Annotated in this window: 52 protein-coding genes (1 of these 52 running past the window's edge); 32 read left to right on the forward strand and 20 right to left on the reverse strand. The window is 58.1% G+C overall.

What is annotated here, in order from left to right:
* The first annotated feature begins 215 nt into the window (after positions 1-215).
* The 15 genes from trpS to GXX82_14760 all read left to right on the forward strand — a co-directional run bounded on the left by trpS (position 216) and on the right by GXX82_14760 (position 14,367).
* Positions 216-1,199, forward strand: a complete 984-nt coding sequence (gene trpS / locus GXX82_14690; protein ID NLT24285.1) for a tryptophan--tRNA ligase — start codon at positions 216-218, stop codon at positions 1,197-1,199.
* Between the two features lie 67 nt (positions 1,200-1,266).
* Complete coding sequence (locus GXX82_14695; protein NLT24286.1) at positions 1,267-1,545, forward strand: septum formation initiator family protein; 279 nt, start codon at positions 1,267-1,269, stop codon at positions 1,543-1,545.
* Positions 1,542-2,417, forward strand: a complete 876-nt coding sequence (locus GXX82_14700) for a radical SAM protein (GenBank protein NLT24287.1) — start codon at positions 1,542-1,544, stop codon at positions 2,415-2,417. Before GXX82_14695 ends, GXX82_14700 begins: the two co-directional genes overlap by 4 nt.
* 2 nt (positions 2,418-2,419) lie before the next feature.
* Entirely contained in the window at positions 2,420-2,860 is a 441-nt protein-coding gene (locus GXX82_14705) for an acyl-CoA thioesterase (GenBank protein ID NLT24288.1), read from the forward strand.
* The gene (locus tag GXX82_14710) at positions 2,844-3,905 is read left to right on the forward strand and encodes a glycosyltransferase family 9 protein (GenBank protein NLT24289.1); all 1,062 of its coding nucleotides are present in this window, start codon (positions 2,844-2,846) and stop codon (positions 3,903-3,905) included. The genes GXX82_14705 and GXX82_14710 overlap by 17 nt, the downstream gene beginning before the upstream one ends.
* Positions 3,906-3,909: 4 nt before the next feature.
* A complete protein-coding gene (locus tag GXX82_14715) occupies positions 3,910-5,412 on the forward strand; it encodes a B12-binding domain-containing radical SAM protein (protein ID NLT24290.1) in 1,503 nt (500 codons plus the stop codon).
* A complete protein-coding gene (waaF, locus tag GXX82_14720) occupies positions 5,381-6,376 on the forward strand; it encodes a lipopolysaccharide heptosyltransferase II (protein ID NLT24291.1) in 996 nt (331 codons plus the stop codon). The genes GXX82_14715 and waaF overlap by 32 nt, the downstream gene beginning before the upstream one ends.
* On the forward strand, positions 6,360-7,403 hold the full coding sequence (locus GXX82_14725) for a carbohydrate kinase (protein ID NLT24292.1): 1,044 nt from the start codon (positions 6,360-6,362) through the stop codon (positions 7,401-7,403). Before waaF ends, GXX82_14725 begins: the two co-directional genes overlap by 17 nt.
* Before the next feature lie 82 nt (positions 7,404-7,485).
* Complete coding sequence (locus GXX82_14730) at positions 7,486-7,968, forward strand: adenylyltransferase/cytidyltransferase family protein (protein ID NLT24293.1); 483 nt, start codon at positions 7,486-7,488, stop codon at positions 7,966-7,968.
* 294 nt (positions 7,969-8,262) lie between these two features.
* Positions 8,263-9,054, forward strand: a complete 792-nt coding sequence (locus GXX82_14735; protein NLT24294.1) for a glycosyltransferase family 2 protein — start codon at positions 8,263-8,265, stop codon at positions 9,052-9,054.
* Positions 9,026-10,021 (forward strand): NAD-dependent epimerase/dehydratase family protein, encoded by a 996-nt coding sequence (locus tag GXX82_14740; protein ID NLT24295.1) that lies wholly within the window; start codon positions 9,026-9,028, stop codon positions 10,019-10,021. The genes GXX82_14735 and GXX82_14740 overlap by 29 nt, the downstream gene beginning before the upstream one ends.
* Positions 10,022-10,062: 41 nt before the next feature.
* On the forward strand, positions 10,063-11,172 hold the full coding sequence (locus GXX82_14745) for a DegT/DnrJ/EryC1/StrS family aminotransferase (protein NLT24296.1): 1,110 nt from the start codon (positions 10,063-10,065) through the stop codon (positions 11,170-11,172).
* The gene (locus GXX82_14750; protein NLT24297.1) at positions 11,169-12,302 is read left to right on the forward strand and encodes a glycosyltransferase family 4 protein; all 1,134 of its coding nucleotides are present in this window, start codon (positions 11,169-11,171) and stop codon (positions 12,300-12,302) included. Before GXX82_14745 ends, GXX82_14750 begins: the two co-directional genes overlap by 4 nt.
* A gap of 41 nt (positions 12,303-12,343) precedes the next feature.
* On the forward strand, positions 12,344-13,468 hold the full coding sequence (locus GXX82_14755; GenBank protein NLT24298.1) for a glycosyltransferase family 4 protein: 1,125 nt from the start codon (positions 12,344-12,346) through the stop codon (positions 13,466-13,468).
* 2 nt (positions 13,469-13,470) lie between these two features.
* Positions 13,471-14,367 (forward strand): glycosyltransferase family 2 protein, encoded by an 897-nt coding sequence (locus GXX82_14760; protein ID NLT24299.1) that lies wholly within the window; start codon positions 13,471-13,473, stop codon positions 14,365-14,367.
* Between the two features lie 157 nt (positions 14,368-14,524).
* Here the strand turns inward: GXX82_14760 and GXX82_14765 are convergent, their stop codons facing one another.
* Positions 14,525-15,544: a radical SAM protein gene (locus GXX82_14765; GenBank protein ID NLT24300.1), complete on the reverse strand. Its 1,020-nt coding sequence runs from the start codon at positions 15,542-15,544 to the stop codon at positions 14,525-14,527.
* Between the two features lie 230 nt (positions 15,545-15,774).
* On the opposite strand from GXX82_14765, the gene GXX82_14770 reads away from it, so the two are divergent.
* The 3 genes from GXX82_14770 to GXX82_14780 all read left to right on the forward strand — a co-directional run bounded on the left by GXX82_14770 (position 15,775) and on the right by GXX82_14780 (position 19,537).
* Positions 15,775-17,484: a HAMP domain-containing protein gene (locus GXX82_14770; GenBank protein NLT24301.1), complete on the forward strand. Its 1,710-nt coding sequence runs from the start codon at positions 15,775-15,777 to the stop codon at positions 17,482-17,484.
* A gap of 63 nt (positions 17,485-17,547) precedes the next feature.
* A complete protein-coding gene (locus GXX82_14775) occupies positions 17,548-18,066 on the forward strand; it encodes a purine-binding chemotaxis protein CheW (GenBank protein NLT24302.1) in 519 nt (172 codons plus the stop codon).
* Between the two features lie 130 nt (positions 18,067-18,196).
* Positions 18,197-19,537 (forward strand): hypothetical protein, encoded by a 1,341-nt coding sequence (locus GXX82_14780; GenBank protein NLT24303.1) that lies wholly within the window; start codon positions 18,197-18,199, stop codon positions 19,535-19,537.
* A gap of 212 nt (positions 19,538-19,749) precedes the next feature.
* Here GXX82_14780 and GXX82_14785 read toward each other — a convergent pair whose 3' ends face one another.
* A complete protein-coding gene (locus GXX82_14785) occupies positions 19,750-21,783 on the reverse strand; it encodes a PAS domain S-box protein (protein NLT24304.1) in 2,034 nt (677 codons plus the stop codon).
* Between the two features lie 20 nt (positions 21,784-21,803).
* Positions 21,804-23,033, reverse strand: a complete 1,230-nt coding sequence (locus GXX82_14790) for a hypothetical protein (GenBank protein NLT24305.1) — start codon at positions 23,031-23,033, stop codon at positions 21,804-21,806.
* Positions 23,034-23,263: 230 nt separating this feature from the next.
* Here GXX82_14790 and GXX82_14795 point away from each other — a divergent pair, with 230 nt between their 5' ends.
* Together GXX82_14795 and GXX82_14800 are read left to right on the forward strand one after the other, a co-directional pair.
* Positions 23,264-24,088, forward strand: a complete 825-nt coding sequence (locus tag GXX82_14795) for a glutamate racemase (GenBank protein NLT24306.1) — start codon at positions 23,264-23,266, stop codon at positions 24,086-24,088.
* The gene (locus GXX82_14800) at positions 24,085-26,052 is read left to right on the forward strand and encodes a hypothetical protein (GenBank protein ID NLT24307.1); all 1,968 of its coding nucleotides are present in this window, start codon (positions 24,085-24,087) and stop codon (positions 26,050-26,052) included. Before GXX82_14795 ends, GXX82_14800 begins: the two co-directional genes overlap by 4 nt.
* Before the next feature lie 90 nt (positions 26,053-26,142).
* Here GXX82_14800 and GXX82_14805 read toward each other — a convergent pair whose 3' ends face one another.
* From GXX82_14805 to GXX82_14845, 9 genes are all read right to left on the reverse strand, one after another.
* Complete coding sequence (locus GXX82_14805; protein ID NLT24308.1) at positions 26,143-26,583, reverse strand: hypothetical protein; 441 nt, start codon at positions 26,581-26,583, stop codon at positions 26,143-26,145.
* Positions 26,584-26,766: 183 nt separating this feature from the next.
* On the reverse strand, positions 26,767-28,239 hold the full coding sequence (locus GXX82_14810; GenBank protein NLT24309.1) for a sigma-54-dependent Fis family transcriptional regulator: 1,473 nt from the start codon (positions 28,237-28,239) through the stop codon (positions 26,767-26,769).
* On the reverse strand, positions 28,229-29,731 hold the full coding sequence (locus GXX82_14815; GenBank protein ID NLT24310.1) for a HAMP domain-containing protein: 1,503 nt from the start codon (positions 29,729-29,731) through the stop codon (positions 28,229-28,231). The genes GXX82_14810 and GXX82_14815 overlap by 11 nt, the downstream gene beginning before the upstream one ends.
* Positions 29,732-29,738: 7 nt before the next feature.
* Positions 29,739-31,103 (reverse strand): glutamate--tRNA ligase, encoded by a 1,365-nt coding sequence (locus GXX82_14820; GenBank protein NLT24311.1) that lies wholly within the window; start codon positions 31,101-31,103, stop codon positions 29,739-29,741.
* A gap of 42 nt (positions 31,104-31,145) precedes the next feature.
* The gene (locus GXX82_14825) at positions 31,146-31,619 is read right to left on the reverse strand and encodes a 2-C-methyl-D-erythritol 2,4-cyclodiphosphate synthase (GenBank protein ID NLT24312.1); all 474 of its coding nucleotides are present in this window, start codon (positions 31,617-31,619) and stop codon (positions 31,146-31,148) included.
* The gene (gene ispD, locus GXX82_14830) at positions 31,616-32,314 is read right to left on the reverse strand and encodes a 2-C-methyl-D-erythritol 4-phosphate cytidylyltransferase (protein ID NLT24313.1); all 699 of its coding nucleotides are present in this window, start codon (positions 32,312-32,314) and stop codon (positions 31,616-31,618) included. Before ispD ends, GXX82_14825 begins: the two co-directional genes overlap by 4 nt.
* 7 nt (positions 32,315-32,321) lie before the next feature.
* On the reverse strand, positions 32,322-33,059 hold the full coding sequence (locus tag GXX82_14835; GenBank protein ID NLT24314.1) for a TRAM domain-containing protein: 738 nt from the start codon (positions 33,057-33,059) through the stop codon (positions 32,322-32,324).
* A 310-nt stretch (positions 33,060-33,369) separates the two neighbouring features.
* On the reverse strand, positions 33,370-33,897 hold the full coding sequence (locus tag GXX82_14840; protein ID NLT24315.1) for a CarD family transcriptional regulator: 528 nt from the start codon (positions 33,895-33,897) through the stop codon (positions 33,370-33,372).
* Between the two features lie 155 nt (positions 33,898-34,052).
* Positions 34,053-34,658 carry a hypothetical protein gene (locus GXX82_14845; protein NLT24316.1) on the reverse strand — a complete coding sequence of 202 codons (606 nt, stop codon included), beginning with the start codon at positions 34,656-34,658 and terminating at the stop codon, positions 34,053-34,055.
* Positions 34,659-34,806: 148 nt separating this feature from the next.
* Here GXX82_14845 and gltX point away from each other — a divergent pair, with 148 nt between their 5' ends.
* From gltX to GXX82_14865, 4 genes are all read left to right on the forward strand, one after another.
* Positions 34,807-36,210 (forward strand): glutamate--tRNA ligase, encoded by a 1,404-nt coding sequence (gene gltX / locus GXX82_14850; protein NLT24317.1) that lies wholly within the window; start codon positions 34,807-34,809, stop codon positions 36,208-36,210.
* Positions 36,207-39,542, forward strand: coding sequence for an AAA family ATPase (locus GXX82_14855; GenBank protein ID NLT24318.1), 3,336 nt, complete (start codon positions 36,207-36,209; stop codon positions 39,540-39,542). Before gltX ends, GXX82_14855 begins: the two co-directional genes overlap by 4 nt.
* A gap of 342 nt (positions 39,543-39,884) precedes the next feature.
* On the forward strand, positions 39,885-40,037 hold the full coding sequence (locus tag GXX82_14860) for a hypothetical protein (GenBank protein ID NLT24319.1): 153 nt from the start codon (positions 39,885-39,887) through the stop codon (positions 40,035-40,037).
* Positions 40,034-41,605, forward strand: a complete 1,572-nt coding sequence (locus GXX82_14865; protein NLT24320.1) for a sodium:solute symporter family protein — start codon at positions 40,034-40,036, stop codon at positions 41,603-41,605. The genes GXX82_14860 and GXX82_14865 overlap by 4 nt, the downstream gene beginning before the upstream one ends.
* Positions 41,606-41,801: 196 nt before the next feature.
* On the opposite strand, the gene GXX82_14870 is transcribed toward GXX82_14865, so the two are convergent.
* Both GXX82_14870 and GXX82_14875 read right to left on the reverse strand, forming a co-directional pair.
* Positions 41,802-42,230: a tetratricopeptide repeat protein gene (locus GXX82_14870; protein ID NLT24321.1), complete on the reverse strand. Its 429-nt coding sequence runs from the start codon at positions 42,228-42,230 to the stop codon at positions 41,802-41,804.
* Between the two features lie 123 nt (positions 42,231-42,353).
* Complete coding sequence (locus GXX82_14875; GenBank protein NLT24322.1) at positions 42,354-42,719, reverse strand: pentapeptide repeat-containing protein; 366 nt, start codon at positions 42,717-42,719, stop codon at positions 42,354-42,356.
* 212 nt (positions 42,720-42,931) lie between these two features.
* Between GXX82_14875 and GXX82_14880 the strand changes: the two genes are divergently transcribed.
* From GXX82_14880 to GXX82_14895, 4 genes are all read left to right on the forward strand, one after another.
* Positions 42,932-43,117, forward strand: a complete 186-nt coding sequence (locus tag GXX82_14880; GenBank protein ID NLT24323.1) for a hypothetical protein — start codon at positions 42,932-42,934, stop codon at positions 43,115-43,117.
* A gap of 6 nt (positions 43,118-43,123) precedes the next feature.
* Positions 43,124-44,704 (forward strand): sodium:solute symporter family protein, encoded by a 1,581-nt coding sequence (locus tag GXX82_14885; protein NLT24324.1) that lies wholly within the window; start codon positions 43,124-43,126, stop codon positions 44,702-44,704.
* Positions 44,705-44,826: 122 nt separating this feature from the next.
* The gene (locus GXX82_14890; GenBank protein ID NLT24325.1) at positions 44,827-45,084 is read left to right on the forward strand and encodes a hypothetical protein; all 258 of its coding nucleotides are present in this window, start codon (positions 44,827-44,829) and stop codon (positions 45,082-45,084) included.
* Between the two features lie 19 nt (positions 45,085-45,103).
* On the forward strand, positions 45,104-45,883 hold the full coding sequence (locus tag GXX82_14895; protein NLT24326.1) for a L,D-transpeptidase family protein: 780 nt from the start codon (positions 45,104-45,106) through the stop codon (positions 45,881-45,883).
* Positions 45,884-46,436: 553 nt separating this feature from the next.
* On the opposite strand, the gene GXX82_14900 is transcribed toward GXX82_14895, so the two are convergent.
* Positions 46,437-48,032 (reverse strand): acyl--CoA ligase, encoded by a 1,596-nt coding sequence (locus GXX82_14900; protein ID NLT24327.1) that lies wholly within the window; start codon positions 48,030-48,032, stop codon positions 46,437-46,439.
* Positions 48,033-48,161: 129 nt separating this feature from the next.
* Here GXX82_14900 and GXX82_14905 point away from each other — a divergent pair, with 129 nt between their 5' ends.
* Positions 48,162-49,745, forward strand: coding sequence for an AMP-binding protein (locus GXX82_14905; GenBank protein ID NLT24328.1), 1,584 nt, complete (start codon positions 48,162-48,164; stop codon positions 49,743-49,745).
* A gap of 87 nt (positions 49,746-49,832) precedes the next feature.
* Complete coding sequence (gene rnc, locus GXX82_14910) at positions 49,833-50,510, forward strand: ribonuclease III (protein ID NLT24329.1); 678 nt, start codon at positions 49,833-49,835, stop codon at positions 50,508-50,510.
* A 311-nt stretch (positions 50,511-50,821) separates the two neighbouring features.
* Here rnc and lnt read toward each other — a convergent pair whose 3' ends face one another.
* The 4 genes from lnt to GXX82_14930 are packed head-to-tail and all read right to left on the reverse strand — an operon-like array spanning position 50,822 to position 55,402.
* Positions 50,822-52,366, reverse strand: a complete 1,545-nt coding sequence (gene lnt / locus GXX82_14915; protein ID NLT24330.1) for an apolipoprotein N-acyltransferase — start codon at positions 52,364-52,366, stop codon at positions 50,822-50,824.
* On the reverse strand, positions 52,359-52,781 hold the full coding sequence (ybeY, locus tag GXX82_14920; protein ID NLT24331.1) for an rRNA maturation RNase YbeY: 423 nt from the start codon (positions 52,779-52,781) through the stop codon (positions 52,359-52,361). The genes lnt and ybeY overlap by 8 nt, the downstream gene beginning before the upstream one ends.
* On the reverse strand, positions 52,711-54,417 hold the full coding sequence (locus GXX82_14925) for an HDIG domain-containing protein (GenBank protein NLT24332.1): 1,707 nt from the start codon (positions 54,415-54,417) through the stop codon (positions 52,711-52,713). Before GXX82_14925 ends, ybeY begins: the two co-directional genes overlap by 71 nt.
* Entirely contained in the window at positions 54,398-55,402 is a 1,005-nt protein-coding gene (locus GXX82_14930; protein NLT24333.1) for a PhoH family protein, read from the reverse strand. The genes GXX82_14925 and GXX82_14930 overlap by 20 nt, the downstream gene beginning before the upstream one ends.
* A 166-nt stretch (positions 55,403-55,568) precedes the next feature.
* On the opposite strand from GXX82_14930, the gene GXX82_14935 reads away from it, so the two are divergent.
* Together GXX82_14935 and lpxC are read left to right on the forward strand one after the other, a co-directional pair.
* Complete coding sequence (locus tag GXX82_14935) at positions 55,569-56,099, forward strand: hypothetical protein (GenBank protein ID NLT24334.1); 531 nt, start codon at positions 55,569-55,571, stop codon at positions 56,097-56,099.
* A gap of 62 nt (positions 56,100-56,161) precedes the next feature.
* Positions 56,162-57,403, forward strand: coding sequence for a UDP-3-O-[3-hydroxymyristoyl] N-acetylglucosamine deacetylase (lpxC, locus tag GXX82_14940; GenBank protein ID NLT24335.1), 1,242 nt, complete (start codon positions 56,162-56,164; stop codon positions 57,401-57,403).
* A gap of 174 nt (positions 57,404-57,577) precedes the next feature.
* Here lpxC and GXX82_14945 read toward each other — a convergent pair whose 3' ends face one another.
* Positions 57,578-57,671: the final stretch of an outer membrane lipoprotein carrier protein LolA gene (locus GXX82_14945; GenBank protein ID NLT24336.1), read on the reverse strand. It continues 584 nt past the right edge of the window; the window shows 94 of its 678 coding nt (coding positions 585-678); its start codon lies off the right edge, out of view; its stop codon occupies positions 57,578-57,580.

A 57,671-nucleotide genomic window follows, 5' to 3' on the forward strand; every position in this document is an offset into this window, starting at 1 on the left:
AGCCCGCTTTCTTTTTCCCTGCCGGTAATAGGTGATGGGTAATCGGTTATAGGGCAACGAAGTGAACCCTCGGAGCCAGATATGTGATGTGCCGCTCCACCTATCACCTATTACCCATCACCTATTACCTCTATTTGATTTGTCCCTTCGTTTGATGTACATTAAACACGATAAAAATCGCGGAGAAAGAGATTTCCGTTCTTTGTGGAGGATAGATGAAGCGGATCTTCAGCGGGATACAGCCGACGGGTGAGATACATCTCGGCAACTATGTGGGCGCGATCAGGAACTGGACATATCTCCAGGACGAGTATGACTGTGTCTTCTGCGTTGTCGACTATCATGCCATAACGATCGAGTACCCCGTGGAGGAGATGAAGAAACGCACCCTTGACACGGCCATCATTCTCCTTGCCTGCGGGCTCTCGCCGGAGAGATCGAAGATCTTCGTCCAATCCCATGTCCCGGAGCATACCGAGCTGGCCTGGATCTTCAACACCGTCACTCCCATAGGCGAGGTCGAACGGATGACACAGTTCAAGGATAAGGCGAGGCAACACCGGGCGAACATCAACATGGGACTCATGGACTATCCCGTGCTTCAGGCGGCCGATATTCTGCTCTACAAGGCAGGCTACGTCCCTGTGGGAGAGGACCAGGTCCAGCACATCGAGCTGTGCCGCGAGGTGGCCCGGAAGTTCAACACCCGCTTCGCCCCCATATTTCCCGAACCCGAGGAACTGCTGTCGATGGCCCCGAGAATACTCGGCGTCGACGGCCAGTCGAAGATGTCGAAGAGCCTGGGGAATTACATCGGCATCCTTGAAGAAGAGGATGTGGTGTGGGAAAAGCTCCGCACGGCCGTGACGGACGTGAACCGCGTACGCAGGAAGGACCCCGGCAACCCGGAGGTATGCAACATTTACACCATCCACCGCGCCTTCTCCGACAATGCCATGCTTATCGAGATCGACAAGGGCTGCACATCGGCGGGTATCGGGTGCATCGACTGCAAGAAGATGCTCTTCGAGAACGTGAAGAGAGAGTTGACGCCCGTGCGCGAGAAGGCGCGTGAGCTCGAGAAGAACATGGACTACGTCGTCGACGTCCTCGAGAAGGGGGCCGACGCCTGCAGGGAGATAGCCGACGCCACGATGGAAGAGGTCCGCGCGACCTTGGGGCTGTATCCCCCCCGGTAGGGCTTTTTCCCGCGTCCGCCTCTCACGGGTTGACATTTTGCTTTCGTGCCTTTAATATAGAGGAAGCATGGCAGAGAATCCCGTAAAGAGATACGGATTTATAGTCTTTCTCTCAACCATTTTCTTTCACCTCATTCTCATGGACGGTGGAATATACGACCTTTTGAAGATCAAACTGAAGGCGAGGACGGCCAGGTTGGCGATCATGCAGATGGAGGATGAGAACGCGGCGCTCTCACGGGAGCTTCGCAGGATACGCGACGACGACCGGTATCTCGAAGAGATGGTCAGAAAGAAATACGGTCTTGTGCGAGAAGGGGAAAAGGTATACAGGATTGAACAATGAAATACGAAGGAACGATCTACAGGCCGCCGAGCGAGGCGGACAGTCTTATCCTCCAGGTCACTATCGGGTGTTCCCATAACAAGTGCACTTTCTGCGGCTCCTTCAAGGAGAAGAGGTTTCGGGTACGCTCCTTTGAGGAGATAGCCGAGGACGTGAACGAGGCGAAACAGTACGCGCGCTACATCAGAAAGGTCTTTCTCGCCGACGGCGACGCGTTGATCATCCCCCAGAAACGCCTGCTGCCCATCGTGCAGCTTGTAAGGGATGCCTTTCCAAAAATGGAACGTATAGGCATCTACGGGAACACGAAATCGATCCTGAAGAAATCCGTGGAAGAACTGAAGGCGCTCAAGGAGCTTGGGGTGGGTATCGTCTACCTCGGCGTCGAGTCGGGGGACCAGGTTGTCCTCGACAGGGTCTGCAAGGGAACGACCCTCGACAGGACGGCTGAGGCCGCGAAGAGAGTGAAGGACGCGGGCATGCTCCTTTCCGTGACCGTCCTTTTGGGACTCGGCGGGGTGGAGCGAAGCAGGATCCACGCTGAAGAGACGGGAAAGTTCTTAAGCAGGATCAAGCCCGATTACGCAGGGGCGTTGAGCGTCATCGTCGTTCCCGGCACGGTGCTCGCCGACCAGATAAAGACGGGCGAGTTTGTCGTCCCCGATCCCTACATGCTCCTTGAAGAGCTCTACATCATGATCCAGAACACCAACGTGGAACATACCTACTTCGCGTCGAACCACGCCTCGAACTATCTCCCCGTCAAGGCCTGGCTCCCCCAAGAGAAAGAAAAGACGCTCAAGGCCATACAGCACGTCCTCGCCGAACGCGACCCCTCGATGCTGAGACCCGAGTATATGAGGGCACTCTGACCATGTCGGGGCAGGAGCAGGGCCGCATCAGGGTCGATGGGGGGTTCATCGATGTGCCGGTGCGCGTCCGTTACGCCGACACCGACAGGATGGGCATCGTCTACTACGGGAATTACCCGGCCTTCTTCGAGATGGGACGAAGCGAGTACATGCGCCAGAAGGGATACCCTTACCGGGACCTGGAAGCCCTGGGATATCACTTCGTCGTCGTCGGCCTGGAGGCCAGGTACTACAACTCCGCGACCTACGACGATATCCTCATCGTGAAGACCCGCGTGACGGAGCTCAAATCACGGGGCATCACCTTCCACTACGTGATAACGAGGGACGGGACCCTCGTCGTCGAGGGATCGACAAAGCACATCTGTGTGAACACCGACAAGAAACCCGTCACGATACCACAGAATCTCATAGAAATATTCCGAGATGGCACAGCTGGATAGCATCCTCGTCATCCGGCTGAGCTCCCTCGGCGATGTCCTGATGAGCGTGCCGGCGGTACGGGCCTTGAGACAGCGCTTTCCCGGGGCGCACATCTCATGGCTCGCCGAAGGTTCCGTGACGGGGATCCTGGCGCACCAGGATTTCATCGATGAGGTCATCTTCTTCCCCCGGGCGGCCCTCACGAAGCATCTCAGATCGGGTCATTTCGCAACAGAGGCCTATATCCTCCGTGATTTCCTGAGGGACCTCCGCAAGCGGGAATACGACTGCATCCTCGACCTCCACGGCATCGCGAAGAGCGTGGCCCTCATGAAGCTGGCGCGGGGGAAAAGGCGGATAGGGTTTGGTAAGACATTCGCGAAGGACATGAGCCACCTTTTCTACGGAGAAAAAGTGGAGGGAACGGAAAAGAGGATACACAAGGTGGAGCGAAACATGCTTGCCGCCCGCCATCTGGGATGCTCCGACCCTCCCGGGAATGCACCCCTTCTCGTGCACGACAGTGCCCGGGCGTACATAGAGGATTTCCTCGGATCACACGGCATCACCCCCCCTGTCATAGCCGTGAACCCTTTTGCCAGCAGGGATTCCGCGTTCAAGAGGTGGCCTCTCGAACGCTACGCCGACCTTATCGGGATGATACGGCGGGAGCGAATGGGCAGCGTGATGATCATCTGGGGGCCGGGTGAACGCGAAGAGGCCCAGAGGCTCGCCGCGATGGTGGGAGACGGGGCCAGGCTCGCCTGCCAAACGGACATCGCACAGCTCTACGCCCTTCTCTCGCGGAGCGCCGTCTACATAGGTGGAGATACGGGAACGACCCATCTCGCGGCCGCCGCGGGCGTCCCCGTCCTGTGCCTCTTCGGCCCCACCGATTTCATCGTCAACCGCCCACACTCGAAGAACAGCATCATAATACGGAAGGATGTCTCCTGCAGCCCCTGCAAGAGAAAGGACTGCAGGACCCGGGAGTGCCTCCTGGCCATATCTCCCGACGAGGTCTTCGAGGCGCTCAGGAAGATCCCTTTCAGGAAAGAGGCTTAAAGGTATGCGCTTTCTCTTCATCTATCCCAACATCAACACCCAGGTCGGGTTCAACTACGGCATCTCCTACATTTCCGGTTTCCTCAGATCAAGGGGCATCGAGACACGGCTCCTCAACATCAACGAGAAACTCGGCTATCCCCTCGACCTGAAGAGGATCAGGAGCGACATCCTTGCCTTCAAACCCGACATTATCGGCTTCTCCGTCCTCACCAACCAGTACAAGTACGCCCTTGATATAGCACGGGATATCAAGACCTATTCTGCTGTGCCCATCCTTTTCGGCGGCATCCACGTTACGATGGATCCCATGGAAACGCTCATGCGCGACGAGGTCGATCTCATATGTGTCGGCGAGGGAGAGGAGGCCATCGCCGAGCTGATCGAGAAGGGCGACCCCCGGGGCATCGCGAACATAGGCCGCAAGGAGAAGGGCAGACCTGTCATCGAGCCGCTGCGCCCCTACGAGGATATAGCGAACCTTCCTTTCAAGGACTACGAGATCTTCGATTTCCAGAAGCTGGTAGACGCGAAGGACGGGTGGGTGGGGCTGACGGCATCGCGGGGCTGCCCCTTCCGGTGCACCTATTGCCTCAATCACAAGATCATAGAGGTCTACAAGGGAAGCGGCCATCTCCCGCGGGGTTACATCAGGAGACACACGGTGGACCAGATGATCTCCGAGATCGAATACCTCCTCGGCCGCTATTCCGGAATAAAGATGTTCATCTTCGACGATGACATCTTCACCTTCGACAAGGCCTGGTTGAGGGAGTTCACCGAAAGATACAGGGCGGTCACGGACACAAGCTTCGTCTGCAACGCCCATGCCCGCATCTTCGACGACGAGACGGCCGGGCTTCTCAGAGGCGCGGGATGCCGCATCGTCAAGTTCGGCCTCGAGAGCGGAAGCGACCGGATACGCCGCAAGGTCTTAAGCCGCTACATGACGAACAAACACATCGAGGACGCCTTCGCCGTCGCCCACAGGCACGGGCTTCACACGTCGGCCTTCGTGATGCTCGGTCTCCCCCACGAGACGATCGGGGACATCAAGGAAACTGTCGATCTCCTCGCATCCATCAAGCCGGGACGTTTCCGCTGGTCCCTCTTCTTTCCCTTCGTGGGCACAAAGGCGTACAACATCGCCCTTTCCTCGGGACAGGTGGACCTCAAGGAAATGGAAAGGCTCGACAACTTCACCGACGAGACCTGCATGAGGCTCGGCCCCGATGTGGACCTTTACTGCGACAAGGTCAAAAGCCTGCTGTGCGCCTTTGTCAACGCGCGCTCCGGCCTCGAACACACCGAAGGCTTCCGGCGTCTCGTGGAAGAGGTCGAGAACATGGACGAGAGGGCCTGGCGCGAAAAGAAGGAGAGTATCCTCGACAGGGTGGAGAAGCTCAACGAAGAAATGGAAAAATCGGGAGGACTCCATTATACTGTGAGATACAATCCTTTTATGGGCGTGCGGAGTGACTGGAAAGACGATAGTATATCTGCCTAACTGGCTGGGTGACATGGTGATGGCCGTCCCTTTCCTTCACGCCCTCCGGCAGCACGCGCAGGACGAGGTATGGGCCATGGGGAAGGAAAGTGCCATCCATCTCTACAACGGGCTCGACCTCTTCGACCGTTTCGTTCCCATCCGGGGCAAGGGGCTGGGTCTCTTCTTTGAAACCACGAACAGACTGAACAGGGCAGGATTCGCCCGGGCCGTCGCCCTGCCCCATTCTTTCAGATCGGCCCTTTTCTTCTTCAACCTGAGGGTGCGCGACGTCGTGGGATATGCCCGGAACAGGCGGGGCTTCATGCTGAACGTGAAGGTCCCCGAGGCGAGAGAGCTTCAATCCACCGTCGAACACTACCTCAGGATCGCGGACACGCTCGGGGTGCCGCGGACCATCGAAACGCCCATCCTCGCCGTGTCGGCCGACGAGGAGAAAAAATTCGACCAGGAGTTCTCGGACATGAGGAGACCCTACGCCGTCATGATAGTGGGTGCCCAGTACGGCCCCTCGAAATGCTGGCCCGCGGCGTATTTCTCCGAACTCGCCGACGAGATCATCGAAAGGTATGACATGAACGTCTACATGCTTCCCGGCAGGAACGAGGACGATCTTGCCCGCAGGGTCCACGACGGGATACGCGCCGGGGACCGGGCGGGTATCAGGTCTATGAACATACGGGACATGAAGGTGTGCCTGTCACGGGCGGCCTTCGTCGTCAGCAACGATACCGGACCGCGCCACATCTCCGCGGCGCTGTCCGTCCCGACCGTCGTCCTTGCCGGGCCGATGGACGAACGCTACACCGCCTACCCGGGGAGATCGACGCGCGTCGTCTCGAAGGACATGGCCTGCCGTCCCTGCAACAAGAAGAAGTGCGACGGGAACCATGAGTGCATGACGGGCATAAAACCGGGGGAGATCGCTGAAATCGTGGGGGATATCCTTGAAGAAAGAGCCTGAAAACAGGGGGAAACAACCGAAGAAGGCGGAAAAAGGGGGCACAGCGGGTCTTGCGCGTTTTCTCGGCCGCTTCAAAGGAAAGAGGATCTGCGTCGTAGGGGACATCATAGCCGACGTCTTCATCCTAGGAAAGCCCTACCGCCTCTCGAGGGAAGCCCCCGTGGTCGTGGTCCGATACGAAGAGTCGAGGATCTATCCCGGCAGTGCCGGCAATACCATCAACAACCTTGCCGCGCTCGGGGCAACGGTCTATCCCGTCGGCTTCGTGGGAAGCGATTCCATGGGAGGCAAACTCATGGATTTCTTCTCTCTGAGGAAGAACATCGACACCGCGGGCATCATCCGCACAAGCGCCGGCACGGTGACAAAAACGCGGATCCTCGCCGGGGACACCCACGTTTCGAAACAGCAGGTCATCCGCATAGACAGGGATGACGGCGGCAGGCCGACGGCGAGGGAGAAAACCCTCCTCATGGAAAGGATCGCCGCGATCTGCCCCCATGTGGACGCCGTTATCCTCTCCGACTACGGGCACGGCGCCGTCAGCGGCAAGGTGATCGAATACATGAAGATCCTTGCCAACGACAAGCTCGTCGTCGGCGACTCACGCTACAGCCTGAAGAAGTACTCGGGGCTCACCATGATCACCCCCAACGAGGCGGAAGCTTACGCCCTCGCGGGCCTCAAAGACAAGGACCCGATAGAGGACGTGGGAGAGAAGGTCCTTTCCGGCATGCGCCTTTCCGCCCTTCTCGTCACCCGAGGCAACAGGGGCATGACGCTCTTTCTCAAGGACGGAAAGGTTCATCACATCCCCATCTCCGGCAAGGATGATGTGACGGACGTGACCGGCGCGGGGGACACGGTCTGCGCGGCGGTTGCGCTCTCCCTCGCCAGCGGGGCGGGCTTCCTCGATGCCTCCCGGATAGCGAACTACGCCGCGGGGATCGTCGTCATGAAGCGGGGAACGGCGACCGTGACCGTGGCGGAACTGAAAAGGTCGATAGAGAACGGGGGAAAGATATAGAGACGGTCTCAGGTCTCAGGTTTCAGGTTTCAGGCTTAGAGGCCTGAGACGGTTCAAGAGTTCACGAGAGGATGGGCGTTCAATGGGGAAGATAGTCAAGGGTCTGGATGATTTGAAGTGTATCATCGAGAAGGAAAAGGCGGCGGGGAAGACGGTTGTGTTCGGGAACGGGTGCTTCGATATCGTCCATGTGGGGCACGTCCGGTACCTGAAGGGGGCGAAGGAACTGGGGGATGTTCTCGTCGTCGCCGTCAATGACGACGCCTCCGTCACCGGCCTCGGCAAGCGCAAGGAGGTCGTCACACCGGCGGCCGAGCGGGCGGAGATCATATCTGCCATCGACTCTGTCGACTACGTCATCCTCTTCGCCGACCCCACCGTGGAGAACCTCCTCGCCACCCTCAAACCCCACATCCACGCCAAGGGAACGGATTACACCGAGGAGAACGTCCCCGAGCGCGACATCGTCATGTCCTACGGCGGAAAGGTCGCCATAGTCGGCGACCCCAAGGACCATTCGACGCGCGACATCATAAAGACGATAAAGAACCTGAGAGAAAAATAGCGGGAAGGGTCCTGATAGAACCTGATAGGACCTATGGGAAGATAGGACCTATAGGACGTATAAGACCTATAGGGCACATAAGACCTATAGGACCAAGACCGAATGGAACTCATGAAACCAGGACCCATAGGACCTATTGGTCCCATCTGTCCTATGGGTCCGATATGTCCTATTGGTCCTATTACTCCTATCGGTCCTATCCGCCCCTGCCCCTGCTCCCCACCCCTCCCCCCTTCTTCTCATTTGATTTTAAACACTTTTTAGTGTATTGTAACACCATCGGACCACATGAGAATGGAAAGAGAACAGGACGCGAGACCACCCCTATCCGTGTACATGATCACCTTCAACAACAGCGCCACCATCGCCAGGGCGCTCGAGAGCGTCGCCGGATGGGCGGATGAGATCATCGTCGTCGATTCCCACAGCTCCGACGGCACTGCCGACATCGCCTCGAAATACACGGAACGGGTCCTGCAGTTCGATACCACAAGTCAACCGGAAAAATATCAATATGCCCAGGACCACTGCAGGAACAACTGGGTCCTTTTCATCGATGCCGACGAGTGGCTCACGGAAGAGTTCAAACAGGAAGCGGAGGACATACTCGTCTCGGGCCCGGCGAGTGACGGCTACATCGCGGACAGGCGCAATATCTACCTGGGACGGGAGATACGACACGGGGGATGGTACCCGGACCGGGAGATACGCCTCTACAGGAAAGACCGGGGCGGCTGGGAGGGCGGCATACACGCGAAGGTCCACGTGACCGGACGGGTGGGGCACATGAAGAACCGCTATCTCCACACGCCCTACGCCGATACGGCCCACCAGCTCCGGACCATCGACCGCTATTCCGAGGCGTTCGCCCGGGACCTTTTCACGGCGGGCCGCCGATTTCACCTCGCGAACATGCTGCTCCGTCCCGTCTGGCGTTTCTTCAGGGACTATATCTTCAAGATGGGCTTCCTGGACGGCATACCCGGCATCATCATCACGGCATCGACCATGTACTACGTCTTCATGAAGCACGCCCGGTTGTGGGAAATGGAGAGGGATGAGGGAGGAAAGAAAGGTGTTCGATAACAAAGAGGTCCTTGTCACCGGAGGGCTCGGCTTCATCGGCAGCAACCTCTGCATAAAGCTCGTGGAACTCGGCGCGCGGGTCACCATCGTCGACAACATGCTCCCGCGTCAGGGCGGCAACCTCTTCAACATACGCGACATCGCGGACAGGGTGACGGTCAACGTCTCCGATGTCCGCAACCAGCTCTCCATGAACCATCTCGTCAGGGGGAAGGACTATATCTTCCACCTGGCGGGGCAGGTCAACCACGTGGACAGCATGAAAAACCCCCTGCAGGACCTGGAGATCAACTGCACCGGGACGCTCGTCCTCCTTGAGGCCCTGCGCCACCACAACAGGGACGCCAGGGTCATCTTCGCGGGCACGCGGGGCGAATACGGATCGAGCGTCAAGCTGCCCGTCGACGAAGACCACCCGACAAACCCCAAGGGCATCTACGCCGTGACCAACCTGACGGCGGAGAAGATGGTCCTCGTCTATGACGACGTCTATAAGATACGGGGCGCGTGCCTTCGCATCACCAACACCTACGGGCCGCGCCACCAGATGGCCCACGACGAATACGGGGTCTTCAACTGGTTCATCCGCAAGGCCCTCGATGACGAGGAGATACCCGTCTTCGGTGACGGGAGGATACTCCGGGATTTCCTCTACGTCGAAGACCTCATAGACTCGATGCTCAAGGTGGCGGCCACGGATGAGGCCTACGGAAAGGTCTTCAACGTGGGTACGGGCGTCCCCGTCAGCTTCTTCGACCTTGCCGAGAAGATCGTTTCCATCGCCGGCACCGGCAAAACCAGGTTCACCGAGTTCACCAGGGAGCGTAAAGAGGTGGAACCCGGCGATTACTACGCCGACATAACGCGCATAATGAGGACGACGGGCTGGAGGCCGGCGACATCCCTCGATCACGGGATAGCCGGGACCATCGATTTCTACCGAAAGTACAGGAAGGAGTACTGGTAGCCCGTCGGGCATGCCATGACCGAAAAGGACGGTACTGCATCGTGAATGTGAGAATATTCGATATAGAGAAAGACCATGCCGCGATCAAGGCGGACCTCGTGAGGACATTCGAGAAAGTGCTCTCCTCCGGGGAATACATCCTCGGCGGGGAGGTGAGGTCCTTCGAAGAGGCCTTCGCCGCCTACGTGGGCACGAGGTATGCCGTCGGCGTCGCGAGCGGCACCGACGCGATCAAGATAGGCGGGCTCGCCCTCGGGCTCACGGAGGGGGACAAGTTCGTCACCACACCCAACACGTACATCGCCACGGCGATGGCCCTCTCCGAGGGCGGCCTCGTTCCCCGTTTCTGTGACATCGAGGAGGACTCCTATAACATGGACCCCGCCGCGCTTGAAAAGGCTCTCGCGAAAGAGAGGGACATAAAGCTCTGCGTGCCCGTCCATCTCTACGGACAGCCCTGCCGGATGGATGAGATACGGGACATCTGCGCACGGCATGGCGTCAGGATCATGGAAGATGCCTGCCAGGCCCATGGCTCGCGGTACAGTGACCGAAACGCGGGGACCTTGAGCGACGTGGCCGCCTTCAGTTTCTATCCCACGAAGAACCTCGGATGCTACGGCGACGGCGGGATCGTCGTCACCGACAGCGAGGACATCTTCAGGAAGATGCTCATGCTCCGCGCCCACGGCCAGTCGGACAGGCATGTCCATGACATTCAGGGTTTCGTCTCCCGCCTCGACGAGCTTCAGGCCGCATTGCTTTCCGTCAAGCTTCCCCACCTCGACGAGTGGAACGAGGGACGCAGGCGCAATGCCTCGCTCTACGACAGGGGCCTCGAAGGCCTGCCCGTCTCCCGGCCCGTCGCGGCGCCTTACGCGTACCACGTCTATCACCTCTACGTCATCGCCGTTAAAGAGCGCGAGGCGTTGAGGGCGTACCTCAACGAAAGGGGGATCACCACCCTCGTCCACTACCCGACGCCCATCCACCTTCAAAAGGTCTACAGCCACCTCGGATACGGCGAGGGTTCCTTCCCGAAGGCCGAGAAGGCGTCACGGCAAATCATTTCCCTGCCCGTCCACCCCTCGCTTCGGGAGGAGGAGATCGCTTTCATATGCCGTTCGATCGGTGAGTTCTACGGAAGATGAAGGTACTTCACCTTTTCAGCGACTGGAAATGGACGGGGCCTGCCGAACCGGTGCTTTCCCTCTGCCAGAACCTCGGGAACGAGGGAGTCGACGTCGTCGTTGCTTACAGAAAGTCGCCCATGGACTTTCACGAGAGGACCGTCGACAGGGAGGCCCGCAGGAGGGGCCTTCGCTGCTACGAGGGTCTGCGGCTCAACAGGTACTTCTCCACCCGCGACTGGTGGCATGACCTCACCTCCTTCAGGCCTTACGTAGAGAAAGAGAAGTTCGACATCGTTCACTCTCATCTTTCCCACGATTACTTCACCGCCATCACGGCGCTCTCGTTGTCCAGGGTACGGCCCCTGCTCGTGAGGACAGACCACAAGCGGGACGGACTCCCCGCAAACCTTTTCATGTCCTGGGCCATGGCAAGAACGGACGGGCTGGTAACCCACAGCGAACGGCTCGCCGCGCGCGACAGGGAAAGCTTCGCCTTTCCCGAAGAGCGCCTTCGCGTCATTCCCCCGGGGATAAAGCCTTACGACGGTCCGGTAAAGGACCTGCGCGCCGAGCTCGGCATCGATCCTGACGAATGCGTCATCGGCGTCATCGGAAGGCTCAAGCCCGACCGCGGCTACGATATCATCCTCAAGGCCTTCGCTGCGCTTCGGTCCCGCGTAAACAGGGTCAAGCTCGTCATCGTGGGCCGCAGTTCCCAGATAGAGACGAGTGTCATGAAACCTCTCAAGGAGCTTGGGATCGAGAAAGACGTCGTGATCGCCGGGTACCGCATCGATGACTACTTCTCGATGATATACACCTTCGATCTTTACATCATGATGCGCGCCGGAAGCGACGGCACCGGCCGGGCGCTCCGGGAGGTGCTCAGCATGGGACGGCCCGCCATCGTGTCCGACAGGGGGATGCTCCCCGACCTCGTGGAGGACGGCAGGACCGGGTACGTCACGACCTGGGACCCGGCTGACCTCGCCGGCAAGATGGAGCTTCTCGTCAGCGATGCAGCCAGACGGCGCGCCTTCGGGGAGAATGCCCGGAACCGCGCCGACACCGAGTGGAGCTTCCACCTCCAGGCAAAGGCGATGAAGAGTTTCTACAATTCCCTCATGACCATGGGCAGGCGCGCGTGACCTGCCTTGCCGGGCCCCTTATCGACGCGGAGTGACGAAGGATGAAGATCGGTCTCGCGATATACAATTTTGACCCCAAAAAAGGCGGAGCCGAGCGCTACACCTTCGACCTCGCCCGGCGGCTCGCCGGCAAAGGTCATGAAATCTGCGTCTTCTGTGCCCGTGGTGTCGAGACGGAAGGCGTCCGCCTCATACGCCTTCGCACGAATTCCTTCCCCCGGTGGCGTAGGAACCTGTCCTTCGCGCTGACGCACAGGCAGGCCCTCGGCAGGATCCGTCCCGATGTCATGCTGGGCTACGGCAATATCCTGGACCTCGACGTCTACCAGAGCCACGGCGGGGTACAGAGCATCTGGATGGAAAGGGAGATCGCGAGCTATGAACCGGGAGGAAGCCGGAGTGTGAAGGCATTCCTTTTGAGGAACAGCTTCAACCAGGGCATCCAGCGATGGATAGAGGGGTACTCCGTGAAAAGGCGCAGGTTCACGAGGATAGTGGCCATATCCGACATGGTCCGGGACCACATGTCGGCGCACTATGGCATCGACAGGAACGCCTTCGACGTCGTCTACAACGGTGTCGACACGGACCGTTTCAGACCGGCGCCGGAGAGGCCGGCAGGCCCCACGACGGTCCTCTTCTGCGCGGGAAATTTCAGACTCAAGGGGCTCGCCCCCCTTATCGAGGCGCTGGGAAGAGCGGTACGATATGGCAAGGACGTGCGGCTCACCGTGATGGGTCGGGGAAAGAAGGAAAGATACCGGGGCCTTATCGATGCCGCGGGGATTGCGGACCGCGTCACTTTCACAGGAGAACGCTCCGCGCCGGAAGAGGTCTACCGTGAGGCCCATGTACTCGCCCATCCCACCTACTACGACGCCTGCTCGCTGACCACGATGGAGGGTATGGCCTCGGGCCTGCCCGTCATCACCACCCGGTGGAACGGGGCCTCGGCCTTCGTCTCCACCGACGAAGGCTACGTCATCGACGAGCCGGAGAATATCGAGGCTCTGAGCGCCGCCATCTGTGCCCTCACGGACCCGGCCCGGCAGGAGGCAATGGGAAGGAACGCGCGGAAGAAGATGGAATCCTTCACCATGAAGCGCAACGCCGACGAGATAGAGGCGGTGCTCCTGCGGGCGCTCGAAGAGAAGGGAAGGCGGTAGCGGTGCTCAAGGAACCACCCCTCGTATCCATCATCATTCCCACCTATAACTACGCCGCGTATTTGGAGAGGGCCATAGGATCGTGCCTGAGACAATCGTACGGCAACGTCGAGGTCATCGTCATCGATGACGGCTCGACGGACGCCACGGGAGAAATGGTGAAGAACACAGGCGACCCCAGGGTTGTCTATCACTACCAGGAGAACCAGGGGGTTTCCGCCGCCCGCAACAGGGGACTCAAACTGGCGAAGGGGGATTTCATCGCTTTCCTGGACGCGGATGAGTACCTTACCGACGACTCCATCGAAACGCGCGTCACCGTCATGCTCGACGACCCTGAGATAGATTTCGTGACGACAGCCGCCTCATCGGTGGACGACGCGGGCAGGATATCCTTCCGTCCCGGCGAGGGACCGGGTGATGCCGTGTCATGGGAGCTGTGCCAGGCCCTTCTCCTCAAACGGATACCCTACACGACATCCGCGGTCCTCATGAGGGGGAGCCACGCGAGAAAGTTCGAGTTCGCCGTGGACCTCAACAACGGTGAGGACCTGGTCTTCTTTTCGAAGGTGTTCTTCGACAGGAAAGGCTGCTTCCTCTCGAAGCCGACCGCCGTCTCCTTCAGTCATCCCGACAGCCTCCGCCACAACATAGCGAATCTCAAGAGACAGGGCATGGGGCTTGTCGAAGCCATCTTCGACGACCCCTACTTCCAGGGCCGCCTCGACCATATACGCGCGGCCTTCACCGCCGACCGCTGCTTCGAGCTCTTCCGCAGGTTCTACCGCTCGGGCGACCGGAAACTGGCCAGGGAACATTACCGGAAGGCCCTCGCTCTCGAACCCTCGAGGATCCTCAGGATAGACTACCTTTTCAAGTTCATCAGAACGTGGTTCTGAAAAAGAAATAACCAATCACCAAATCACAACGACCAACGAAAAAGATAATGACCAATAGCCAATTGACCGAACAGAAGGGCGCAACGGACTGCGTGTATCGCTTTTTTTGGTTATTGGCTATTGTCTGTTTCTCTGGTTATTGGAATTTGGTCATTGGTCACTCTCCTCTCTCTATCATCCTGCCCTTCACCCTCTCGTTTCCGCTTATGACCTCGAAGCTTCCCCGTTCGGCGCCCGACGGGTCCCAGCTGAGGTTGATGCCCAGGGAGCCGAAGAATCTCAGGTTTTCCCTCCTGTAACCCACGAGGAGAGGGATATCGTTCCTGTGGAGGACGACAGTGGCTTCTTGCGGGTCTTCGATCTTTCCGAGGGCAGATCGAAGGGCGTTGCGGAATACGCGCGACTGCACGAGACTGCCGAAAGCGGGATGGTAGAACCCCCCGGCAACCATCTCCCTGACCATCTCATTGTCCGTGAGACCAACGTTGACGACGTCTATGCCCTCCTGACGGGCCTTCCGGTAGATGAGCGCCGCCCTCTCGAGGGCCTCGTCGAAGGTGATGGGGGTGAACTCTCCCATTTCGTAAAGCCTGTAGAGGGGTGTGTTCCTGAGGACCACGAGAGGATAGATGCGGATGTATTCCGGTCTCAGCCTCACCATGTTCTCCACCGTCTCTTCGATGTCGCCCATCGTCTCGCCGGGCAGGCCCACCATGAACTGAAGGGCAAGCCTGAACTTTTCCCCCCCTAGCCTGTCAAAGGCACGAAAAAGGTCGTTCGCCGTGTGGGCCCTGTTCAGGGCGGCAAGAATGGCATCGTTGAAGGTGGGGATACCGAGTTCGATGAGCCTGACGCCATTGCGCTTGAGGATGTCGACCGTGTCGTCCCGGAGCGGAACGGGTTTCGTGGAAAGGCGAAAACCCTGTATGATGCCGTGGTAGGGAATGAAATAGGAAAAAAGTCTCTCCAGGTCATAAGGCTCCACTCCGAAGATATTGCCCCCGAAGAGCCCCACCTCGCAGGGTTCCGCCCTGCCGCCAAGAACCCGGTCGATCCTCTCCCTAAGGCTCTTTTCATCGATACCGGTGATGTATCCCTGATGGCAATAGATACAGCGCGCGGTGCAACCAGCATGGGGAAGAAAGACAGGTATGACCATTGTGCGAACCTCGCCCATATTGTCCACCGTCCGGCACCTGAAAAGCAAATGTTTATCCGCCGAGCGGTATTAGTGTTTCCTCAGGGCTATCTCAGAGTTTTTTCTTAAGCAACCCTCGCGAAAGAACGATAATGCCTTCGGGACAGCGAATGGCGAGGCATCAGACCGCCTTGTCCCCGGAGCCATTTCATTTGATACCTCTTTACAAAACGCGGCTGTGACCAGGCGCTGCTGCCTGATCGTGATAGATGTGTTGGTCCATTACAGCTTACAAGGAGGAGAAGACAATGAAACTGGGTAATATGAGGATCGGAACGCGTCTTGGAGCAGGTTTCGGGATCGTCACGGTATTGCTCGTCATCATGGGTATCCTGGGCATCCTGGGTCTCAAGTCCATAAGCAGTGATCTGGACCGCATCGTGAAGGAAGGGAACCGCAAGGTGGAGCTGGCCAGAACCGCCTCGGCCGCCATGTCGGACCTTACGGAAGGGCTTCTCACCATGATGTCCCTTGACGACAAACAGTACCACCAGAAGGCGAACGCGAAGATAGCTGCGGCGAGAGGGGCCTACAGAGAGGCCCTGGACGAACTGCAGAAGCTGGATACCTCCCAGAAAGGGAAGGAGATACTCCGGAAGTTTCAGAACGCTGTCGCTGAGGGAAAAGAACCGAACAACAAGGTCGTGGAGCTTATAAAGGCAGGAAAGCTCAAGGAGGCGGCACAACTCAACATGGAAAAGGCGCGGCCGGCAACGGAAAAAGGACAGGCCACCATGTTTGAAATGGTCAAGTATCAGACAGAGCAAATGAATCAGCTCTACGCGGGGGCCATAAGGACCTATGAGAACACCAGGAACATTCTCGTCGGCATCGGGTTCCTGGCGCTTATCCTCTCTATCGCCATCGCCATCCTTATCACGAGAAGCATCACCAAACCTGTTTCCCGGGCTGTCTTCATCTCCAACCGCCTGGCGGAAGGTGATCTCACGATCGACGTGGAGACCGGATCGACGGATGAAATGGGTCAGCTTCTGAGCGCCATGGGCAACATGCTCGGAAAGCTTCGGGAGGTTGTCAGCAATGTGAATAGCGCGGCGGACAACGTGGCCTCGGGAAGTCAGCAGATGAGTGTTTCCTCGCAGCAAATATCCGAAGGGGCCACCGAGCAGGCCGCTTCGGCGGAAGAGGTATCTTCGTCCATGGAACAGATGTCCTCCAACATACGGCAAAACGCGGACAACGCGCAACAAACCGAGAAGATCGCCCTCAAGGCAGCCGAGGACGCGAAGCACGGCGGCCAGGCGGTATCGGAAACGGTTGGCGCCATGAAGGAGATAGCGACAAAGATTTCCATCATCGAAGAGATAGCAAGACAAACGAACCTTCTCGCACTCAACGCCGCCATAGAGGCAGCCCGTGCCGGTGAGCACGGCAAGGGTTTTGCTGTCGTCGCCACAGAGGTCAGAAAGCTGGCCGAGAGAAGTCAGTTTGCCGCGGGAGAGATAAGCAAGCTGTCAGCCTCGAGCGTGGATGTTGCCGAAAAGGCCGGAGAGCTTCTCGCGAAGATCGTTCCCGACATTCAAAGAACCGCTGAACTCGTACAGGAGATCAGCGCCGCCAGCAACGAGCAGAACGCAGGGGCGGAACAGATAAACAAGGCGATCCAGCAACTGGACCATATCATTCAAAGCAACGCCTCCGCGACGGAGCAGATGGCGTCCACTTCCGAAGAACTCTCGGGCCAGGCGGAACAGCTGCTCGGCAACATCGGGTTCTTCAGGATGAACCGGAAGAAAGAAAGGATGAATAAACCGCAGGAATCGGTCAAGAAAAGGATCCTGATGCTCGCGTCAGAACCAAAGAACGGCACTGCGGTTGATGCCTCTGAGGACATCTGTCTCGATCCCGGTACAGTGGAAATGGGAAACGGACGAGACTCTGAGTTTGAGAGGCTCTAGAATGACTGCAGCGTTAGAAACCGACTTGATGACCGATCCTGGATCTCACGGAGAGGAGAGATAATGAGCGTTCCATCGATAACCGAAACAAGACAGTATCTAACGTTCCACCTGGGAGGCGAGATGTTCGGAATGGACGTGTGCCATATCAGGGAGATACTCGAGTTCACGTCCGTCGCCAGAGTGCCGGGAACACCGGATTTCATGAAGGGAGTCATCAACCTTCGGGGAAGCGTTGTCCCCGTGCTCGACATGAGGCTGAAGTTTGGGCTCGAGGAGACCGATAAAACCGTCGACACCTGCATAATTGTCGTTGAGGTTTCCTTCGAAGAGGAGAAGACCATCATCGGCGCTCTCGTCGATTCCGTGGAAGAGGTCTTCGAACTGGAGCCTGACCTCATAGACCCGGCGCCCCGCGTGGGAAGTCATCTGAAGACCGAATTCATAAAAGGAATGGGCAAAAGGGAGGACAGCTTCATCATCATCCTCGATGCCGAAAAGATGCTGTCTTCCGAGGAGCTTTCCGTTGTGACCGTATCGAAGCCGGAAATATCTTCGGAAGCACGAGCCGTCAACGAATAGGCCAAAGGCACCGACAGGAACCGACCGGGGCGCCGGACAGGACGCCCCGGTCTCATTGCCACCCTTTCCCGGCGAACCCCATCGTTTGGGGTTGCAAAAACATCGCCTTTCGGAGCACAATGGATTAAGTATGGTGAGGCGAGCAACAGGGACCGAGGCGACGCCCGGGGGACGGGACCGTTCAAGGGGTGTTCCGGCAAGGCCGCTGGGCGAACGGGAGGCCTTCTTCTATCGCCTTCACGAGGAATTGCTCGGAGGGCTCGCCGTGTTGTGCGTGTCGACACGGATAGCGGGGCCCCTCGACATCCAGCTCGTGAAGCACGCCTGCCGCTGCCTGTGGGAGCGCCATCCGTCGCTCCGGGCGCGCATCGTCCCGGCGGAAGGAACGCTTTCCTTTCTCTTCGATGTGCCTTTTCGCGACATCCCCATCCATTCTTTCTTTGAGCTGGGCAGAACCAACCTCCATACCGTCGTCGAACGAGAGGTGGACACCCTCTTCGATACCTCACAACATCTGTGGAGGGCCCTCCTCATAACCGACAAGGCCGACTTCGAGCGGCATTATCTCCTTTTGTCCCTGCACCATTCGATAAGTGACGGAACCTCCGCGGTCCGCCTGGCCAAGGAATTGCTTCTTTGCTGCGCGCGGATCCTCGCCGGCGAGGTCCCGCGCATGGACCCCTTGCCTCTCCGGGCATCCCTTGAGGAATTCCTGGCGTCAGGGGAATGCGGGAACAAGAAGATCCCCCGTCAGGCGGCAGGGACACCCCCCGTCGACAACAGGGGCGGTACGCTGCCCTTCCACGAATTCCAGCCGCCGGGCAGGCGGCACACCCGTTTTCGCGTCCACACCCTGGAGGCAGCCGAAACCGCCATCCTGGAGGAGAAATGCCGCCGCGCCGGGACAACGGTCCATGCCGCTCTCGCGGCAATAGCCCTTTCGGTCATGCACAGGCACTTCGGGGATGACGTTCGTTTCTGTGTGGACACCCCGGTCAACATCAGGGGATCGAGCGGGGCGGGGATCGGCGACGAAGAACTCTGGTGCATGGAAACACCCGTGAGCATCCGGTACGAAGACGTCGGAGGCCGCGACGTATGGCGGATGGCACGAGATTGCAGCGACAGACTGGCCTTTGCAGCATCCGCGGCAAAGAACCTCTCTGCCGGCGTGTACGGAGACCCGGCGGGAAAGATCGAAGAGTTGCTTGCGGCCCGGCACTTTCCCCTTTCCTGCCTTCTCCGTGAAGGCGGACGCGTCGAACCCGGTCAGAAGGGCCCTTTCGTGATCGAGAACATGGGTCTTGCCAGCGGCCGACGGGCAGCGGAGCACGTGATGGTCATCTCCGCCGCCACGGTGGGAGAAATCCTTTCCCTCACCTTCGCCCATACCTCTCCGCTCCTCAAGGAAAGCTGGGCGGACAGGTTCGTGAGCGAATTCCTGCGCAACCTCGAGAGAATGGTGAAATAGAAGAGAACGAACGACAGCGGGTTTGATAGGACCAACAGGACAGGGATAGGACCTGTGGGACGTATAAGACGTATAGGACGTATCGAGAAGCGCAGGGGTGATGAGACGTTTTCCGGGAACAACCGCCGTGACTCTGTTGACCGTCTGTTTTTGACCAGTTGCGGTCACGGGGGGTCTCGCCCGGCCGAGGTCCAGAGGATCCTTGACGAATACTAGAGAGGACCGGGCACTTCCGCGTCGAGAAGAGTCCTCAGTCTCTCCAGCAACAGGGAAGGCGCTATCGGTTTCGAGAGGAAGTTGCTCCTGCTGTCCACGACACCCCTGTCGAGGACCACGTCCCGGGCGTGGCCGCTCACGAAAAGGACCTTGACGGAAGGGTCCAGCTTGCTGATCTCGGAGTAGACCTCCATGCCGTTCTTCTTCGGCATTATCACATCCATGATGACGAGTCCGATCCTGTGCCTGTGCTCGGTGAAGCTGCGGACCGCCTCGTCCCCGTCGGCTGCGCCTATCACCGTGTAGCCATATTCCCTGAGCACCTCCTTCATGAGCTGGAGGGTTTCCCGGTCGTCTTCCGCCACGAGGATCGTCTCTGTACCCGAGGGCATCTTCGGCTCCACATGCCTTGCCTTCTCCCTTTTCACCCGCACCGAGGGGAAATACAGATGGAACACCGTTCCCTTCCCCGGCTCGCTTTCCACCGTGATGTACCCGTCGTGCTGTTTCACGATGCCGTACACCGTGGAGAGTCCGAGTCCCGTTCCCCTGCCCGCCTCTTTCGTGGTGAAGAAAGGCTCGAATATGTGCTCCTTGACCGTCTCGTCCATTCCGTGTCCCGTGTCGGCCACTGTAACACGCGCATAGGTCCCCACCCTGCCGTAACCGTGTTTGTGGATAAAGGCCCTGTCGATGGACGCGTGGGCGGTGGAGATGGTCAGAACGCGGGTATCCGTCATGGCATCGCGGGCATTCGTCGCAAGGTTCATGAGGATCTGCTCGATCTGCGTGCGGTCGGCCATTATGGTGATCTCCCTCGCCGATGTCTGCACGCGAAGCTCGATGTCCTCGCTGAGGAGCCTTTCGAGAAGCCTCTGCACCCCCGTTATGATCTCATTGATACCGTTGGGTTCAAGGTTTACCGCCTGCTTCCTGCTGAAGGCAAGGAGGCTGTTCGTCAGGTTCGCAGCCCTCTTTGCCGACGAGAGGACGTGGTCCACGTAAACGCGCAGGGGGTTGTCCTTATCCATCTTGACCTGGAGAAGATTTCCGTACCCGATGAGGGCGGTGAGAAGGTTGTTGAAATCGTGGGCGACACCCCCGGCCAGGGTACCGATGGCCTCCATCTTCTGGGAGTGCCGCAGCTGGGACTCAAGGTTCTTCCTGCGGGTGATGTCTCTGACGGTTCCCTCGAAATAGTGAGTACCGTTGTCCTCGTTGACGATGATGCGGACGTTTGTCGATGTCCACATTCTGGTGCCGTCCGTCCGGTACCGTTCCGATTCGAAGTTCTCCACGGACCTGCGGGTCTTCAGAATGCCGGTGAGGCGCCGGTAATCCTCGGGATTGACGAAGGTCTTCCTCGTCTTGAGGTCCCCGTCTCCCGTCATCTGCAGGGGCGAGTCAAATCCGAAGATCCCCGCAAGGGCCGGGTTGGCGCTGATGTAATGGCCGTCGGCGGCAACCTGGAAGATCCCTTCGGCCGCGTTCTCGAAGATGTTGCGGTACTTTTCCTCGGCGGCCCTGAGCGCGTCCTCCCGCGCGATGCGGTCCGTTATGTCGTGGAGGATGGCAACACACCCGCCGATCGGCGCCGCGTCTTCGGCAAGCGACGTTCTCACCTGCGAGACCGTCACCTCCATGGTGAGAGAGGAGCCGTCCTTTCTCACGAACTCCCAGGGGAGGACGGAAGTGTTGTTTCCCGCGATGATATCGTCGATGGCCGCGGTGAGACGGTCGCACTCGTCATCGCTCCTCGTGATGATGCGCAGCGTCCTTTTCTCGATCTCGTCCTTCCTCAATTGAAAGAGTCCCCGGAAAGCGCGGTTGCAGGAGATGATCCTCCTGTCCTCATCGAGCATGAATATCGCGTCGGAGAAGCTCTCGACGAGGACCCGGTAGCGGCCGAGGAACTCTTCCGTCTTCCTGGCCTTCGCGATGATCCGCGAGAGTTTGCTCACTTCCCTGAGATACTTCCTCCCCCTGTCCTCGGCGATATCCCTGTAGTAGGCAACCATCTTATCCTTCAAGAGATCTCGTTCCATGGATCCTAGGGGTCCCTCGCAAGGACCGTGAGAACCCCCGTCCAATCGAGGCCTCTCGTTCTTCCCCGCAGCGGTGCCAGCTCCACACCGGAGTAAAAGCCGAAGAGGGGGATATCGCGCGCGCTGAGGACCTTCTGTACCTCCCCGGCCTCCTCGACGCTTGTGTTCGAGTAGTCCTTTGCCCGGCCCGCACAGTCGATGTACAGGGCCAGGAGAGGCACCTTCCCGTCCCTATCTATCGTATCCACGAGGAGGCGCGAATTGTCCCGGGCGGATTCCACCATCCGGCCGGCGTCCCTGACCATGAACTGGATCTCGTCGCCGCACGTGAGGTCGGATTCGAACATTATCACCCCCGACCTGTCGGGAATGACACCGAGTATGAGTCTGTTCACGTACCGGTTCTCCCGGTACGCTTCATATCTTTCCCCGCAGTGGACCCCGATCGTCAGAAAATCGAGGGGCTGCACCTCCTGCCATTCCTCGCTGTCGAAGAGCCCGTTTATCATCTCGACCACTGGCCTGCCGTCGATCTCGTACAAGAGCGGGCCGGAGACCTTCGTCACCCTGTGGCATACCCCGTCAAGGGGGGTGCATCCGTGCGTTATGCGATGGTAGACGGAAAAGTCCCCACCCAGCATGAGACCCACAAGGCTCTGCGATGCCGCTGATGAACCGCAGAACTGAAAGGTTCTGTTGAAATCGTAATCGCCCATGAGCCCGGCGCCGACGACAGGGACGGCATCGCCCAGGACTTCCCCGATCCCGGCTATGAGCGGCGTCGATGAGTTCATGATGGGGGGGGAACCATTGTCGGGCGGGACCTTGATCGAATCGTAGAAAAGGAGAAGGAGCCTGTCTTCGGGCGCGCGGGTGATACCGCCGGCCATTTTCCTGCCGGCGTCCCTTTCATCCCTGTCCACCTCTCCGGCCGAGGCCAGTCTGAAGGTGATGAGGTCCGACTCGAGTGCCGCCACCGCGGCCACGGGGTCCCTGTAGGAGAGAAAGTCGTTGGATATGACACCGATCGCGGACCCCCCGACAACGGGAACATCGGCTCCCGCGGCCTGTCTTATGCCGTGGAAGAAGGCTTCGGGTCCATTCCTGCCGGAACAGAAGGCAAGGATCAGGTCGGGTCTCGTTATACCCCCCGACGCCATGGCGCGCCTGGCAAGGACATCTCCGGAAATGGCCCGGCTCTTGCCTTCATCGCAGGCGATACCTATCCTTGTCATCGTCTCCGTTCCAGTCCCTTTTCCCCGTGCCGTCCCCCGGGGCACCCCACTTCTCCCCTCGACACAAGGGTTCCGCAATGATGGTCCACAGCTGTCGAACAAGGCAGATTGTCAGGGAATCGCTTTATTCTATTTACCAGTATTGGATTTAAAAAGGCAAGGAAAAAGCCTCTTTCGCGCGCGGCCTTATTGCCTTGACATTTCACCCCCATCTCTCCTAATCTGTAACCATGCAAAAACTGGCCATCGGCATGTTCGATTCCGGGGTGGGAGGCATGACCGTTCTGAAGGAGGTCAGGGAACTGCTCCCCCACGAACACATCATCTATTTTGGAGATACCGCCAGGGTTCCCTACGGGAACAAGTCTCCCCGGATGGTTACGAAATATGCCCTGGAAAGCGCCCTTTTTCTTCTCACGAAGGGCATCAAGCTTCTCGTTATCGCCTGCAACACCTCATCGGCCTTCGCGCTCCCGATACTGCAAAGACGGATGCCCGTTCCCGTCATCGGGGTCATCGGACCCGGCGCCAGGGAAGCGGCAAGGAACACGACGAGCGGCAGGGTCGGGGTCATCGGCACGAGGACCACGATCAAGAGCATGGCCTACGACCGGTCGATCAGGAAGCTCGATCCCGGCATAGAGGTCTTCTCCCAGGCATGCCCCCTTTTCGTTCCCATAGTGGAAGAAGGTCTCGAGCATGACGAGATAGCGAGCCTCATGGCCCGCAAATACCTTCACTCTTTCGAGAGCTCAGGCATCGATGTCCTCGTCATGGGATGCACCCACTACCCGGTCCTCGAGGACGTCATCAGGAAGACGATGGGCAAGGACGTGAAGATCGTGCACTCCGGAAAGGAAACCGCAAAAGAGGCCCGCGCCATCCTCGAAGAGAACGACCTCTTCAACAGGCGCGGCCGCGGCAGGTGCGAGTATTTCGTGACCGATGCCCCCGAATCGTTCCACGAGATAGGAGGCAGGATACTCGGTGAGCCGCTGACCCACGTGAGGACCCTGAAAAGCCTCGACTACCGGGACCTCCTTTTTTCTTCATGATCGTCGATGTAGCTCTTCCGATACCCGTCGGCAGGTCCTTTTCCTACAGGGTCCCCGGCGAGCTCGCCCCCCATATATTCGAACTCGCGCGCGTCCTCGTTCCTTTCCGGCACAGGGAAACCGCCGGGGTCGTCGTCGCCCTCAAGGACGGGGGAGGGGAGGGACTCAAGTCCGTCGCAGGTGTGCTCGATTTCTTTCCCCTTCTATCCCACGAGCTTCCGGCACTTGTGCGCTGGTCATCATTGTTCTATGTCACGCCCGGGGGGATCGCGTTCAAATACGCCCTGCCCTCAGCCGGAGACCTCGAGCGTTTCCTCTCCGTCGAGTCCGCCTCCCGCGCGGACGTGGACGGCCTGCCCCTCAGGAAGGCGATCAGGAAACTCGGCAGAACAGAGCTCATGCGCCTGCACAGGGACGGCCTCCTTGACCTTCGCGAGACGCTGACGGGGGAGATCTTCGCTCCGCCCGTCCCGGCCCCCCCGGGCCCGGACGGTAGCGGAGGAGAAAAGGTCCTTCTCATTGATTCCGTGGAGGAACGGCTGGCGCACTACGAGAGGGTCATATCGGACCACCTGGGGCGAGGCGGGAACGTCCTTTTCCTCGTTCCCGATTACCATGCCGCCGGGGTGTGGTTCACGAAAAGACTCAGGGAAGCCTACGGTCCCCGCGTTCTGTGGTTCTCCTCCGGCACACCCGTGAAGCAGAGGATGGAAACCTGGTTCAGGAGCCGCCGCGAGGGCGGGCACGTGGTCCTCGGGAACAGGAACTGTGTCTTTCTCCCCCTTCACGGCCTCTCTCTCATCATCGTCGAGAGGTGCGACGATGATGAATACAAGAACGAGGAAGGGTTCAAGTTCAATGCCGTGAGGGTTGCCGTCGAAAGGGCGCGGCTCGCGAAGGCATCCGTCGTCCTCGGTTCTGCCGCCTGTTCCATCGACGCGATCCATCTCGCCCGGACACAGGGCTTCGGGATCACCTGCAATGAATGGCCCACCCGGGGAGACTACGCGGAAAGGACGACAAGCGTCCCCTCCCGCTCGACGGGTGAGATCATCGACCATCTCAGTGCCGAGGCGGGAGAGGCCGCCCGGCACGGCACGCGCGTCGCAGTCTACGTCCCGCGGAAGGACCAGGGCTCGTACCTCAAATGTCACGCCTGTAGGGAAACCCTTTCCTGTCCCGGCTGCGGGGAAGCCCTCACCTACGACAGGCAGGCGGGGAACCTCGTTTGTCCCGGCTGCGGGGCGCGGCTCGCATATGAGGGCACCTGCCCCCAGTGCGGCAGCAGCGCCATCGGCTTCTCCCGGATAGGAATAGTGTTCATCGAGGAGCACCTCCGCAGGGCCTGGCCGCACCTTACCATCACCCGCATCACCGGCGACTCCCTCAGGAAAGAGGCAGCGGCCATCCGCGCACCCCGTAAGGGCGGTGCGGCTGTCCTCGTCGGTACGCAATCCCTCTCCAAGCTCTACACTCTCCCCGTCGACAGGCTGCTCCTCGCCCAATGGGAGGAACTGCGAAAGATGGGCGGATACAGGTCGGAAGAGAGAACGCACCAGATCCTTCTCAACCTTCTGGACGCCCTCACCCCCCGATCCATCATCTCCTATTCAGCGGGAAAGGAGCCCGCTGACCCCCGCGACTATCTGGAGATCTCCTCTTTCATCGAACGGGAACTCAAGAAACGTGGGGAAGCCCACTTCCCGCCCTTTGCCCGCGTCTTTCTCCTCGAGGCCCGCGGCAAGACAGCGGCCCGGGCCGATGCCACTCTCGCGAAGGTCCGCAAGGTCATCACCGACGGAGGCCTCGAAGGTGCGCTGCTCGGCACCCTTCCTCTCGAAAAGCCCCCCTATCACATACGCAGGGTGATACTGAAGGGAGACGAAGCACTCCTCAGGGACGTCTTCGAAGAACTGCGCGACATCCCGGGAGTGGACATCGAAGCCGACCCGCTAAGCTTCTGAAAGATCGCTCGAACCTCTTGAGCGGCTTAAGCGAGAAGAATAAAAAAAAAGGAGGCTTTGGGCCTCCCCTTTTTTGTCTGCAATGCGGAACTACTTCTTGGCCGGAGCCGCGGGCTTCTCAGCGGGCTTCTCGTCCTTCTTCTCTTCCGCCTTCTTCTCTTTCTTCTCTTTCGCGACCTTGGCTTTCGTCACTGCCTTGGCAACGTTCTTGCCGTCTGCCTCGGTGTAGACTACGTTAACCTTGTCGCCAGCCGCGAACTTTGCCATCTTCTTCACCTTGGAAACGTCGAAGGTCATCTCGGTCTCACCCTTGACGACTATTGTCTTCGCCGCCTCGTCCATGGAGACGAAGTCGCCTGCGAACTTCTTCACGCCGGCTTTCTTGGCCTTCTCGACCACTTTCTCCTTCACGGGCTTGTCTGTCGCTGCGGCCGGCTTGTCTGTCGCGGCTTTCTTGTCCTGCGCCATAACGGTCGTAACGAAGGCAACGGTGATCAGGATCGCGAGAACGATCATCAATGCTTTCTTCATACTTTTTCACCTCCTTCCCTATTATTGGTTACATTTAGCTGCATGGGGTTTACGTATGCAGTTGTTATGCCAGAATCGTAAGGTATCGATAATAAAGAGGAGAGGTTCGGGAGGTCTTCCGGGAGACATGCTATAATCGGAAATATCCGACTCCGGGACGCCCCGCGAATCGGAAATATCCGACTATTCCTTCCTGGGGGACCGGCCTGGCGAGTGTTTGAGCTCGTTCACCCTCGCCTTGTAGTCGTAAAGCCCGAGCTCCTTAAGTTTCGACACGCCGACGAAGAAGGTGTCCCGGCTTATCCCCAGGTGCTCCGCTATCTCTTTCGGCTCGAGGAGATGGTCGGACCCTCCGTCCCGGGGGTCCAGCCTGGTGAGGTAAAGGTAGAGGCGATACTCGGCCGCCGTGAGCTTCGCGTCTATTAGCTCGTCGAGCCTCGACGTGATCCCGTCGATGGCCGCGCGGGGCTGCGAGTAATACCTGACCTCGGCGGGAACATACTCCATGCCGATGGTCCCCGCCTCGCACATTATATAGGAGCGCTCCAGCACAGATTCCAGCTGGCGGACGTTACCCGGCCAGGAATACTGCATGAGGCACGCGAGGACCTCGTCGCTCACGGTCTTCCTGCCCCCGTGAATGCCGTCGAGCTTCTTCAGGAAATGCTCCACGAGAAGAGGTATGTCAGTGGGCCTTTCCCTCAGCGGCGGCAGGGTAAAGGCGATGACATTGAGCCTGTAATAGAGGTCTTCCCTGAACCTTCCCGCCTCGATCTCCTGTTCCAGCTTCTTGTTGGTCGCCGCGATGATGCGCACGTCGAGCTTGATCGTCTCTTTTCCTCCGATCCTCCGTATCTCCTTCTCCTGGAGGGCCCTCAAGAGCTTCGCCTGCGTACTCCGGGTGAGGTCTCCTATCTCGTCGAGGAAGAGGGTGCTGCCGTTGGCCTGCTCGAAGAGCCCGATCTGCCGCGCCAGGGCCCCGGTGAAGGCGCCTTTCTCGTACCCGAAGAGTTCGCTCTCGAGAAGCGTTTCCGGTATGGCCGCGCAGTTGATGGCGAAAAAGGGTTTCCCTTTCCTGGGGCTGTTGTAGTGAATGCTCTTGGCGAAAAGCTCCTTGCCCGTTCCGCTTTCACCGTGAATGAGAACGGTGGAGTTCGTCGGGGCCACCCTCCTGACGATCTTGTAAAGCTCCTCCATGGCACCGTGCGCACCGACGATGTTGTCGATGTGAAAACGGTCCCGCAGCTGGTCCTTCAGCATGATGTTGTCCTTGAGGAGCTTCACCTGGTTCATGGCATTGGTGATGACGAGGAGAAGCTGGTCCTTCTCGAGGGGCTTCTCAAGATAGTAGAAGGCACCAAGCTTGGTCGCCTCCACGGCCGAGGGTATGGAGCCGAAGGCGGTCATGATGATCACGTGGCAGGTCCTCCCCAGGGCCCTCACTTCCCTCAGCACTTCCGTGCCGTCGATGTCGGGAAGCTTGAGGTCCGTGAGGATGACATCGAAATTTCCGTTCTTGAGGATGTCCACCGCCTTTTTTCCGCAGTCGGCGGCCTCGACATAGAAACCCTCCTTCGAAAGGATGGTCTTTATGATCCCGCGCTGGTTCCTGTCGTCCTCAACGACAAGGATAGCGCCCTTCGTGTCATCCTTCATGGCGTGGGATCCTTATGGTCATGGTAGTTCCTTTTCCGATCTCGCTCGCGGCCGATATGGTGCCGCCGTGCTCCTCGACGAACCGCTTCGTTATGGCGAGCCCGAGACCAATGCCGAGTTTTTTTGTAGAGTAATAGGGCTCGAAGATCTTGTCAAGCTCATCTTCCGCTATGCCCTCCCCGTCATCGGAGACCGACAGGTATGTCACGGAATCCTCCGTCCCGCACTCGATGCGCACCCTCCCCGGCCCCTCTATGGCCTGGACGGCATTTATCACAAGGTTGATGACGCAGAGCCGCATGTACTCCCTGTCACAGTACATCGTATCGGTGCCGTCGCGGCAGCCAAGCTCGATCTCGACACCGCTTCGAATCTTGTCCTTCACCATGACGAGCGCTTCGTCAACGAGGTTCCCGGGGGGCACGTCTTCCTTGTTGAGTGTGATCGATTTGCCGAGGAAAAGGAAATTGTGGATGAGCTCGTTCACCCGGTATATCTCCGTGAGGAGGCTGTCGAGAAGCCCGACGAGGTCCTCCTTGTCCGAGATGGGCTCCTCCGTCACCCTTTCCCTGATGTGTCCTATGGAGAGGGTCAGGAAATTGAGAGGGTTCCGTATCTCGTGGGCGATACCTGAGGAGAGCTGACCGATGAGGGAAAGCTGTTCGGACTTCTTCAGCTTCTCTTCCAGCTCCTTGCGCTCGTCGAGTTTGTCCACCATTTCATTGAAGCTCGTCACCAGGGTACCGATCTCATCCTTGCGGTCCGTTTCCCTGATCTTGACGAGCTCTCCCATGGCGATCTTCCTGCTTGCCATGGCTATCCTCTTGATCGGTTCCGTGTATTTCTCGGCGATGACGAGGCACACGATGATGCCGATGGTGAAGGCGAAGATCATGCTGAGGATCCTCTTGATCTGGTTGCGGTTCTGCAGGAGACGATAGTCGTCGAGTGCCATGTTGATATGGATGTAGCCGATATTCTGGCCCTTGATCGCGACTGGCATGATGATGTTGTAGAGCCGCTGGGTGCCGCTGCGATGCTCGTCGCCGAGGCGCGCCGTGATCATGAGGTCCTTTTTCCGCGCGGCCGGCCTCTTCTCCGTCAGCTTCTGGGTGGTGCCGATCTTCTTCGGGTCGGAACTGGCGATGACCTCCGACTTGTCGCTAACGATCGAGATCTCCTTGATCCCCTTCTTGTTGAGCATGTCCACGTAGCTCTTGAGCCGGGCCGTCGAATCCCCCCGGTACGTCAGTTCCTCGACGCTTATCTGGATGGCCCTGGTGATGTCGTCGATATTCTCGCCCACCTTGTCGAGAAGGGCCTCTTCGGCCCTCGTGTAGATGATGGTCAGGGAACCGATGGATATGAGAAGGAGAAAGAGGAGAATGAGGAGGAGCTGCGTTCTCAACGACAGGCTGCGAAAAACGGATTTCACGAGTGCGTAGAGTCCTGCCGCCCTTTCCCCCATGTTACGCCTGCCGCTCGTCTTCATGGGCCCGCTATCCTTCGTGTCTGTGCTCGAGATAGGCATCGATGCGACCTGTGATGACCTCCACGGGAACGAGAGGAAAGACATCCCGCAGGGGGGGCCCGTCTGACCTTCCCGTGATAAAGGCCCTCAGGATCATGAAGAGGTCCCTTTTCTTAAGGCCGGGGGGCGCGGCGAGAGCGCCGGCGAGCTCGTCGAAGGTGAGGCCGCTCCCGGCTGCGAGGCGGGGCCTGACGGCCTTCGCTATCTCTCCGGCCGCGTCCATCTTCAAGAGGTAACGAAGCGCGCTCTCCCTGAACTCCGCCCTGTCGAACATCTCCATGTACTCCCTGAGGTCGGTAAGGGTGGAGGCGTTCTCACGCACGACGGACATCTTCTCCGCCCGGGAGGTGTCGATCCCCGCCCTGTCGAGAAGCTCGGTGAGAGGCATGCGCTTCAGGTATTCCCTGTTGAACCAGAGCAGCTTCTCCATATCGAAAACACTGTCCGAACCGGATACTGAGTCAAGGGAAAAGGTCCGGATGAGCTCATCGGTGTTGAGGAGCTCCACCGCAAGGCTTCGCCCCATCGTCGACAGGTAGTTCACGAGCGCCTCGCTCACTATTCCCATGGCACGGAAATCCATAACGCGCGTCGCGCCGTGCCTCTTGCTGAGAGGTTTGCGGTCAGGACCGATAAGGAGGGAGTGATGCGCGTATTCAGGCGGCCTTCCTCCCAGGGCATTGATGAGGGCTATCTGCTTCGGCGTGTTGGAGATATGGTCCCCTCCCCGTATGACGTGGGTGATCCCCATGAGCATGTCGTCGACGACGACGGCCAGGTTGTACGTCGGTGTCCCGTCCCTTCTGAGGATTATGAGGTCATCCACGTGTCCCCTCGGGAAAGAAAGCTCCCCCCGTATGCCGTCCCGGAACGTTATCGGCCTTCCATCCGACCGGAAGCGCAGGGTGAAGGGCCGCCCCTCGTCCGTGAGCCTTACGGCCTCCCCGGCGGAAAGGTCCCGGCATTTTCCGTCATATCTCGGAGGCTCGCCCCGCGCCAGCGACCTCTGTCTCGCCGCGGCAAGCTCCTGTTCGCTGCAGAAACACCGGTACGCGAGGCCCTTCTCCAGGAGGACCATCGCGTGGGACCTGTAGACGTCAAGACGCTCGGACTGGCGCAGCGGTCCTTCGTCCCAGGCGATCCCGAGCCAGGCAAGATCATCCGTGATGGACCTCTCGTAGGCCGCGTCGGAGCGTTCGACGTCCGTATCCTCCATGCGCAGAACGAAGGACCCCCCGTTCTTCCTGGCGAAGAACCAGTTGAAGAGGGCCGTCTTCGCGTTTCCCACGTGGAGATGTCCCGTCGGGCTCGGGGCAAACCTTACCCTGACCATTTTCGCCTCATCTGTCGTGGAGATCCGGGACACATGCCTCTTTCAGACCCTGTCCATGAGAACGACGGCGTGCGCCGCGATACCTTCGCCCCTGCCGGTCAGCCCCAGGCCCTCGGTCGTCTTGCCCTTGAGACCCACCATGCCGGCGTCAATGGACAGGAGCCCGGCGATCCTCTCCCTCATCGCCTCCCGGTACGGAGCTATCTTCGGCGCCTCTGCCACGACGACGCTGTCGACGTTGACGACCCGGTAACCCCTCTCGCGGGCTATCGCCGAGACCCGGGCAAGTATCACGGCGCTGTCGATGCCCTCGATGTCCCTGTCGGTGTCGGGGAAATGAACCCCGATGTCCCCTTCAGAGAGGGCACCCAGTATCGCGTCGCTTATGGCATGGAGAAGCACATCCCCGTCGGAGTGGCCGAGAAGACCTTTCCCGAAAGGGATCTCGACGCCTCCCAGGACAAGCCGCCTGCCATCTGTCAGCCGATGGACGTCGAACCCAGTCCCTATCCTCATAAGGTCCCTTTGAGCTGGGAAAGAAGCCCTCTCGCTATGGTCAGGTCCTCGGGCGTGGTGATCTTCATGTTGTACGGAGAGCCCTCTATGACCTTCACCTTCTTTCCCAGGTGCTCTATGAACGTGGCGTCGTCATACCCGTAGTGTCTTTTCGCCATTCCTTCCCGGTATGCCTTCATGATAAGGGGGTACTTGAACGTCTGGGGGGTCTGAACGTGCCAGAGGGAATCCCTTTCGAGGGTCTTCACGACAAACCCTTCCTTGGAGATGACCTTCACGGTGTCCTTCACAGGCAGGGCCGGGATGACGGCATCGTACATCTCCATGAGGAAGATGCCTTTCTCGATGAACGCGGGGGATACGAAAGGCCGCGCCCCGTCGTGTATGACAACCACGTCACAGGGATGCTCGATGGCCTCCAGTCCGTTCCTCACCGAGTCCTGCCTGAGCTTGCCGCCTATAACGATCTTCATGATCTTGTTGAACTTGTAGGTCTCCAGTATCTCCTCCTGAATGAGAGGAAGATCCTTCTGATTGACGACAAAATAGATGCCGTCCACGGCCCGGCACTCTTCAAATATCTGCAGTGTGTGAACAATGATGGGTTTGTTCTCGATGAGCAGGAACTGCTTGTTGGTGGCGGCACCCATCCTCTTTCCCGCGCCACCGGCGAGAATGATCGCGATCGTTCTCATGTCTGTATCACGCCTGTTCTTCCAACTGATATTCGTCGGGGTACATGTAATCCTTCCCCGCCTCTCCCTTGAGCCTCGAAAAGATCATGCGTCCCGAGGTCGTCTGCAGGACGCTCGTGACGACAACGTCGACGGTCTTGCCGAGGTGTTTCCTCGCATCGTCGACCACTACCATCGTGCCGTCATCGAGGTATCCGATCCCCTGGCCCTGCTCCTTGCCTTCCCTGAGCACCTTGATACTCATCTGTTCGCCCGGCAGGAGCGCAGGGCGGAGCGACATGGCAAGCTGGTTCATGTTGAGGACCTCGATGCCTTGCAGTTCGGCGACCTTGTTGAGGTTGTAGTCGTTGGTGACGATCTTTCCCCCCAGTCGTTTCGCGAGGGCTATGAGCTTGGTGTCAACGTCCTTGAGCTTGGGGAAATCATAGTCCACGATCCTGACGGCGAGGAAGGTCTGTTTCTGCAATCTGTGCAGGACATCGAGGCCGCGGCGGCCGCGGGTCCTCTTCACAGGGTCCTGGTGGTCGGCGATGTGCTGTATCTCGTAGAGGACGAACTGGGGGATGACAAAGGTCCCCTGTATGAAACCGGTCTCGCATATGTCTGCTATCCGCCCGTCTATGATGGTGCTCGTGTCGAGAAGCTTGATGTCCTTGTCCTCTTCCAGGCGATCGAAGAGAGGGACCTTGGAGAGGTCGATCGTTTTCGACTTCTCTTTCCCGAGGACAAACCCGAGGTAACCCATGATGAAGTAGAAAAGGACGTAGATGGGGAGCGTGATGGGGATGTCCTTGATCAGGGCGAGAAGGAGACGGGACACGAAGAGATTGGCCACGAAAAGGCTCACGACAACCCCCGTGAGACTTCCGAGAATGATCTTCAGGGATATGTCCCGGAGCTTGAGCTCGATCTTGAGGATGGCATACCCGAGGATCAGCCCGCATGTCGCCCCGACGAGCCCCCAGACCCCGCTCGAGAGGAGTTCTTTGAGTATGAAATATCCGGTAAGGGTTGTGACGGTCAGGAGGATTATCTGAATGAATATATCCAAGGACTCAACCCTTGTGGTGATTGGCGGTATTTCCTTTTTGATTGTTGTTATTCGCCAGGAAGATCTCTTCGATCTCCTGCTCGACTACAAGCTCTTCGGTGCCGAGAGACATGGAAAGTTCCTTCGTGATGAGATTGCGTGCCATCTCGAACATCTTCTTTTCGCCGAAGGAAAGTTCCTTCCAGTATCGGAGGTTGTAGAGCTCTTTCAGAACCGTCGCGACCTCATAGATGGAACCGCTCTTGATCCTTTCCATGTATTCCTTGTACCGTCTGTTCCAGGGCGAGTTGTCGTGAACGATGTTCTTGTCCTTGAGGATATCGTAGACCTTGCACACCTCACAGGCATCGATGACGCATCTCAGGCCGGCATTCTTCGCGCCGTCGATAGGTATCATGATGGTCATGTCCGTGTCGAGGATGCGGATTATGTAGAATGACTGTTTGGTACCTGAGAACTCTTTTTCTTCGATAGACTCGATCCGACCGACACCATGCCCCGGATATACTGCGACTTCTCCTACATCAAACATTATGCCTCCGAATAGTTTTTCATCGTTTTTCGGCCAGGTTGCCATATTGTAGCATAATATTGAGAAAAATTAAATAAGTAATGGTTATTACGCGGTAATCGGCAGGAAATGCACAGGTTCTCCCCTTCCTGCGGGAGAGAAGCCGCGCACGGGGTTCAGGATACCTGCTTCTGCCTTTCCAGAAGCCTGAACTTTATGTCGTTGACGATCCTGAGAAGCCCCTTTTCGGATGCAAGGTCGAGGGCGGTCTTGTTATGCTTGTTCATTATCGTGAGGTCGGCGCCCCGGCTGATGAGAAAATTGATGATGCCCGCGGACTTGCCGTTTATTGCGCACATGACCGGCGTGTCACCCTCGTGGTCCCGGGCATTGAGGTCCGCGCCATGCTCCACGAGAAGTCTGACGATCTCCAGGTGGCCGCTCTTGCTCGCGAAGGTGAGGGCCGTGCCGCCATCCCTGTCGGGAACGTTGACATCGGCGCCGCGGGAGACAAGGAGCCTCAGAACGCCCACCTGGTTGTTCCTGCAGGCATAGGTCAGCGGGGTCACACCCTGCGTGTTCCGGGCATTGACATCGGCCCCGTTGTCGAGGAGGAAGCGCGCCGTGTCCGTGAATCCGCGCATCGACGCATACATGAGGGGGGTGTTGCCGTTGTGGTCAGCGTCGTTGACATCGGCACCCTTGCCGATGAACTGGACAACGCTTTCAAGGTCACCCTTCTCGATGGCGGTGATCAACTCGTCTGAGAATCGTTTCTCCACTTAGACCATTATATACCACCTCCTGAAAAATGGGAGTTTTTTTTCCAGAGGACGCCGGGAACGGGCGGGAGCGCCTTTTGAAAAATGGATTGATGCCGGGGGAATTTTCCTTTATAATCACTACAATCTTTATCTGGAGGACACAATAATGGTCAAGTCAAGGTTCGCGCCGAGTCCAACGGGGAACCTCCACATAGGCGGCGCCCGGACCGCTCTTTTCAACTATCTTTATACGAAACATCACGGGGGGGTCTTTGTCCTCAGGATAGAGGACACCGACGTCGAACGGTCGAAGGAAGAGTATGTGAAAGACATACTCGGCGGCCTCTCCTGGCTCGGTGTTCACTGGGACGAGGGACCATACTACCAGATGGACCGCATGGACCTGTACCGGGAGCACGCCTACAGGCTCCTCGATCAGGGATACGCGTACAAATGCTACTGCACCGCGGAAATGCTCGAGGAGAAACGAAAGAAGGCGCTCAAGGAGGGCGGCAAGCCCCACTATGACAGGACGTGCCGTGACCTTCCCGCCGGTGACACCTCCAATGAAGGCAAGCCTTTCGTCATCCGTTTCCGCAGTCCCGTAGACGGCGAGGTGAGCTTCACGGACCTCATCCGCGGCAGGATCACCTTTAAATGCGAGGAGCTCGACGACCTTATCATCTTCCGGACCGACTCCACGCCCACGTACAACTTCACCGTCGTCATCGACGACGCGCTGATGGGCATCACGCACATCGTCCGCGGCGACGACCACATCAACAACACCCCGCGGCAGATACTTATCTATGAGGCCCTCAAGTATCCCGTCCCGCAGTTCGCCCACGTGCCCCTCATCCACGGAAAGGACAAGGCCCGCCTCTCCAAGCGCCACGGCGCCACGTCCCTCCTGGAATACCGCAACGACGGATTTCTGCCCGAGGCTCTCATGAACTACCTGGCGCGTCTCGGCTGGGCGCACGGCGACCAGGAGATATTCAGCCGGCAGGAACTGATCGAGAAGTTCGATCTTCCCAATGTGGGAAGGTCGCCTTCCGTCTTCGACATGGACAAGCTGACCTGGCTCAACGGCCACTACCTGAAGACCCTTCCCGCCGAGGACATCGCCGGGAGGCTCCTGCCCTTTCTCGAAGGCATGGGGATAAAGGCCACCGCCGACAGCCGTCTCGTCAGGGTCGTCGTCAACCTCCGCGAGCGCGCGCGGACCCTCAGGGAGATGGCGCAGATGGCGGAGTATTTCTTCCGTGATGACTTCGCCTTCGATGAGGCCGCCCGCGCGAAGTTCCTCACTCCGGCAACGAAACCCATTCTCGTCGATTTTGCCGAAGGCCTCAAGAACATCGCCTCCATGGACGAAGAGGAGGGCCTCAAGGTCCTCATCGAGGGATTGACGAAGAAGTACAATGCCAAGCCCGTCGGTATCATCCAGCCCGTCAGGGTGGCCCTTTGCGGCAGGACCGTGAGCCCCGGGATATTCGAGGTCATCGCCATTCTGGGCAAAGAGGCCGTGGAGAAGAGACTGGCGCGAGCCGTCGAATCGATCCAATGAAACTGGCCAGACTCGAGATATTCGGTTTCAAATCCTTTCTCAACCGCACCGTCTTCCAGTTCGGCGAGGGGATCACGTCCATCGTCGGGCCCAACGGCTGCGGCAAGAGCAACATAGTCGACGCCATCGTCTGGGTCCTTGGCGAGAGGGGCACGAAGAGCCTGAGGGTCAAGGACATGGGCGACGTCATCTTTCACGGCAGCAACGGGAAGAGACCCGTCAACATCGCCGAGGTGACCCTCGATCTCACGGAAGGGGACAGGGAGTTCGTCGTAAAGAGACGGATATACCGGGACGGCACGAACGAATATTCCCTCAACGGCAAGATCGTCCGATTGAAGGACGTGCAGGACGCCTTCCTGGGAACGGGCCTTGGCACGAATTCCTACGCCATCATCGAGCAGGGACGCATCGAGGCCCTGATCAGCATGAAACCCGCCGAGCGGCGCATCGTCATCGAAGAGGCAAGCGGGATAACGCGGTTCGAGGAGAAGAAACGGGACGCCGTGAACCGCATGGAAGAGACGACGTCGAACCTGGAACGCATCGACGACATATACCGGGAGGTCACCGCTTCGTTCGGCAAGGCGGAGCAGGAATGGGAGCGATGGAAGGCGTACCAGGAACTGGCCGACAGACTGCACGAGATAGACAGACAGCTCCTCCTCGACGGGTACGCGAAGCTCGTCAAGCGCATGGCAAAGGTCCGCGAGCGGCAGACAGACCTCGAGGAAGAGATACTCCAGAAGGAAGCTGATAGATCGACGGTCCGGGAGGAGTTCGAGGCAAAGGAGAGCGAGTTCGCCCTCACCGACAACATCATCAGGCAGCTGGAGGTCGACCTCAAGAGTAAAGAGAAGGACATGGAGAGCCGCCTTCTCGAGATAGAGTACCTGGGCGAAGAGGTGAAACGCCTCGAGGCGTCCCTCAAGGGGCTCGCGGAAGAAGAGTCCTCCATCGCCACGGAGACGGCGCGCCACGAGAAAGAGATGGAAGCCCTCCGGGAAAGAAGCGGGGCCCTGACAGGCGAGCTGGAAGAGGAAAAGGGGAAAGAGGCGCGGACCCGGGATATCGCGCAGGGCTTCAAGACGAACATCGAGGAGCACGAGAAGGCCCTCGAGGAGGCCCGCACGAAGCTCTTCGTCTCCATGAGCGCCCTCACGGAGACACGCAACAGGATAGCGCAGATCGAGCGGCAGGCCGAGGAGAGGCGCAGGCGCATGGAGCGCCAGGCGGTTGAGGTCAAGGAACTCGAAACGCTCCTCGCGTCCCTCGACGCGAAGCGCAAGGCCCTTCACGACACCCTGCAGGGAGCGCTCAGGGAAAAGGAGTCCCTCTCCGCCAGGGAATCGGCCGCCACGGGCGAGCGTGAGGACATCCTCAAGGAGATGGAGAGGCAGAGGGCCCTCGTCGAGAGCGCGCGGAGCGAGAAACGGGTCAAGGAAGAATTCCTCAAACAGCTTGGCGGGTACATCGACGGCCCCGAGGACGCGGTACGCGCGGAAGACCGGCTCGTCAACCTTATCAGGACGGAAGAGTCGAGGATCAAGGCGCTGGAAAGGTTCTTCTCCGAAGAGCTCGAGTACGAGGTCGTGAAAAGCGGTTCCATGGAGGCCGTGGCCTCGGCCGTCCGGGACCGGGAAGGCAACCGCGTGTTCTTTCCCCCGAAAGGGATTTTCAGGAAGGCCGGGAACGATGTCGAGATGGACGTTACCTGGATAGCGGACATCGATGAGGCCCTCTCGCGGGTCGCTGCCGGCGAGGAAGGGATATTCATCAATGACGATGTCTATGTCGACTCCCGGGGCATCGTCCTCACCGGTGGGGCATCGAAGAAGATCGACGTGAGACAGTTCAGGGAGAAATTGAAGCTCGAGAAGGAGCTGCAGACCCTCACGGCCGACGTGGAACGCCACGGCAGCGCCCTTGCGGGTTTGAAGCCCCGTCTCGAGGCCTGTGACGCAAAGTGCCGCTCCGCCCGCGCGGCCCGCGAGGGAGAGGAAGGAAGGGCACGGACGCTCGAGAAGGACCTCCTCATGGCGGAAGCGCAATGGAAAAATACCGCCGACAGGCTCACGGCACTTCAGGCGATGACCGAATCTCCCGACGACACGGGCCCCGAAATGCTCGAACCCCTCATCTCCGACCGCAGACGCCGGGAGGAGGAAAAGACCGCCATAGAGGCCTCCATGACCCGGCTCAGGGAGACGCTGGCAGGGCTGAAGAAAGAGCATGAGGCGGCGCAGTCGGCATGGCACGCGGTCACGATCGAGATCGAGAGAAAGATGAACATGCTCAAATCCATCAGCGACAACCGGGAACGCTCCGAGGCAGCCATTCGGTCACTTGCCCAGAAGGCACAGGGGCTCACGGAAAAATACGCGGCCATCAACAGGGACATCGAGGGACGCACGCAGAAGATACGATACATGGAGCGGTCATACGAGGAGCTTGAGGCGGACCTGCAAAAGCATGTCGCGAGGTTCGAGGATCTCAAGACGATGCTTGGCAACCTTCACGCCCAGAAACAGACGCTCCAGGAATCCATCGACACCCTTGGCAAGGAGATCGAACGGGTCCGTGCCAGGAAAGAGAATGCCGAGAAAGACCTCGCCGTCCTCGAAGAGAAGCGCCTCACCATCGTCGAGCACCTCGCCGGCACATATGGCATCGAGCAGCCCGACGAGATAACGGTGCAGCTGCCCTCCGATATAGAAAAGGAACGGGAATCGCTCACCGCGAGGATAGCCGAAATGGGCGAGATCAATTTCAGGGCCGAGAAGGAATACCTTGAACTGAAGGAGAGGATCTCCTTTCTGGACAAGCAGAAGGAAGACCTCCTTGCAGCGATGGAATCCCTCAGGAAAACGATAACGAAGATCGACCAGTTCACGAAGGAACTCTTCTCGGAGACCTTCGACAAGGTGAACAGCGCCTTCTCGCGGTTCACCGACCTCCTCTTCAAGGGCGGCAAAGGACACCTCGCGATCAACGCGGAACAGGCCGGCGTCGACCTCTTCGTCCAGCCTCCGGGCAAGAAGGTTACCAGGATGGAGCTTCTCTCGGGCGGCGAAAAGGCCCTCATATCGCTCGCGTTCCTTCTTGCCCTCATGGACACGAAGCCAAGCCCCTTCGCCCTCATGGACGAGATAGACGCGCCGCTCGACGACGCGAACCTCGCGGGCCTCCTCGACATCATACGGGGGATGAGCCTCAAGTCCCAGATCATCTTCATCACCCACAACAGGATAACCATGGAGTACTCGGACATGATATACGGTATCACCATGGAAGAGCAGGGCATATCGAAAACGGTGTCCGTGAGACTCTGAGACTTAAGGGCGCCGGGCGCCAATCCACTCCAAATGCTTTTTTGTACAATGTCGCCACATCCCGTTGATATACTGTATACTTCCTTTTCTAGTAGCGTTCCGCGCCCGGCGGGGACGGGATTTTTTTCTTGACATTTATCCTTAGAACACTATGATTTATTATTATAAAGGGGAAGGGGGCGTTTGGAATATCAAGTCTATCACTATATCCATACCGTTGTAGCGACAACAACGGTTTCATTTTTTCACGTGTCCTCTTTTTTTGATAACAGTTTGCTGAAAGGAGGTGGGACTTACCTTCAGTAGGGGAAATGTGTTTTTAAAAACGCAAAGGGGGTTATTATGCAGCCAACAGCACCAGTAGTACCTCCCGTCACACTTCCCGATGCATCGGTATTGATGGCATCCTGGTATGTGTGGTGGGTTCTCATCATCGGACTCTTTCTCATGACCTTTATCGGCACCTGGCTCATAACAAGGGGGTGGAAGGAATGAATCCGATAACGTATCTCGACTTTCAAAAACCATCAGCGGAAATGGCGATATGGGGCAGCATCGGCGTTGGGTTGATGCTTCTTGTCTCCATCGTCCTCGGAATTTTGAGCAAGAGGAAGGTGGCAAAAGGCTCCTTCGAGGAATATCTTGTCGGTAAACGGGACATCGGACCTGTCGTGACGGGCTGCGCCCTGTCGGCGTCCTACCTCTCGGGCTGGGCCTTCGCCGGAAGCACGGGTGTCGTATACGCCGTCGGTTTCTCGGGGATGTGGTTCGCGGGCATCTGGAGCCTTCTCGGCCTCATCCCGTGCTGCTGGCTCGCCGCCGTCAAGACGGCCTCCTTTTCGAAGAAACTCGGCGCGGCCACGCTGCCTGAGACGATCGGCCGAAGGTTTGAGAGCAAGATGCTCCAGACCGTCGTCGCCATCTGCATGCTCTACTTCCTCTTCATGTACTCCGTGGGTCAGCTCAAGGCGGCAGGCGGCGTGTGGTACGCCACCACGGGTCTTCCCGCGGTGTGGTGTTTGCTCCTGTCCATCTTCATCGCCTGGCTCTACATGGTGCTCGGCGGCTACGTCGGCACCCAGTGGTCCATGGCCTTCCAGGGCGCATTCCTCGGCTTTGTCGGGGCGCTTCTCGGCATATGGGCGATCATCTGGGCCGGCGGCTTCTATGAAATATCCTCAAAGCTCTACATGGAACCGAAGGTGGGCCCCGCGCTCATCAAGCTCATACGACCGGAATTGCCGCAGGTTGGTCCGACACAGCTCTTCTCGAGCCTCGTCGGCATACTTGCCTGCCCGGTCATCTTCTTCACCATGGCGATCGGCTTTCCCCATAACGTGAGCCGTTTCCTCGGCATGGGCACCCTGAACAAGAAAGGCTACTGGACACTGATCATCATGGTCTACCTCATCGCCGGCGTCCCCATCATGCTCGACTGTTCGAGCAACGGTCTTGTCGCCAGGATGATCTACGGGCCAAACCTCCTCAAGGTCAAGCCCTGGGCGGCGGACCTCGCTGCACCTGAGCTTGCCTTCGCCGTCGGCGGCATTCCCCTGATGACGCTTTACGTCATGGGTCTTTTCGCGGCGGCACTTTCCACGCTCGCCGGCATGGTCTTTATCATGAGCGCCAACATAACCCGCGACGTCATCAAGCTGTGGTGGCCGCAGGTATCGGACAAGTCCATGCTGTACCTTGGTTACTTCCTCATCGCGCTGTTCCTCTTCCTGCCCTTCTACTGGACGCTCGTCAACCCGCCGCCGCTTTTGTCCATCTTCATGGGCCTCGCGGCAATGGGTCTCGGTGCGATCTTCTTCTTCGTGACGGCGGTCTCCTATTACTGGAAGGGCGCCACGAAGTGGGGCGCTTTCTGCTGTGTCGTCTACGGGACGGGCATGAGCATCTACGGCGGATGGAAGGTCCTCTTCAAGAAGGAGGTCGGCCTCGGGACCTTCGAGTGGTGGCTCGTTATCGGCTGCGGCATAATCTATTTCGTCGTCAGCGCCATCACGAAGAAACCCTCCCAGGAGCTGCTGGACCGGCTTTTCCCGGCAAAGAACTGATATCGTGTGGAACGAACACCAAGAGGGGCTTTCACGAGCCCCTCTTTTCTTTCAACCTGTACGAGGGGTTGGGACCGGAAACACCATAGAGACCTGAAACGGAGGGAACGTGGAGATATACACCGTCGCGTGGCTGGCTGCAGGAGTGGGACTCCTCGCGTATTTCATCTACAGCAAGTTCAGGAAGAAATAGGGACTACCAGGACATTCCCTTCGACGTCAGATATTTCCGCGCCTCACCATTGCCCATCCGCGCAGCCGTTCTGTAATCGCTGTACGCCTTTTCGTTCTCCCGCATGATCTCGTGCACCTCCCCCCGGCTTGCGTACGCCGAGGAGTTTTTCGGGTCGATGGCAATGGCCTTCGAGAAATCATCGACGGCCTTCTGATAATCCTTGAGGAGATAGAAGACAACGCCGCGGTTGTAGTATGCCTCGTAGTAGTTGGGGTCCTTCTTGATGGCGAGGTTGAGAAGATCAATGGCCTCCCTGGGATGCCCCGCGTCGATGAACTGGTACGCCTGCCTGTAGTAATCGCCGGCCGTTGTCCCGTTGTCCTCGCCCTTCGAACAACCGGTACAGGCGGCAAGCACGCACACAAGCAAGACGGCAAGAAAATATCTCATGGGACCTCGCATGACATTACACATCGAATGGAGACCCCATTATTCTAACCCGATGCGCCCCCAAAGTCCAAGCCTATATTACCGGGGCCGCTCCGTGCGTGTCACCCGACCTCTTTGCGCTGCTTACTTGCACCTTCCTATCTGTCCCGACTTGCACTTCGAGCCATCCATCCAGACAGCCTCGGAGAGCTTGGCCCCGGAAAAACTCGTCTCCTTGTCCGTGGACGCGCCCTTGAGATTCGCACCCCTGAGGTCCGCGTCATTGAAGAGAGTCCCCTTCAGGTTGGCGCCCGACAGGTTGGCCCCGTCCAGCCTTGCCCCGTAGAGATCGATCCCCTCGAGGTTCGCCCCGGACAGGTCACACTTGCTGCACTTGTTCGTCGTGTTGAGCTTCTGCACATCCTGGGCGTTGAAGGCCGACACACCGGCGGGAATGCACAGCAACGAAACAGCGGCCAAGACCATTGCGCAGATCACTATCTTTCTCATAAAACCCTCCTTTGTGAGAATGAAAAGGGCCGCCGTCTCCCGTGGGAGATGGCGGCCCGACCATCCTGTAACCCTTCAAAAACGGCCATGCCGTCTTTGAACCCGAGTTATTTCATACGCTACACTCTATTTTACCCCTGCTGTCGGGCATGTCAACCCCTTGTGGCACATTATTGCTTGACAGTCAAAAAAAACCCGTGCTAATCATTAGCATGATGCTCGGTTTTCTGGACCCCTGGGTATTTGCCGGTTTCGCCCTCACGATCCTCTCCGCCCTCTTCTGTATCCTCTACGGCATCCGCAACTGGAACAGGGGCGGCGTCGAGAAGGAAGGGGACTGGCGGGAAGAGATCCAGTGGGAACGGGAAGAGATAGAGCTTATCGAGAAGCTCCCCTAGGGCCCCATGTTCTACCTCATAACATTCACCCTCATCTATCTCGCCGTTACGGTATACTTCAGCTGGCTCGGGTATCGCAGGACGGTGACGGTCTCCGATTATCTCCTTGCCGGACGCCAGGTCCACCCCGTCACGATGGGTCTCTCCTATGGCGCCACGTACATCAGCACGTCGGCCATCATCGGTTTCGGTGGCGTGAGCGCCCTGTACGGGTTCGGTCTCACCTGGCTTTCCTTCCTCAATATCATGGTGGGCGTCTTCATCGCCTTCGTTATATTCGGCAAGCGGACCCGGAAGATGGGAAAGGCTCTCGATGCCCACACCTTCCCGGAGCTGCTCGGCAGGCGCTACGAATCGAGGTTCGTCCAGGGTTTCTCGGGCCTCATGATCCTCATCTTCATGCCCGTCTACACCGCCGCCGTATTGATAGGCATCTCCCGGTTCATCGAGGTCTACCTCAGTGTTCCCTTTTCCACCGCCTTTCTCGCCTTCCTTCTCATGACCTCCTGTTTCGTCATCTGGGGAGGCCTTAAAGGGGTCCTCTACACGAGTGCTTTCCAGGGTGTCATCATGGTCGTCTCCATGATAGCCATCGGGATAACCAGTTACTATTCCCTGGGGGGCATATCGGAGGCACACCGGTCGCTCGACACCGTAACCCCCTACGTCCCCCAGTTCCTGAAGGAGGCGGGGCACAGGGGCTTCACCTCCATGCCCGCGACCTTCTCCTCCATCTGGTGGTATGTGCTGACAACGATGATCATGGGCGTGGGCATCGGTGTCATCGGCCAGCCCCAGCTCAACGTCCGCTTCATGACGCTCAAATCGGACAGGGAGATCAACCGTTCCGTGCCCTTCACGGCCATATTCATCCTCTGCACCACGGGGATCGCTTACGCGGTGGGGGCACTGACGAACACATTCTTCTACAACACGTACACGGAACTTCCCATACATGCCGTGCAGGGAAACGTGGACAAGATAATCCCCCTCTACATCGACCGCTTCTATCCCCAGTGGTTCGTCGCCCTCTTCCTCGTCGCCCTCATGTCGGCCGCCATGAGCGCCGGAAGCAGCCAGTTCCATGCCCTGGGCACGTCGCTCTCCCGCGACATCTTCGAGCAGGCCCTGCTGAAAGGAAAATCCGTGGCGGAGACAACGATAGTGACGAGGGTGGGCATCGTCTTCAGCATCTTCGCCACCCTTATCATCGGCCTTATCCTGCCCGAGAGCATCGTCGCCGTCGCAACGGCGTTCTTCTTCAGTCTTTGCGGCGCGACCTTCATCCCCGTCTACCTCTTCGGCCTCTACTGGAGGCGGGGCACGAAACCGGCGGCCAAGGCAAGCATACTGTCCGGTTTCTTCGTATCCCTCATCTGGATGCTCTTCTTCCACGAGCAGGAGGCAAAGGCCTTCGGCCTGTGCAGAAGGCTCTTCGATACAGAAACCCTTGCGGGCCACCCCTGGAACATGATAGACCCCCAGGTGATAGCTCTGCCCATAGGCCTTATAGTCTTCGTCGTCGTATCCCTGGCGACGCGCCCGGTGCGGGAGGAAACGGTGAAAAAGGCGTTTGTGCATATTTGAGAGTGATAGGACGAATAGGAGAGATAGGACCTATAAGACATATAGGACCAATAGGACGCATTCAGGTCTTTTGCTTGAGACCTGAAACGTGAAACCTGAGACTTTTCTTGGAGGAGGGTGTTATGGGAAAGCGTTATGTTCTGGGTATAGGGCTTAGCAACAGGGTCGAGAATGCCGCCGACTTCCAGAGGATACTCACCGAATGCGGCTGCTACATCAAGACGCGCCTCGGGCTCCATGAGGTCAACGAGAACCTCTGCGCCCCCGGAGGCCTTATCATCCTCGAGGTGTACGGAGGCGACACGGCGGTGGCAGACATGGAATCGAAGCTGAGAGCCGTCAAGGGACTGCAGGTCCAGAAGATGGTATTTGACATGTGAGAGGGGCGGGTAATGGGTAATGGGTGATGGGAAGAGAAGAAGAACGGCGCCATTCTCCCGGCAGGTACATCATGGTGCGAGACACATCGTCCCGGGCGTTGTTCTTCTCATCGTCCTCTTATTCGCTTCCATGCTTCAGGCGAACCCCGGTGCCGCCCGAGGATCGAGTGAGATGACGGTGGCCGCGGTCGCGCTGTCGGAAACTATGAAGGAAACACTCGCCCGACGATGGCCGGACACTTCTCACCTCATCCTCGTCCGAAATAGCGGACCATTGCCCCACAATTCCACCCTCCATGCATTTGAAAGCAAAGGCGGCACGTGGACCCTTCTCTTCGGCCCCGTGCCCGCCATGACGGGCAGGAACGGTTTTGCCGGGGACGGCGCTAAACGCGAAGGCGATGGCCGGACACCCGTGGGCGTATATCCCCTCGGCTTTGTCTTCGGCTACCCCTTCGCCATCGGCTCCGCCATGCCCTACCGCCCGATGACGCCCGAGGACATCTGGGTCGACGATCCCGACTCCCCCGATTACAACCGGCTCAAGAAACGCGGAGAAACGGCTGCCCGCTCCTTCGAGGACATGGTCCTTGCCGATGACCGATACAAGTACGGCATCGTCATCGAATACAACACCGACCCCGTCATCCCCGGCCGCGGCAGCGCCATCTTCCTCCACATCCGCAAGGACGAGACCACCCCCACCGCAGGCTGTGTGGCCATCTCGGAAGAAGACATCCTCACGCTCATCCACTGGCTCGACCCGGCAAAGAAACCACTTATCGTCATCGAAAAGTAGAAAGCAAGAAACCTTGCCTCTCGCCCGTTCGTCGCTTGCGCTCCTCACTCAAGCCCGCAAAGGACGCAGAGAAAAGGTTCGGCCGGATTTCGAAGCCTCCCAAAATCCGGCCGGCTTTGCATCCCGTCTCCGACGGGAGGGAAAGAAGAGGTTTCTCTTCAGATGGGAGTGATGGGGAGGGGATGGGCGTCTGGGGGTTGGAGGATGATTATAGGACCTATGACTACAGGGAAGATGGGGGGGATAACTTCTTCAGGATAAGAAACAAATACTATTTTGTTTCTCTCCCGCCGGAACGGCGGGACGAGAAGGCCGCCGGATTTTGGGAGGCTTCAAAATCCGGCGGCAATCTTTTCTCTCTTTTAGTCTCTCTCCGCGTCCTCTGCGATCTTGAGCGAAGCGGGCGAGAGATAATGCTTTTGAGCGTCGCCCCCGCTCTTACCCCACGATCAGGGCCACAAACAGGCGTGAGATGGGGTGTTTCGCCCTCCCCGTCGCGCAAAAAAAGCGCCCGCCTTATGTCGGCGGGCGCTCGTCTTTCAGATAGTCTTTGTTACTGTTTCTTGAATTCTTTCTCCATCGCTTCCTTTGCCGGTTTCACGTACATGTCGCGGAGTTTCGGTTTTTCGATCTTTCCGGCGGGGTTGCGGGGGATGGTGGTGTATATCATCTTTTCGGGCCATTTGTACTTCGCGAGACCCTTTTCCTTGACGAAGTTGATGATCTCCTCATCGGCGATCGTTTCGCCTTCCTTGGGCTGGATGATGGCCATGACGATCTCCACGAGCCTGGGGTGTGGGTACCCGAGGACCGCGACGTCCATGATCTTGGGATGCTTGCGCAGCGCGTCCTCGATCTCGGCGGGGAAGATGTTCTCGCCGCCCCTGATGATGAGGTCCTTGGCCCTGTCGGCGAAGAAGATGAAACCCTCTTCGTCCATGTAGGCAAGGTCGCCCGTGTACAGCCAGCCGTCCTTTATCGTCTTTGCCGTCATTTCCGGGTTGAAGGCATATTCCTTCATGAGACGGGGGCCCTTGAGGAGGAGCTCGCCCACGCCGCCCGCGGGCAGCGTCTTCCCTTCGCTGTCGACAACCTTCGCATCCATGAAGACCGTCGCCTTCCCGATGGAGCCCGGTTTTCTCATGATGTCCTCATCGTAGCAGTTGGTGAGGCCTCCGCCGCCGCCCTCGGTGATGCCGTATATGTTGGCGATGGGCAGGTTGGGGAAGAACTTCTTGGAATCCTCAAGAAGGATGTAGGGCACCGGCTGGGCGCCTATCTCGATGTGGCGAAGCGCGGAGAGGTCGTAGTCCTTGAGACTGATCTGGCCCGTCTTGAGGGCGTTGATCACGTCCGACCATGTCGGCACCGTGTTCCAGCCACCTGTGCATTTCTCATCGGCCATGCTCCTGAGATAGAATTCCGGCTGCGTCTCCATCGCCATGAGAACCTTGCCTGCCGCGATGTAGCACGGGAAGGAGAGGAACAGGGTACCACTGTGGTAGAAGGGGTGGGGTGACAGGTATACGCTGTTGTACCCTTCGTTGTAAGTGAGCGCGTTGCCTATGCCGATGTAGAAGAGGCTCTGATGGGTGTGGGAGACCGGCTTGGGCGCTCCCGTCGTGCCTGAGGTGAACATGAGCTCCGCCATGTCGTCATCGGCCGTTTCAAAACAAACCGCTGTGGCGTCGCCCTTTTCCGCGATCTCCTTATATGATTTCGTGCCGGCGGGGATGGTGTCGCCGAGACAAATAAAGCTCTTGCAGTAATCCATGTCCTTCATGATGGGCTCGACCCTTGCGTTGAACTGCTCGCCGAACATGAAGACCTTGCATTTTGTGACATCGGCGGCATATTTGATGTCGGCGCTGGCGAAACGGAAGTTCAGCGGCGTTACCGTTGCACCCGTCTTGAGAACCGCGATGTAGCTGGCATACCATTCCATGCAGTTCATCATGAGATGAAGGACGATATCACCCTTCTTGATGCCGCAATCCTTGATGAGGTAATTGGCGATCCTGTTCGCCTGGTCATCAAACTCCTTCCACGTGAGACTCCGGCGCTGTTTCTTTGATGGATAGCTCTCGATGATGAACTCTCTCTGTGGGAATTTGCTCGCATTGAGCCCCGAAAACATTGCGAAATTCATAATAACCCTCCTTGATGAAACGCTTTTTTTTTATTGCTTTAGGTCCCATCAGCATGATAAAAAGATTTAGGATTCTTTGTCAACAGGAAAGTAAAAACCACATATCAAATACATTCAGGAGGTCTTGCCATGGCAGAAGTCTTCACGCACATAGGTGAAATCTTGGCACGCAACGCGCGCATGTATCCCAACGACGTTGCCCTCGTCGAGCGCACACCCGCGGAAAAGAAAAGGGTCGAACTCACCTGGAAGCAGTTTGACGATCAGGCGAACCAGTTCTCCAACGCCCTCGCGAAAATGGGGGCAAAGAAGGGGGACAAGATCGTCCACTTCATGAACAACTCCACCAAGTGGCTCGTTGCCTACTTCGGCATCATCAGAACAGGGGCCTGGGTGGTGCCTCTCAACTTCCGTTTCACTTCGGAGGACGTCAAGTACTGCAGCGATGTCGCGGAACCGACGATCATGGTCTTCGATGAAGAGTTTGCCGGCAGGATCGAGGCAATAAAGGGCGATCTCCCGACGGTGAAGAAGTATATCTGTGTGGGCGACAACGTCCCGGCGTGGGCGGAATCCTTTGACAAACTCGTCGCTTCCGGGTCCGCGGCAAACCTCAACGTCACCCTTCTCCCCACGGACGAGTGCGGGCTCTACTTCACCTCGGGCACCACGGGTCAGCCGAAACCCATTCTGCTCACCCACAACAACATGTTCTGCGCCTGCGTGACCGAGAACGCCCACCACAAGCAGACGAAAAAGGACTGCTTCATCCTCATCCCGCCGCTCTATCACACGGGCGCCAAGATGCACTGGTTCGGCAGCTTCATCGTCGGCAGCAAGGCGGTCATACTGAAGGGCGTGTCGCCGGAATGGACCCTCGAGGCGGTGAGCGAGGAAGGCGGCACCATCGTGTGGCTCCTCGTTCCCTGGGCACAGGATATCCTCCTCAAGTTCGACAAGGGCGAGATCAAGCCCTCCAACTACAAGCTCGACCAGTGGCGCCTCATGCACATCGGGGCGCAGCCCGTTCCCCCGGCGCTCATCAAGCACTGGAAGGAATACTTCCCTACGATGGACTACGACACCAACTTCGGCCTCAGTGAATCCACGGGGCCCGGCTGCGTGCACCTGGGGCTCGGCAATGAGCACAAGATCGGCGCCATCGGCATTCCCGGCTTCAACTGGGAGTTCAAGATCGTCGACGAGAATAACAACACCCTGAAGCAGGGCGAGCCCGGCGAACTCGTCGTCCGCGGCAACGGCGTGATGCGCGAGTACTACAAGAACCCCGAGGCAACGAAGAAGACCCTCATCGACGGCTGGCTCTACACCGGCGACATGGCCCGCGAGGACGAGGATGGTTTCATCTGGCTCGTCGACAGGAAGAAGGACATCATCATCACCGGCGGCGAGAACGTCTTCCCCGTCGAAGTGGAGGATTTCCTCTACACGAACACAAAGATCAAGGATGCGGCAGCCATCGGTATCCCCGATGACCGTCTGGGAGAGATCGTCACCGTCGTCGTAGAGCTCAAGCCCGGGGAGACCATGACCGAAGAAGAGGTCATCAAGTTCTGCGAGCCGCTGCCACGGTACAAAAGGCCGAGAAAGGTCTTCTTCGGCGATGTCCCGCGCAATCCCACAGGCAAGATAGAGAAACCGAAACTGAGAAAGCAGTACTCCGGCATGGAAGAGGCATTCAAGATCAAATAGGGAACGCAAGGCATGGAAAGACCGGGATGACACATCCCGGTCTTTCCTTCAAACGCCTTCCTTGGAAAATAATCGGTGCCCTAGATCGTGTCCCACAAGAAGCCTACCCTCGAAGAAACCATCGGCTACACATTCAGGAACAGGGAACTATACAACCAGGCGGTCACACACAGTTCCTGCTTCAACGAGAAGCGGGAGGCCCGCCGTTCGGACAATGAAAAGCTGGAATTTCTCGGGGACGCCATCCTCAACACGGTCATCAGCATCATCCTCTACAAGCGATTTCGCGGCAGGGACGAGGGCTTCCTGAGCAACGCCCGTTCGAGCCTCGTCAAGCGGGAAACCCTGACGGCCATAGCGAAGGAGATCAACCTCGACCGCCACATGAGCTATGGCAACGGGGATGGCAGCGTTCCCGAGGAATCGAAGGTGCTTTCCAACATGGTCGAGGCGCTGATCGGGGCGCTCTACCTCGACAGCGGGATCAGGAACACCTCAAAGATCATCCGCAAACTCTTCTCGGCCTACTTCACCGAGGAAAAGCTCACCGAAAAGAATCCCAAGAACATCCTTCAGGAGCTCTCTCAGAAGAAATGGGGTGTCCTGCCCCGGTACAAGTTCCCCCGGAAGATCAGGGACGGCTTCGCCGTCATGGTCTTCATCGGAAAGGAGCACAAGGCACGGGGTACGGGGAAAAGCAAGAAGGAAGCGGAGCAGAACGCAGCCCGCAACCTGCTGGAATGCCTGTCGGAAATAGAGGTCTGAAGAATACGGTCTCCCTCTTCTTCTTTTCGCCTCTACCCTTAGAACTTTTGACCTCTTGACCCTTTGACAGTCTGCTTTTCCCGTCATCCCGGCGCAGGCCGGGATCCAGGAGACATAGCCCGGAGTAGACCGGCCGGCAGGGGAAGGACTGCAAGTTCCGGTCTAGACCTTTCTGTCTTTCCTTCGCTCACTTTCCGTCATGGGAAGGTGTTTCCTGGTTCCCGGCCTGCGCCGGGATGACGTGAAAGAGGGGGTGGCGGCGGAACAGAAGCCGCTCCGGGAACCGGCCATATCAACGGCCCGTTGAACCCCTACGCCTTCTTTGGCCGTCGGTCATCAAATCTCTTCCGTCGGTATATTCCCGCGACAACCATGCCGGCCAGAAAGGCAAGGCACAGGATGATGAAATAGTCTCCATACCGCACATAGAACGTCATGGTATCCTTGAGCGCGTAGCCGCCCCTCAGGACCTCCTCCGTGAAAATGGGGGTCTTCCCCCGAACACGGCCCCTGGGGTCGATAACGGCGCTGATGCCCGTGTTGGCGGCCCGCAATACATACCTGTCCGTTTCAATTGCCCGGAAGACGTAGAAGACGAAATGTTGAAAAGGCGCCGACGTCCTGTTGTACCAGGCGTCGTTGGTGACGTTCACGAGGACCTCTGCCCCTTCCCTCACGGTTTCATTGGTGATATAGGGGAATATCCCCTCGAAGCAGACGAGTATGCCGACCCTTCCCGCATCCGTTGAGATGGGCCTGTGCCCCTCCCCGGGGATAAAGTCCGCCCCGATGGCGGTGATCTTCGCAAGGAAGGGGAAATAGGAAACGATCGGGGTATATTCTCCGAAAGGGACAAGGTGGACCTTGTTGTATATCGCCGCGGTCCGTCCCTCCCCGTCGACGTAGTGGACGCTGTTCAAAAGCTTGCCTTCCGCCCCGAGCCCCACCGTTCCGAAAAGAAGCCGGGATCTGAGCATGGCGGGCACCGCCCTCACGTATTTGTACGCGTGAATGTCACGTTCGATGATGAACGGCATCGCTGTCTCGGGCCAGATGATGAGGTCGGAGTTCTGCGCGAGTCCGAAGCTCAGCCGGTAGTACTTGCTGACGGTCATCATCTTGAAGGCGTCGTCCCATTTCACGTCCTGACCGACGTTCCCCTGCACGATCGCCGCCCTGAACGGCTCGGCGTCCCTGTCCTGAAGCCTCACGAAACCATAGGCCAGGGAAGAGGCGATGAGAACGGCCACCGCCATCGTCCATACGCGGGACACCTTTTTGCGGGTCCACAGGGAAAAGACTATGCCGTTCACCGCCGCTACCAGGAAGGAGATGAAATATGTCCCCGTTATGGAAGCCACCTGGATGAAAGGAAGGAACGTGTATTGCGAGTGGCCGAGGAAGGCCCAGGGGAAACCCGTCATGACGGCTCCCCTCGCGTACTCCAGCACCACCCACACGGGGGCGGCGAGGAGGTACGCCGGAACGGAGGTCCTCTTCTCCAGGTACGCGCAGGAAACGGTGAAGATCGCCATGTACAGGGAAAGGTAGAGCGCGAAGAGAAAGAGGATAAGCACGCTCAACGGGATATTGATGCCCCCGTAGCTGTTCATGGCCACAACGACCCAGTAGATGATGCCGAGCCAGGCTACAACCCCGGCGGCGAATCCCCGCTTGAACGACAGGAGAAGGTCGTCCCTGTCGATGGCTCCGAGAAGCGGCACCAGGGCGATAAAGGCAAGGGGAAAGAGAGACACCGGCGGTTGTATGAGGGCAAGCATGGCCCCCGACAGCAATGCATGGCCGTATCTTGCGGCAATGGACGCAAAAGGGTTGTTGAAATGTCGACTATCCATCGACAAGTGCCAGGTAGGCAGGATGCGCCAGGACAACCTTCATGAGCTTCCTTTCCCGGTAACGCATTCTCCTCGCCTCCGAGCTCCCTTTCGTATGATCATAACCCAGGATGTGAACAAGGCCATGGACAATAAGGCCAAAAAACCTTTCATAGAAGGGAATGCCCGCCTCGCGAGCCTCATCGGCGGCGCGCTGCACGGAAATGACGATGTCGCCGACGGCCTCGCCGGGCATTCCGTCGAGATAGGAAAAAGAGATCACGTTCGTGGAACGGTCCTTGCCGAAAAGGTCCCTGTTCATCAGCGCGATTCGCCTGTCATCCACGAGCAGTATGCTGAGGTCCCTATTGTGAAGCTTTAAAGAGGCCAGCAATTCCCCTGTTACCTCGCCGATCGCCTTTCGCTTGAGCTTCATCAGTCTTTGGGAGTTTCTTATCAGAACCGCCATTTTGTGTCCTTTCCGGGTATTCGATACGATGGTGGAAGATCCCGATGAGTATCGTGATGAAGCTCTTCTGGATCGCGTGGAGGTCTTTGAGGGTCAGTTCGCACTCGTCAAGCTGGCCGTCGAGGAATATGCCCTCTATGATGCGCTGGACGTGGTTCTCGATCCTCTTGGGCGTGGGGTCCTCGAGGACCCTCGACGCGGCTTCCACCGCGTCGGCGAGCATGATGATCCCCGCCTCCTTCGTCTGGGGCTTGGGACCGGGGTACCGGAAGTCCTTCTCCTCGATCACGTGGAGAAGCGGATCTTCCTTTCCCTTGGCCTTGGTGTAGAAGAAACTCGTGAGGCTGGTGCCGTGGTGTTCCTGTATGATGCCCGTCAACCTTCGCCCGAGCCTGTATTCCCTTGCCAGATCCACTCCCTCCTTCACGTGGGACATGATGATGAGCGCGCTCATGTTCGGGGTGATACCGGAGTGGACATCCTCGGAACCGGTCCGGTTCTCGATGTAATAATGGGGCATCTTCAGCTTTCCGATATCGTGATAGTACGCCGCGACCCGTGTCAGAAGCGGGTGGGCACCGATGGCCTCGGCCGCCGCCTTTGAAAGGTTGCCGACGACTATGCTGTGATGGTAGGTCCCCGGAGCGTTGAGCATCATGTCTCCGAGGAGGGGGTGCTCAAGGTTGGCAAGCTCCAGGAGCTTTATGTCCGTCGTGTAGTCGAAAAGACTTTCAATGACGGGAAGGAGCCCGAGGACGATAAAGCTGCCGGCGATGCCGTTGACGATCACGAACGCAATTCTCAAGGCCACGCTTCCCGATGACCGGCCCGTGAAAACATCGGCGGCAAGCATGAAAAAGCACATCAGGAAGGCCGTGAAAATGCCCGCCCTGAGGATGGTATTGCGGTTCTCACACTTGCCTGAGAAGTATGCCCCCAGTATGGAGCCCGCGAAGGTGTACAGGAAAATGCGCAGGCTGCCGTCGAAGGAAAAGGCCAGAGCCGCGGAATAAACAAGGGAAAAGATGATGGCGATCTCCGAGAAAAGGACGATGCGCACCACCATCGCAAAGACAAAGACGGGTATGATGTAGAAGAGGTCCTCGAGACGGTTCTGCGCATAGCTCTCGAAGATCAGGTGAAAGGACTTCACCAGGGCCACGCAAAAGACGGTGAAAACGGAACAGAAGACAAGGTCCTTCTTCGAGAGATAGAACTTCTTGATGTTCTTCTCCGAGTATTCGTACAGGATGGCTATGAGGAGAAAGAGAAGGATGAAGACGGCCGCGAACTTCGTGACGGCAAAGACCTCGCGCCTCTCGAGCGTGTTGTACACGGCTATCCTTGAAAGGTGGTCCGCGTTGATCCTCTCGCCCTCCCGCACGATCACCTCGCCTTTCTTCACCGTGACGTCGGTGCCGGGTACGGAAAAGTCCATCGGCGCCCGCAGGTTCTCCCTGGCTATGTCGCCCAGCTGGTATTCGGCAATGAAGAAGGGGTTCTTTATGCTGACGATGAGGGCGAGGGCAAGGGTCAGGCAAACAAGGATGATCAGTTTCGCGTAGCGGAGGTACGAGGGAGGTTTATCCTTTCCGTTCTGCATTCCTCGATTCCTCCAGTTCCAGGCGCCGCGCCTCGTAGGCCTTGATTATCTTCTGCACCAAAGGATGGCGCACGACGTCCTTTTCGGTAAAATAGACGAACTTGATCCCCTTGACGCCCTTCAAAATGCTCCTGACCTCCACAAGGCCGCTCGTTTTCTTGTCGGCAAGGTCGATCTGGGTGATATCGCCGGTTATTACCGTCTTCGATGAAAAACCAAGCCTCGTCAGGAACATCTTCATCTGTTCCGAGGCGGTGTTCTGGGCTTCATCGAGGATGATGAAGGCGTCGTTGAGGGTCCTGCCACGCATGAAGGCAAGCGGAGCGATCTCGATGACCCCCCTCTCTATGAGCCGCGTGGCACGGTCCATGTCGACCATGTCGTAGAGGGCGTCATAGAGGGGTCTCAGGTAGGGGTTGACCTTCTCGTACATGGTGCCCGGAAGATACCCCAGCTTTTCACCCGCCTCTATCGCGGGACGTGTGAGGATGATCCTCGACACCTCGCGCCTGTAATAGGCGGCAAGGGCCATCGCCATCGCGAGGTACGTCTTGCCCGTGCCGGCCGGGCCGATGCCGATCACGACATCGTACTTGTTCATCGCATGGACATATTGCCTCTGGTTGGTGCTCTTGGGGGTGATAAGCTTCCTGGAGCCGGCGATGTATATCTGGTCCTTCTCCATGTCACCGGCCGTCTCGTGGGCATTGACGACGAACCGTACGGCGTGGTCGATATCGGAAACGTTCACAGGAAGGCCTTTCTTCACGATGCCGTGAAGCTCGTTTATGACCTTCCCCGTGTCTTCAATGTCCTTCTTCCCCCCTATGAGGGTGAGATGATTGCCACGGATGCTCGCCTTGATATTGAAGTATTTCCTGAGGTACTTGATGTTCTCTTCGCGCGGCCCGAAGAGGCTTCTTGCCACGTTTATGTCATCGAAGGACAGCCGCAACAATCCTTCATCGGTCTTCTCGTCCAACAATCCTCTCTTTCCCCTGTTTTATTCCCTAATATACCATAAAACAGGAATTTGCAAAAGATGCAAGAATTTTGGCGGCTGCTCTTGCAAAGGGCCCTGTTCGATGGTATGGTTTGGAAAAAATCGCCGGAGGGTCTGCGATCGGCACGCTCTCGGAAAGGAATGTCTTTTGCCCAAAAAAACGCCAACCTTCAAGACGGTATTGATAATAGGGGTCATCATAGGGATAGTGGTGATCGTCATAGCCGTCATAGCCATTCACCTCCAGCAGAAAAAGACCCTCAAGGCATCCATCGAGGGCACTCTTCCAAGGATGGAAGAGAAGACCGGCTGGCAGGCGCTCATCACCGACGGAGATGGTGAGCACCATTACGTGATCGAGAAAGGACAGGGCGGATCCGGGCAGACCGCCGGTGTTTGGGACAGGCTGACCTACTCGAAGGAAGGCAGGGAGAACTACGTCCTCAAACGGCGAAAGAACGGCATGTTCATAACGGGAATGGACACCCTCGCCAGCCGTTTCACGCTGTATGAACTGAGGTGCGGCAAAGACCCCCGGCAATATGCCATCATGAAGGTCTTCGAGGTGTCTCAGGACGGCAAGACGCTGGATTACGGAAAGGCGGGGAGCCAGAAGGATTGGGAGGACATTCCGGGGCAGACCATCGTCGACAGGCTGGCAAAGATCGCCTGCCGGTGACGAGCGTCCCTCACGCCCTAAATGTTTGTAAGTCACCGGCATTTCGTATAGAATATTGGGTCATGAACAAGGTTCTCATCATAGACGACGAACGGAACATCCTTGACTCCCTCTCGGGTATCCTCGAGGATGAAGGCTTCTCGGTGCTGAAGGCGACCGACGGCAAGGAAGGCCTGGCCATCTTCGAGCGCGAAGCCCCCGACGTGGTCCTCCTCGATGTGTGGATGCCCGAACTTGACGGCATCCAGGTCCTCAAGGAGATACGCACCCGGAAGGACGACGCGAAGGTGGTGGTCATATCGGGGCACGGGACGATCTCGACGGCGGTGGAGGCCGTCAAGATGGGTGCCTATGATTTTCTCGAAAAACCCCTCTCCATCGACAAGGTGCTCGAGGTCGTCTCCCGCAGCATCGGCGTCGGTTCAAAGCACGACCCGTCGGTTGCGGATTTCAAGCTGGAAGTGACGCCCGGGCGCACCAGGGAAAAGCAGAAGACCATCGGAAAGAGCACCGTCGTTTACGGGGTGGGACTCCACTCCGGGGTGAAAACGGGAATGATCCTCCTGCCCATGCCGGAGAACACGGGCATAGTCTTCGAGACCATTCCCGACGGGGAACGCATACCGGCCTACATCGACTACGTCTTCTCCGTGGGATACGCGTCATCGGTGAAAGGCAAGAACAGCGTTGTGCGCACCATCGAACACCTCCTGTCCGCCTGTCATATGTACGGGATCACGAACCTTCTCGTCAAGGTGAGCGAAGAGATACCCATCTTCGACGGCTCGGCCATCGAGATCTGCAGAAAGATCGAGGAGGCTGAGGTCATCGACCAGGCCGACGGGATCGAACCGCTCGTCATCACGGAAAAGGTGGAGCTCCCCAACCTGCAGAACGGGAAGTACCTCGCGGCGGAGCCCTCGGACCACTTCGAGATCGACTATCTCCTGGAACAGAAGAGGCCTATCGGGACACAGCATTACCGGTTTGTCGCCGGGCGCGACGACTATGTCGCCAACATCGCTCCCGCGAGGACCTTCGGTTTCCTCAAGGACTTCGAGCAGCTCGCGAAGATGGGCCTCGGGACCGGAGGGCGCATCAATAACTTCATCATCCTCGGCGAAGACGAGGTCATAAACACGAAGCTGAGGTTCGAAGATGAGTTCGTCCGCCACAAGGTCCTCGACCTCATCGGGGACATCTACCTCCTCAACCGTCCCATAACGGGCAAGATAACCGCCCGCCAGACAGGCCATGTGGAGAACATCGCGCTGGTAAAGGAACTGAAAAAACGGTTTCTCTGACGAGAAACCGTCTCACGTCGCAGGTCTCAGGTCTCACGTCTCAGGTTCGAGCCAATGCCGGAACCTTTACTGCGCTGGTCGAGAAAAGCGTACCTCTTTGGCTTTTGACTCGCAACGCGCAACCCGGAACCCGCAACTGTCTTTTGCCTGAAACCTGAGATCTGAAAGGGTCTTCTATCTTTCCACCACATCTTTTACCCCGTCGGACTTGTAGATGAATCTCGAGTCGCTGACGGGGGCGTTCACCTTGATGTCGGTGAATTCGATC

Source organism: Syntrophorhabdus sp. (assembly GCA_012719415.1).
Lineage (GTDB): Bacteria > Desulfobacterota > Syntrophorhabdia > Syntrophorhabdales > Syntrophorhabdaceae > Delta-02.

Bases quoted from the DNA above. Each gene is read 5' to 3' on its own strand.
- trpS (NLT24285.1), top strand. From the start codon at position 216: ATGAAGCGGATCTTCAGCGGGATACAGCCGACGGGTGAGATACATCTC.
- GXX82_14695 (NLT24286.1), top strand. From the start codon at position 1,267: ATGGCAGAGAATCCCGTAAAGAGATACGGATTTATAGTCTTTCTCTCA.
- GXX82_14700 (NLT24287.1), top strand. From the start codon at position 1,542: ATGAAATACGAAGGAACGATCTACAGGCCGCCGAGCGAGGCGGACAGT.
- GXX82_14705 (NLT24288.1), top strand. From the start codon at position 2,420: ATGTCGGGGCAGGAGCAGGGCCGCATCAGGGTCGATGGGGGGTTCATC.
- GXX82_14710 (NLT24289.1), top strand. From the start codon at position 2,844: ATGGCACAGCTGGATAGCATCCTCGTCATCCGGCTGAGCTCCCTCGGC.
- GXX82_14715 (NLT24290.1), top strand. From the start codon at position 3,910: ATGCGCTTTCTCTTCATCTATCCCAACATCAACACCCAGGTCGGGTTC.
- GXX82_14730 (NLT24293.1), top strand. From the start codon at position 7,486: ATGGGGAAGATAGTCAAGGGTCTGGATGATTTGAAGTGTATCATCGAG.
- GXX82_14735 (NLT24294.1), top strand. From the start codon at position 8,263: ATGGAAAGAGAACAGGACGCGAGACCACCCCTATCCGTGTACATGATC.
- GXX82_14740 (NLT24295.1), top strand. From the start codon at position 9,026: ATGAGGGAGGAAAGAAAGGTGTTCGATAACAAAGAGGTCCTTGTCACC.
- GXX82_14750 (NLT24297.1), top strand. From the start codon at position 11,169: ATGAAGGTACTTCACCTTTTCAGCGACTGGAAATGGACGGGGCCTGCC.
- GXX82_14755 (NLT24298.1), top strand. From the start codon at position 12,344: ATGAAGATCGGTCTCGCGATATACAATTTTGACCCCAAAAAAGGCGGA.
- GXX82_14765 (NLT24300.1), bottom strand. From the start codon at position 15,544: ATGGGCGAGGTTCGCACAATGGTCATACCTGTCTTTCTTCCCCATGCT.
- GXX82_14770 (NLT24301.1), top strand. From the start codon at position 15,775: ATGTGTTGGTCCATTACAGCTTACAAGGAGGAGAAGACAATGAAACTG.
- GXX82_14775 (NLT24302.1), top strand. From the start codon at position 17,548: ATGAGCGTTCCATCGATAACCGAAACAAGACAGTATCTAACGTTCCAC.
- GXX82_14780 (NLT24303.1), top strand. From the start codon at position 18,197: ATGGTGAGGCGAGCAACAGGGACCGAGGCGACGCCCGGGGGACGGGAC.
- GXX82_14790 (NLT24305.1), bottom strand. From the start codon at position 23,033: ATGACAAGGATAGGTATCGCCTGCGATGAAGGCAAGAGCCGGGCCATT.
- GXX82_14795 (NLT24306.1), top strand. From the start codon at position 23,264: ATGCAAAAACTGGCCATCGGCATGTTCGATTCCGGGGTGGGAGGCATG.
- GXX82_14800 (NLT24307.1), top strand. From the start codon at position 24,085: ATGATCGTCGATGTAGCTCTTCCGATACCCGTCGGCAGGTCCTTTTCC.
- GXX82_14805 (NLT24308.1), bottom strand. From the start codon at position 26,583: ATGAAGAAAGCATTGATGATCGTTCTCGCGATCCTGATCACCGTTGCC.
- GXX82_14810 (NLT24309.1), bottom strand. From the start codon at position 28,239: ATGAAGGATGACACGAAGGGCGCTATCCTTGTCGTTGAGGACGACAGG.
- GXX82_14815 (NLT24310.1), bottom strand. From the start codon at position 29,731: ATGAAGACGAGCGGCAGGCGTAACATGGGGGAAAGGGCGGCAGGACTC.
- GXX82_14820 (NLT24311.1), bottom strand. From the start codon at position 31,103: ATGGTCAGGGTAAGGTTTGCCCCGAGCCCGACGGGACATCTCCACGTG.
- GXX82_14825 (NLT24312.1), bottom strand. From the start codon at position 31,619: ATGAGGATAGGGACTGGGTTCGACGTCCATCGGCTGACAGATGGCAGG.
- ispD (NLT24313.1), bottom strand. From the start codon at position 32,314: ATGAGAACGATCGCGATCATTCTCGCCGGTGGCGCGGGAAAGAGGATG.
- GXX82_14835 (NLT24314.1), bottom strand. From the start codon at position 33,059: ATGGGTTACCTCGGGTTTGTCCTCGGGAAAGAGAAGTCGAAAACGATC.
- GXX82_14840 (NLT24315.1), bottom strand. From the start codon at position 33,897: ATGTTTGATGTAGGAGAAGTCGCAGTATATCCGGGGCATGGTGTCGGT.
- gltX (NLT24317.1), top strand. From the start codon at position 34,807: ATGGTCAAGTCAAGGTTCGCGCCGAGTCCAACGGGGAACCTCCACATA.
- GXX82_14855 (NLT24318.1), top strand. From the start codon at position 36,207: ATGAAACTGGCCAGACTCGAGATATTCGGTTTCAAATCCTTTCTCAAC.
- GXX82_14860 (NLT24319.1), top strand. From the start codon at position 39,885: ATGCAGCCAACAGCACCAGTAGTACCTCCCGTCACACTTCCCGATGCA.
- GXX82_14865 (NLT24320.1), top strand. From the start codon at position 40,034: ATGAATCCGATAACGTATCTCGACTTTCAAAAACCATCAGCGGAAATG.
- GXX82_14870 (NLT24321.1), bottom strand. From the start codon at position 42,230: ATGAGATATTTTCTTGCCGTCTTGCTTGTGTGCGTGCTTGCCGCCTGT.
- GXX82_14875 (NLT24322.1), bottom strand. From the start codon at position 42,719: ATGAGAAAGATAGTGATCTGCGCAATGGTCTTGGCCGCTGTTTCGTTG.
- GXX82_14880 (NLT24323.1), top strand. From the start codon at position 42,932: ATGATGCTCGGTTTTCTGGACCCCTGGGTATTTGCCGGTTTCGCCCTC.
- GXX82_14885 (NLT24324.1), top strand. From the start codon at position 43,124: ATGTTCTACCTCATAACATTCACCCTCATCTATCTCGCCGTTACGGTA.
- GXX82_14890 (NLT24325.1), top strand. From the start codon at position 44,827: ATGGGAAAGCGTTATGTTCTGGGTATAGGGCTTAGCAACAGGGTCGAG.
- GXX82_14895 (NLT24326.1), top strand. From the start codon at position 45,104: ATGGGTGATGGGAAGAGAAGAAGAACGGCGCCATTCTCCCGGCAGGTA.
- GXX82_14900 (NLT24327.1), bottom strand. From the start codon at position 48,032: ATGAATTTCGCAATGTTTTCGGGGCTCAATGCGAGCAAATTCCCACAG.
- GXX82_14905 (NLT24328.1), top strand. From the start codon at position 48,162: ATGGCAGAAGTCTTCACGCACATAGGTGAAATCTTGGCACGCAACGCG.
- lnt (NLT24330.1), bottom strand. From the start codon at position 52,366: ATGGATAGTCGACATTTCAACAACCCTTTTGCGTCCATTGCCGCAAGA.
- ybeY (NLT24331.1), bottom strand. From the start codon at position 52,781: ATGAAGCTCAAGCGAAAGGCGATCGGCGAGGTAACAGGGGAATTGCTG.
- GXX82_14925 (NLT24332.1), bottom strand. From the start codon at position 54,417: ATGCAGAACGGAAAGGATAAACCTCCCTCGTACCTCCGCTACGCGAAA.
- lpxC (NLT24335.1), top strand. From the start codon at position 56,162: ATGAACAAGGTTCTCATCATAGACGACGAACGGAACATCCTTGACTCC.